This window comes from Streptomyces sp. NPDC050164, assembly GCF_044459945.1.
In the GTDB taxonomy this organism is placed as follows: Bacteria; Actinomycetota; Actinomycetes; order Streptomycetales; family Streptomycetaceae; genus Streptomyces; species Streptomyces coeruleorubidus_A.
Genome location: NZ_JBITJK010000001.1, coordinates 506595 through 562892, shown reverse-complemented (window position 1 = coordinate 562892; position 56298 = coordinate 506595). Strand labels below are relative to the sequence as shown.

The following is a 56298-nucleotide window of genomic DNA, read 5'->3' as shown; positions in this document are numbered from 1 at the left end:
CGGCCGCTTCCGCGAGGCGGCGCAGGGCGCCGTCGGTGACGCGCTGTTCGCAGGAGGAGACGCCGTGGGAGGAGCCGCCGTTGTCGACGGCGGTGACCTTCCCGAAGCGGGGGCCGGTGTGGGCGTGCAGGGTGGCCAGCAGTTCGGCCATCCGGTCCATGAGCCGAGGTGCCTCGCGCGGGTCCCGGGCGAGGGCGTCGTCCAGGCTGCCCCGGTCACGTCCTCCACGACGGCCGCGTCGGCCGGGAGGTGCGTGCGCGTGGCGTCGGTGTGAGACGCCGTGAACAGGCCGAGGCCGGTGCCGTGGGAGAAGACGTCCCGGGGGTCCGGGTCGGGCTGGTGGCCGACCAGACGTAGGCGACGGCCGTGGAGTCGTCTTCGAGGGGCAGGCGGTAGGCGCCCTTCTTGCTGCCGCCGTGCAGGCGTTCCACGGTGCTGAGGGACCGGGCCGGGCCGAGGACGGCGCGGGTGAGGGGGCGTCGGGTCTTGGTCACCGCACCCAGTCTTCCTTGTACGCCCGCCAGTCCGCCTCGGTCGCGGCGAAGTCGATGTACAGCGCGACGCCGAAGCGGGCCCGGTCGGCGTCCGTGCGGGACAGGCCCAGGCGGACGCCTCGGACGGCGGCGGGGACGGTCTCGGCGTGGCCCCAGTGGTCGAAGTTGCTCTCCCAGTAGAAGGGCAGGCCCATCAGCAGGTCGGTGGAGGGCGGGGTGACCTCCAGGGCGAGGGACGTCTGCTGGGCGACGTAGCCGCCGTAGGTGCTCTCCAGTGGCTGCGCGGTGTCGTACGACATCACGGCGATCTGGTCGACGCGGCGGGCGACCTGGCCGAAGAACTCCTGGGACCACCACTTGGGGTGGGCGGTGAAGAGACCGAACACGGTGTGAAGGGCCGGGAGCGGGTCGATCTGGTGGGCGGCGACGGAGAGTTGCGCGTCCCGGGAACGGGTCTCGCGGCGCAGGGCGTCGAGGAGGGTGAGGTAGTCGCGGTCGCCGGACGGCATGGGCTCCAGGTCGAGGTGGATGCCCTCGTAGCCGGTGTCCAGGATCTGGCGGGCGGAGCGGACGACGGCGGCTCGGGTGTCCGGGTTCTCCAGGACCATGCCGTCGGCGCCCTCGGTGGCCAGGACGTCGCCGAGGAAGGCCTGGACGCGGATGCCGGGGAGTTTCTCGTGTACGGCGGCTATGAACCAGCGCGCTCTCGGATAGACGGACTTGGGGAGCGTGCCGTCGTGTTCCAGCGGGCCCGAGTGGACGTACAGGTCGCGGATGCCGGTGCCTTGCAGGCGGCGGGCCAGGGCGGTGACGTCGGCGTCCTTCTTGCGGCCGTCGACCCAGGCGTGGCCCAGCCAGAGCGCGTCGCGGTTCCGGGTGTGCGTGCCGTCCGCCGGGTCGCCCATGTAGTTGATGCGGAGGGCCGTCAGAGCGGACAGGAGAGGAACCAGGAGTAACAGGACCACGGCGAGCGCCGTGCGTCTGATCCAGCGCCGACGCCCTCTGCCCTTTCCACTGTCGGGTGCGGGAGCGTCCTGCGCGGCGCCTTCGGCGGCTGCTGCCTCTGTCGGGGTGGTGCCTTCCGTGCGGTCCATGCCGTCTCCCCCCGGTGATGCAGATGATGTTGCCGGGGAGGACGATCCGTACCGGTGTTCGGTTCCGATCAGAACAGGCTCAGCAGCGCCTCCGCCGGGTCGGTCAGGCCCGTCTCGCCGCCGGGGAGGGGCAGTTCGAACCAGACCGTCTTGCCGCGGGGCGTGCGTCGGGAGCCCCACGCCGCGCTGAGGAGGCCGACCAGCTGCAGGCCGCGGCCGCCCTCGTCGGTGTCGCGGGCGCGGCGGCGGCGGGGCTGGACCAGGCCGGAGTCCCAGACCTCGCAGACCAGCGTGCGGTCCAGCAGCAGACGGAGCCGGATCTCGCCCTCGCCGTAGCGCAGGGCGTTGGTGACGAGTTCGCTGACCAGGAGCTCCGTGGTGTCGACCAGGGCTTCCATGTCCCAGCTGAGCAGCTGGGCACGCGCGTACTCGCGGGCCCGGCCCACGCTGCGCGGCTCGCGCGGCAGGGTCCAGTCACCGACGGACTCGGTGGGCAGGCCCTGTACACGTGCCATCAGCAGCGCGATGTCGTCCTCGCCGTGATGGGAGTCGAGGGTGTTGAGGACGTGGTCGCAGACGTCCTCCAGCGGCTGGGCGGGGTCGGACAGGGCGCTGACGAAGGCCTGGAGCCCCTCGTCCAGGGGGTGGTCGCGGCTTTCGACCAGTCCATCCGTGTAGAGCGCGAGCAGGGCGCCTTCGGGCAGTTCGACCTCGACCTCCTCGAAGGGCTCGCCGCCGACGCCGAGCGGCATGCCCGGCGGCACGTCGAGCATCAGGGCAGGCTCGCCCGGTTCGACCAGGACGGGCGGCAGATGGCCCGCGTTGGCGAAGGTGCAGCGCCGGGTGACGGAGTCGTAGACGGCGTAGACGCAGGTGGCGAGGTACACCTCGGAGAGGTCGGCCTCGCGGGGGCGGCGGGCCGCCCTGGTCGCCTGCTGGACGCCGCCGGGGGCGCCGAGACCGCGGGCGATCTCGTCCAACTGGGAGAGCACCTCGGCCGGTTCGATGTCGAGCTGCGCCAGGGTCCGGACGGCCGTGCGGAGTTCGCCCATGGCGACGGCGGCGCGCAGGCCGCGGCCCATGACGTCGCCGACGACCAGCGCGGTGCGGTGCCCGGGGAGTTCTATGACGTCGAACCAGTCGCCGCCGACCTCGCTGGGCCGCCCGGTGTTGGCGTTGCCGGGCAGGTAGCGGCAGGCGATGTCGAGGCCGGAAGCCTCCGGGTCACCGGGCGGGAGCAGGGACCGTTGCAGTATCAACGCGCGTTCGTGCTCGCGGCGGTAGAGCCGGGCGTTGTCGATGCAGACGGCGGCGCGCGCGGCGAGTTCGACGGCCAGGTCCCGGTCGCGGTCGCCGAACGGCTCGCTGCCCTTCGTCCGGGCGAACTGCACGAGCCCGACGACGGTGTCGTGGGCGACCATCGGCACGGCGAGCGTGGACTGCACGAGTCCGCCGTCCTCGCCGGGGACGGTCTGCGGGCGGGCCGTGCGCAGAGCGTCCGCGCAGGGCGAGTTGAACGGGTAGTGGTGGACCGCGCCGACCGCGACGGGCACGCCGGTGCCGGTGAAGGGCGCGTCGGAGACGGCGCTGGCGAAGGCCACCCGGCGCAGCTCGGCGCTGCCGTCGGCGAGCCCGGGCGGGGTCTCGTCGCCGACCAGCAGGCCTTGGTAGAGGTCGACGGTGGCCAGGTCGCAGAAACCGGGCACGACGACGTCGAGGAGCTGCCGGGCCGTGGTCTCCAGGTCGAGGGAGTTGCCGATGCGCGCGCCGGCCTCGTTCAGCAGGGCGAGGTTGCGCCGGGCGGCGGCGGCCTCGCGGGCGGCGGCGCGGCGCGAGGTGATGTCCGTGCCGAGCCAGGCGATGCCGATGGGCCGGCCCGAACCGCTGTGCACGCGATAGAGGTTGACGGACCAGTGGCGGCGCTCGTCGGAGCCCGGCACGAAGCCCGTGACATGCATGTCCGTGATGGAGTTGCCGGTCTCCAGGACGCGGCGCAGCGTGGCTGCGACCCGCTCGGCCTCGCCGCGCTGGAGGTAGTCGTGGACGCCCTTGCCACGGTGGTCGTCGGGCGTACCGCCGAAGACGGACGCGAACCGCTGGTTGGCGCGGCGGACCCGCAGGTCGGAGTCGATCAGCAGGAAACCGAAAGGGGATTGACTGAAAATCGCCTGCGAGGCGGCGAGGTCGGTCTCGATGCTGCGCAGCGTGCGCACGTCGACGACGATGCAGACGGCGGCCTTCTCGCCCTCCTCGGTGTGCGTCGGCATGACGTACACCTCGGCGAGCCCCTCGCGCCCGCACTCCCCCTCGGCGTCCTTCGGCATCCGGAACGGCACCACGCCGGTCCACTCGCGGCCGTCGAGGATCTCGGCCATCTTGCGCATGCCCCGCTCGCGCAGGCGCGGGTCGATGAACGTCTCGATGGGGTCCATGCCGACGGCGCGTTCGGCCGGGATGCCGAAGAGGTGCTCGGCGCGCAGGCTCCACTGGTCGACGAGCCCGTCGGGGCCGATGGAGAAGGAGGCGACCTTGATGTAGTCGTAGATGGATCCCGGGGGACTGCTCTGCCACATGGCGCCCCCGGGCTGCACCCCGTCGGCCGCGAGCGCACCTCCCACCGCGGAAGCCAGGCCGTCCGCGGCCATCGCCCTCGCGCCCTCCGACGGGTCCTCGGACTCCGTGGCCTTCGCTGGTATCTCGCTCACGCGAACCGTCCCCTCCAGCTCACCGCGTCCGGCACCGGTCACCGGGGGCGGCTGCCCGCAGTATCCAGCACTACGGTGCCGCACAACACGGTGTTCACGATCACAGCACGGTCCCGATGGTTTTTGGACCGTACCGTGAGAACACTCCCAGTCTTCTAACCAGGGGACACGTCGTCGAATCCCGTCCGTCGACAACTGCCACTGGCCTGAACCATTCGCTCGACGGCGGCAGGGCGGACGTACACCGATTTTTCACTCCGGAACCGCGAGTTCGAACCACACGGTCTTGCCCACGCCGCCGGGCCGGGTGCCCCAGCGGCGGCAGGAGGAGGCGACCAGTTGGAGCCCGCGGCCGCTCTCGTCCTCGGGTCTGGCGGCGCGCTCGCGGGGCGGGTCCGGGAGCGAGTCGGAGACCTCCACCAGGAGGACGCCGTTCAGTTCGGAGGGGCGGACCAGGCGGACGCCGATGGGGCCCGTGGCGTGCCGCAGGGCGTTGGTGACCAACTCGCTGACCAACAACGCCGTGAGGTCGGCGAGGCTGTCGAGGCTCCAGCCGCGGAGTTGGCCGCGGACGGCCTGGCGGGCGGTGCGCACGGCACCCGGCTCGGCGGGAAAGGTCCACTCGGCGCGGTCACCTTCGGTGTCGATCACGCCGATCACTTCCCCGACAGCGGGCTCACCCATGTCCCGTTTCATAGGGTTAATGGGCACATACCCGATATCTGCGGCGGAGTATCGCGCGGGGCAGCGCACTGTGGCACGAAAGGCGTACGGGACGCCCGTACGACCGCCTTCGGGCCTCACACGCCCCCGGTTGGCCTCAGGCGCCGGGCACTTCTCCCGTACCGGGGCCACCGAGAAGTCCCGGGTGCCCGAGAGTCCGCTGCACTGCAGGCACGTCCTGGTCGAGCCAGTCCACGTCCCAGATCTCGCCGGGGCCGAGCCAGCGCAGTTCGTCGTGGTCCTGAAGGGGCTTGGGGGCGGCGGAGCCGGGCCGCAGGCGCGCGGTCCACACATGCAGCACGTACGGCGACTTCAGCGGCCACTCCCCCGGGACGCGCCCGCCGGCCTCGGCGTCGACGCCGAGTTCCTCGCGCAGCTCCCGCACGAGCGCCGCGTCGGCCGTCTCCCCCGGCTCGACCTTGCCGCCGGGCAGCTCCCAGCGCCCGGCCAACTCGGGGGGCGCGCTGCGCCGGGCGGCCAGCAGCCGCCCGGCGTCGACCAGCGCGGCACCCACGACGACGATCCGCTCACTCATGCGGGGAGCCTACGGGAGCGCGGCCGGACACCGGCTCGGAGCGCGGGCACGCCCGAGGTCAGTCGTGCGCCCCGCCCTGCCCGTTCTGACCGAGCCGCTCGACCCAGTACAGCTGCTTGTGGCCGCGGCCGTCGAGGCTGTCCGCGATCTTCTGGGCCTCGGCCCGGGTCGCGTACCGGCCCACCCGGTAGCGGTTGCCGTTGTCGTCCTCTCGTATCACGAGCCAGGGAAGAGTGATCGTGCTGTCGTTCATGGCGCCCCTCCACTTCCCACCCGCGACCTGTGCCGTGCCCCACCCGATAAGGAAACCGCAATGCGCATATGCCCGAGCCTACGCCTAACCTTCACGCAGCGAATACGGCTTTTCACAAAGAGGTACGCAACCAGCCAGAACACAGGGGGCGCACGACAACGAACGCGCCGTCCGGTCGCCTCGACGCACCCAGTCGGATGCATAGCGCAGACGCCGTCGCCGACCTGCGACAACGACGGCCGGGTACGGGACACGAACCACCTCGGCCGGGGACGGCTCCCGCGGTGATCGGGTGAGCGGGGCGCGCGGGGAGCGCGTCTCGGGACGGAAGTGAGCGTTCGCTACTTGACCGGAAGGTGGTAGGCGACCCGGTACCGATCGGCCGGGATGACCACGTCGGCCGTCTCGACCGGGCGGCCGGAGGCGTAGAACGTGCGCTGGATGACCAGGACCACATGCCCGGGGACGCCCCCGAGGACGAGCAGTTCCTCCGCGAGTCCGGGGCGGGCGCCCACCTCCTCGGTGACGTTGTCCACGATCACGTCGATCGCGCGCATGCGCTCGACGACGCCCATGCCGCCGAGCGGACCCTCCTCCGGCAGCATCACCGGCGTACGGCCCGTGACGGCGAGCGGCTCCCAGGAGGTGGAGAGCATCATCGCCTCGCCACTCTCGCGGAAGAGGTACCTCGTGCACATCACGCGCTCGCCCGGCTCGATGGCCAGCCGCTCGGCGACCGCGACACTGGCCTCGGTCTGCTCGCTGCTGGACTCCCAGGTGCCGCACCCCTCGCCGTCGGCCTGCTCCTGGCGGAACGGCGTGGCCCCGCCGGTCGGGCGGTATCCGGAGCGGGCGACGCGCCGGGGCACGGGCCGCTCGCGCACATACGTCCCCGAGCCGGATCGGCCCTCGACCAGGCCCTCCGCCATGAGCACCTTGCGGGCCTCCAGTGCGACGGTGTCCGAGACGCCGTACTCCTGGCGGATTCTGGCCTGGGAGGGGAGGCGGGTGTGCGGAGGGAGCTGACCGTCGACGATCTTCTTGCGGAGATCACCCGCGACGCGCAGGTACGCCGGTTGCTCACCGAATGTCACTGGCCGCTCCCATCAGGTTGTACAGACAGCAACAGCGTGGCAACCGTAGGTTGTGCCATGCAAGCAAAGGCCAGAGAATCACTCGATGTGATGACATGGTGACCCCAAGGGCTTTACGCAGGCACTTTCTCCCCGCTATGGCCGCCGTCACACCTCGGCTTCGGAGTCCCCGCCCTCGGTCTCGCCCGGGGTGGGCTGTGTCGTCGCGAGCCCGAGGGCCTTGCGCGCGGTGACGGTCGCCGGGCCGTCGACGTACCCGTACGCCTTGTCGTAGTGCGTGTAGTACGTGTCCGGGTCGCCGGCCGCGCTCGCCTTCGACCACTGCTCGCGGGCGTCCTCCATGTCCTTCACCAGGTCGGCGACGGGCTGCCGGGCGGCGGACGGCCAGGAGCGCCCGCGCAGTGCCTCGATCTGCTCGCCGAGCACGTCGTGCACCTGCGTGGCCCAGGCCCGGTGGCCGGCGAGGTCGTCCTCGGGGGTGTCCTCGGGCTCCTCGTACAGCGCCGCGTCGACGGCGTTGGCCGCGGACAGGAAGACGACCTGGTCGGTGTCGAGCGTGGTGGGGTCGCCGCGCAGGGAGCCGGTCAGCTTGGCCTTCGCTTCGGTGTTGCCGAAGACGCAGGTGATCGTGCGGTCGCCGTATCGCCAGCTGTCCCGCGACGGCATGAGGTAGTACACGTCGACGTCGGCCGGCATCGCCCAGGAGTCCATGGCGTACTGGTCCTGGAGCTCGTAGCACCGCTCGTCGGCGATGTCGGTGATCTCGGCATCGCCCGGGAAGGCGCCGCCCGGCAGTGTCACGATCGCGAACACCTCGCCGTCGTGCCGGCCTTCACAGGAGACCGGGTCGACGTCGTAGGTGTCACCCTCCAGACCGCCGGGCGCGTCGAAGCAGTCGCCTTTGCGCAGTGACAGGCTCTCGTTGCCCTGCACGCCGTCCTTGAACCCCTCCCAGGCGTCGGACAGGACACCCGTGGACAGCGTCACCGCCCACAGCACGATCCCGACGGACGACAGCACGGCACCGGCGATCGCCAGCCCCCGGCCGCTCTGGCCGTTGCGCCTGATCTGCCGCAACGCGATCAGCCCCAGCACGAGCCCCGCGGCGGGCAGGAAGCAGAGCACGCCGAGCGCGAGCGCGGCGACGGCGAGCGCGTTGACGGAGACCGGCGCGCCGTACGGGCGGCCGGCGGGGCCGTGGTGGCCCCAGGGGCCGTAACCCTGGGCTCCCTGGGGCCAGTTCGCAGGCGGCGGGCCGTACGGGTCCTGGGGCTGCTGGTTCCCGGGGGGCGGGGGTATCGACACGGGTACGGTGCTCCTGGCTGAGGCGGTGGGAGAGCGGCCGTGCGAAACCGACGACGTACGGCTGGGCGCATCTTGACGTGCTCCCCGGCCTGGAGTCCAGGGATTCCGGCCTGGGTCGGCTGACCCTTTCGGGGGCTTCCTGCTTCAACGCGCTGTGCGGGCACGTGTGCCCGTCTTACCGGGGCTCCACAGGCGTTCAGCGTCTCCCCCGTCCGGCGACGACACGACGTCCTTCGAAGAGGACGTTGCGGGCTGCGTTGTGGTCGCGGTCGTGCACGGTGCCGCATCCGCCGCACGTCGCCTTGCGGGACAGCTCCCGCCCAAGGCGCTTGAGTTCCGTCTCCGCACGGCGCAGGAAACGCGGGCTGTCGATCTTCCGCCCGTCGGACAGAACGGCGAAGGCGGACAGGCCGAGGTCGATCCCGGACTCTGCCTCCACCTCGAGGAGGGTGTCCGGCTCGGTGTCCACGACGAAGCCGAGGAAGTACCAGGCAGTCGTTCCACACCACCCGGGCACACCCGAACGCCCTGGCCAGCGCGCGGCACTGGGTGGCATCCAGGTAGGCCAGGTAGGCGAGTCAGCCCTCGCGCCGGCGCGGAGCCCCCAAGAAGTCGGACCGGATCGGGAGCGTTGCCCTCGGCTGTCAGTTGCGGGGGGCGGTGCGCTGAGACCTGAGGGCGGAGGCCAGTGCGCGCAGCGCCGGGACGGCGGCGTTCAGCGCGGTGCGTTGGTCCTGGGAGAGTGTCGCCAGCGAGTCCGCGAAGATCTCGGCCCACGCCTGCTCGATCATGGCCATGCCTTGCATGGCCCCCATGGTCGGGAAGAGCTGAACGGCACGGCGGTCGTGCGGGTCCGGCTCCCGCCGGACCAGCCCCTGTGCCACCAGACCGCGCACGGTGGCGCTCACGTTACTCGCATGCAGCCCCAACTCCTGGGCCAGCGCGCCCACGCCGATGCCCGGTGAATCCAGCACCTGCCGGAGCACTTCGAGGTCGGACGGGGGCAGCGGGGGCAATCCGGCCTCGTTGACGCCGCCCAGCCGGAGCACGCGCCCGAGCGCGTAGAGAGCCGGAGTCAGATTCCTCGCCTCACGCAAGAGTGCTGCATCGCCTGCCGCGTCGGTTGCGTCCATGCACCGATGGTAGCGATGTATATAGTTATATAGCTATAGTTAAAGCGGGAGTCCGTCGGCACTTCAGGAGTAGAGATGTCCATACCGTCCACCGGCGCGGCACAGAAGCCGGCCGCGCTGCTCACGGCGACGCTGGCGCTGCTGTCGTTCGTGTTGCCGCTCGCCACGGACATGTACCTCCCGGCCTTCCCGGCCATGGCCGACGACCTGGGCACCGACGCCTCCGGCGTCCAGCTCACCCTGACCGCCTTCCTGTTCGGCACCGCACTGGGCCAGCTGGTGCTCGGCCCCCTCTCCGACCGCTACGGGCGCCGCCTACCGATCCTGACCGGCGCCGCGGTATGCACCCTTTCGACGGCGCTGTGCGCAGTGGCTCCCGACCTCGGCGTGCTGATCCTCCTGCGCTTCGTGACGGGCTTCAGCGGTGCGGCCGGCCTCGTGGTGGGCCGCGCCGTCATCTCCGACGTCGCGACCGGTGCCATCGCGGCCAGGCTCTTCGGCGTGCTGATGGCACTCGGCGGCATCGCCCCGATCGTGGCCCCCCTCGCCGGCGGCGCCGTCGTGAGCAACGCAGGCGGCTGGCGGGGCGTTTTCTGGGTCCTGTCGGGGGCCTCGCTGCTGATGTTCCTGGCCGCGCTGTTCTTCATCCCCGAGAGCCTCCCCAAGGAGCGGCGCCGGCCTGGCGGTGCCGGATCCACCCTGCGGGCCGCCCGGTCCGTGCTCACCGACCGTGCCTACGCGGGCTACACCCTTGCCTTCTCCTTCGCCTGCGGCGCGCTGTTCTGCTACATCGCCGGATCGGCGTTCCTGCTCCAGAACGTCCTCGGCTTCACCGTGGGCCAGGCGTCCGTCGCCTTCTCGCTCGGCGCGCTGACCGCGACCCTCTCCAGCGTCGCCAACACCAAGCTGGTCGGCCGCTACCACCCGCGCCTGCTGCTGCGCATCGGGCTTGCCACCATGCTGGTCGCCACCACGGCGGCGCTGCTGGTCACCCTCGCCGGCCAGCTCAACCGTGTCCTTGCCCTCGGACTCATCGGGATCGCCTTCCTCGGCATCGGCCAGGTCTTCGGCACCGCCACGGCGCTCGCCATCGAGCGGGTCCCGCACGCGGCCGGAACCGGCTCGGCCGTACTCGGGACCCTGCAGAGCATCCTGGGCGGCGCTGCCGCACCGCTCGTCGGCCTGGGCGGCGAGGACACCGCCGTGCCCCTCTTCGCCGGCATGGCCGGCTGCTCCCTGATCGCCGTGCTCGCACTGGTGCTCACCCGGGGTGGCGCGCACCCGCCGCAGTTGCCCGGCAGCCCCTGTGACGACAGGGACACACCGGCGAGTGCCGCGATCTGACCGTCCACGCACGCCGTCCCCGATGAGGGGCGCCAGTACTGCACACGGTGGCGCGGCCACCACGACAATCACCAGGACGACCGGACGCTGCACCAGTGGCAGGACGCCGGCCCGGGTCTAACCCAGAGGGCAGGCCGTCGCTGGCATCACTGCGCCCAGCGACCCCACGGCGGGGTCAGGCAGCCACCCGTGGAAGGCGCGCCCGGGACCTGAGCCACACGTCGAGGCAGCGTCGGGGTGACCTCTGTGACGCGTCGAGTAGCAGGTCCCGCGCATCTCGTGGTTGCCGGTGGGCTTCCTGTTCCGACCCAGCCGAGTCCGGCCCGACCGCCGAACGGGCGACGGCCGTCCTTTCAGCCCGCACCGGTCGCTGTCCGCCGACGTACCGCGCAGAGTGGGAAAGGGTGCGGCCCGACCGAAGGAGTACGGGCTGCCGAGAGCGAGGAGTCAGCAGCGCATGACCACCCAGGATGTAATGGCGGATCACTTCCCCACCACCGAAGAGGCCCAGATCGCCGCCTCGAGCTGGGCGCCTGCCCAGATCATCGACAGCGAGGAGGTCGGTCTGCGCCTGAGCCGGATGATGGCGGCGGAACTGCCCGCTGTACCGGCCGGGGTCTTCTCCACGCCCGCCCCGCCCGGCTCGGTCGTGCCTTCCGGGCCGGCGGGTGTCGGAGAAGCCGCGCCGGCCATGGCCGCAGGCACGCCGTCCATGCCGGCGACGATGCCGGTGGAGCAGGTCCGCTCCCTGGTCACCCGGCTCGTGCGGGCATCGCAGCGGGTCCGCAAGGACCACCGGCAGTTGACCAACGCCGAGCGGGACCTGTTCAACGACGCCCTGCGACAGGCCCATGGCACTCGGGAGTACAAGGAACTCGTGGACGCCCACAAGGACATGAGCCATCGCCACCACGGAACGATGCCCGGGATGCCGCCGGAGTCCACACAGCGCTTCCTGCCCTGGCACCGCGCCTACGGCCTCAAGTTCGAGGATCTGCTGCGCACCGTCCACCCCGCCGTCACGGTTCCCTACTGGGACTACGCCAATGACCACGACCGTCCCGACTGGGTGTGGCAACCCTCCGGTGTGACCCGTCCGACGCCTGGTATCAGGCCGAACGGAAATCCGACGGCGGCCCTTCCGACCCAGGCGACCATCGACGGTCTCCTGCAGCGCCCCACCTTCACGGCTTTCACGTACGGACGGGTGACGGGCGGCAGCATCAGGGTCGATGGCCTGGAAATGACCGCCCACAACAACGTGCACGACTGGTGCCAGGGGACCCTCAGCAATCCGATGATGTCGCCGGAGGACCCGATCTTCTTCATGCTGCACACCAACGTGGACCGAATCTGGGACCAGTGGCAGCTGACACACACCGGCGGCCCCAACATCACCGGCGCCGACGCCGGACTGGACCCCTGGTGGACGCAGGCAGCCGGCGGGCTGACGGCCGACGGCGTCAAGGACATCACGGTCCTGGGCTACTCCTACCAGTAGCTGCGGACGGGGGCATAAGTTCGCGCTCAGCGCCCCGCCGGTCCGAGCAGGCCGGCCGCTGCACCAGGCCCCGCCGGATCAGCCACCCGTACGGGCCGGATACCAGGGCCTCGCCGCCGGTCTCCTCCAGCCGGTCGGTGAACCGGTCGGCCGGCGACCGCGGCGCGGCCTCCGGCTGCGTCAGCAGGCCCGCCAGGCAGGTCATTTCCGTCTTCGCCGCCGCCGCGATCCGGTCCTGCTGCCAGCCGCTCAGCAGCTCCCACAGCCAGGCGACCGGCCCCCAGAGCCACCCGCAGACGAAGACCAGCCGGAGGGCCCACACCCTCAACCACCGGTGGCGCCGACCCGGCAACGGCGCGGTCTGCCGTTTCGGGCTTGTGCGGCCGCGGGGACCACGATGAGCGTGATCCACAAGCGCCTCGTCCTCACGGCGGGCCGGGTCACCGACCCGGAGTCCTTTCCGGAGGACGAGGACGCCTACGTACCGGACACGTCAGGAGACTGACGGCCGGTCATGGACGGGTCAGAACTGGAGCGCCCAGGCGTCGATCCGACCGGTGTCGAGGCGGGCGTTGTCGCTCACGCGCAGCTTCCACGTGCCGCCCGCGGCCTCGGCGGAGGCGTTCACGGAGTACGTGGTGTCGATGTTGTCCGCACTGCCGCCGGTGCCGTACGACTTCAGCGTGTACGCCGTGCCGTCGGGGGCGATCAGCTGGACCTGGAGGTCGCCGATGTAGGTGTGGACGATGTGGACCTCGACGGCGAGGGCCGAGGGCGCGTTGCCGGGGACGCCGGAGACGGTCACCGGGGACTCGACGGTGGCGTTGTCGGCGATGGGGTGGTCGGCGGTGTTCTCGAAGCGCGGGCCGGGCGGGGTGGTCGTACCGCCGCCGACGTTCAGGAGCCGGTTGGGTGAGCCGCTGCCGGGGCTGGTGACGACGCCGGTGGTGGCGGCGGCCGTCAGCGCGGCGGAGACCTGCGCGGGAGTGGCCGTGGGGTTGTCGGCCAGGTGGAGGGCGGCGGCGCCGGCGACGTGCGGACTCGCCATCGACGTACCGGAGATGGTGTTGGTCGCCGAGTCGCTCGTGCTCCACGCCGAGGTGATGGACGAGCCGGGCGCGAACAGGTCCAGGACCGAACCGTAGTTGGAGTAGCTCGCCTTCGCGTCGCTCGACGTCGTCGCGCCGACCGTGACGGCCTCGGTGACGCGGGCCGGGGACCGGGTGGAGGCGTTGGTGGACTCGTTGCCGGCCGCGACCACGAAGGTGACGCCGGAGGTGATGGCGCCCCGTACGGCCGTGTCGATGGCCGTGTCGGCGGGACCGCCGAGGGACATGTTGGCGACGGCCGGCTTGACCGCGTTCCGCGCGACCCAGTCGATGCCCGCGACGACCTGGGCGGTGGTGCCCTGGCCGGAGTTGTTCAGCACGCGGACACCGACGACCTTGGCCTTCTTGGCGACGCCGTAGGCGCCGCCGGCGACCGTGCCGGCGACGTGTGTGCCGTGGCCGTGGCCGTCCTGGGCGGTGTTGTCGTTGTCGACGGCGTCGTAGCCGTAGGAGGCGCGGCCGCCGAAGTCGCTGTGCGTGATGCGGACGCCGGTGTCGATGACGTACGCGGTGACGCCCTCACCGGCCTTGTCCGGGTAGGTGTACGAGCTGTTCAGCGGCAGGTTCTTCTGGTCGATGCGGTCCAGGCCCCAGGAGGGCGGGCTGGGCTGTGTCCCGGTGATGCGGAACGTCCTGTTCTGCACGACGGCGGCGACGGCCGGGTCGGCGGCGAGACGTTTCGCCTCGGACTCGGAGGCCTCGACCTCGTAGCCGTTCAGGGCCTTGGTGTACGTCCGCTCGATGTCGGCGCCGTACTTGTGCGCCAGGGCCCGGCCCTCGGCGGAACCGGCCTTCTGCGTCTTCAGCGTCACGATGTAGCTGTCGGCGACGGCGTTCGCCGCGCCTTCGTACTGGATGCCTCCCTCGGACGCGGCCGGGGCCGCGCCGGCGGGGAGGGCGGAGACGAGGCTCGCGACGAGCGCCGCGGTGGCCGTCGCGCCGAGCGCGGCCAGTCTTCGCCGGGTGGGTCTGTGGGGAGTACGCATCACTGCCATCTGAGGGGTCCTCCTCAATCGGTGGTGCGCTGTGGGGTGTGGTGCACGCCCGTCGGACACCCGGGAGGTCATGGTCATGTCAACCACGTCAACCACCGGGCGGCATCTGCGCGTGAGCGAAAGATTGAGGCCTCCACAGGAATTGCACAAGGGCCCTGCAGGGCGGAGTCCTACCGCTGCCACCACCACAACAGAGCGCTGACGGCGCCGGAGCCCAGTGCGGCCGCCGCACCGCGCACCGCGCTGAACATGACGGCACGGCCGAGGCGACGCCAGTCACGGGTGCGTGCGCGGGTGTGGTCGGGCTCCATCTGCTGCTCCTGCCGTCGTGCTTCGGGGGCGTACGCGCACCAGTTGACCCACGGCGGGGTGACAACTCCCAGCCAACTCGGAACAGTTCGGAATCCGACTGCGTAATCTGAAGGTCGACGCGGCCTTTCGGATTTCCGAACCGGAAATCCGACGCGTGCCGAGGAGGTGGAGTGGCGTCGCTGGTGCTCGAGGAGCTCGACCGGTTACGCAGGCGAGCCGAGGCACGTCTCGCCGACCGTGAACTGCGCCTCGTACGGAGCAGGCTGGCCGAGGAGTCCGGCGTCTCGGTCAAGACGATCAGCGACTGGTTCAACCACAAGCACGCGCCACGGAACCTCGACCACCTGCTGGCGGTGGCGCGGATCCTGGCCCGCTGGGCCGAGCTGCCTCCCCCGGTGCCACGGCAGTGGTCCGCACTGATGGCGGCCGACCGCGCGCCCGAGGCGCCATCGCAGGACAGGACGTCGTCGTCGCCGCCGCCGGTTCCCGGCTTCGGCGACCCGGGCCCCGATCCGCTGCCGGGCCCCGAGGGCCGGGTCGCTCCCGGGCGGCCCGTCGGCGAACTCGCCGACCCGTTCTCCCTGGAGGTCCACCGGGCGATCGAAGTCCCCCCGGTCGTCGGGCCGTGGGAGAAGGGCAGGAGCGAGACGCTGCCCCTCCTCCCGGCCTACGTCGAGCGCGGACACGACGCCCGGCTGCGCGAGGTGGTCCAGCAGGCCGCCTACGGCGTCAGCGGCATGGTCGTGCTGGTCGGCGGCTCCTCCTGCGGCAAGACGCGGGCCTGCTGGGAGGCCGTGCAGGAACTCCCGGCCGGCTGGCGGCTGTGGCATCCGATCGCCCCCGACCGCCCGCAGGCACTGCTGGCGAACCTGGACGCGGTGACTCCGCGGACGGTGGTGTGGCTCAACGAGATGCAGCACTACCTGCTGACGCCCACCGACTCCGTGGGCGAGCGCGCCGCTGCCGGACTGCGTGACCTGCTCGCCGAGCCGGACCGGGCCCCGGTGCTCGTCCTCGGCACGATGTGGCCCGAGTACTGGGCCACCCTCACCGGCACGCCCCAGCCCGGGGTCGCCGATGCCCACCCGCAGGCGCGGGTGCTGCTGAGCGGCACCGTCGTACCCGTGCCGGACACCTTCAACGGCCCGGCCCTCAACGCGCTCAGGGTCGCCGCCGGCGGCGACCCGAGGCTGGCCCGGGCCGTCGCCGAGGCCGAGCAGGGGCAGATCACCCAGTACCTGGCGGGCGCGCCCTCCCTGCTCGACCGATACCGGGCGGCCCCCACCGCGGCGCGGGCGCTGATCGAAACGGCGATGGACGCACGGCGCCTCGGTCACGCCCGGGCGATCCCGCACGCGCTGCTGGAGGCCGCCGCCCCGGGATACCTCACCGACGGCCAGTGGGACACGCTCGGCGAGGACTGGCTGGAGCAGTCCCTGGCCTACACGGCCGCTCCCTGCCACGGCGCCCGCGGTCCCCTCACCCGGATGCGGCCCCGGCCCGGCGACGCGTATCCGGCCCAGCCGCACTACGTCCTCGCCGACTACCTGGAACAGGAGGGCCGCACCAACCGCCGAACCGCCGGCGTGCCCCCGCAACTGTGGAACGCGCTGGTCGACCATGCCGCCGTCGGCAGCCATGTCGACATCGCGCGCTCGGCGGGGCTGCGCGGTCTCAAACGGCTCGCGGTCCGCGCCTACTCGGTGGCGGCCGCGCACGGCGACACGTTCGCGCTGCTCCAGGCCGCGAAGGTGCTGCGCGAGGCGGACCGCACCGACGAGGCGATCGACTGGTACCAGCGGGCCGCCGAGGCCGGCGACTCGTTCGCGCTGCGGCAGACGACCGCCCTGCTGCGCGAGGCGGGCCGTACCGACGAGGCGATCGGCTGGTACCGGCGGGCCGCCGAGACCGGCGACAGCGAAGCCCTCCAGCAGACACTCGCCCTGCTGCGCGAGGCGGGCCGCACCGAGGACGCGATCGGCTGGCTGCGCCGCCGCGCCGAGGCCGGTGACGTCAACGCCATGCGCAGGCTCGCCTTCGAGCTGCAGACCGAGGGGCACGCCCAGGACGCGCTGCCGTGGTACCGGCGGGCCGCCGAGGCCGGTGACATCGACGCCATGCGCCGCGCGGCCGGTCTCCTGCGGGACACGGGAGCCCCGGACGAGGCGCTGACCTGGTACCGGCGGGCCGCCGAGACGGGCGACACCTACGCGTTGCAGCAAACGGTCGGCCTGCTGCGGGAGGCGGGGCGCACCGAGGAGGCCGTCCGCTGGCTGAGCGCCCGTGCCAAGACCGACGACGCCTTCGCCTTCCAGCAGATGGTCGATCTGCTGTGGACGGCGGGCCGCAGGGACGACGCTCTCGACGCCCTGCGCGCCCGGGCCCGGGCCGGGCACATCTCCGCACTGCTGCGGGCCGTGTCGCTGCTGCGGGAAGCCGGACGTGCCGACGAGGCGGTGGAGTGGCTGACGGCACAGGTCGAGACGGGGGACGCCGGCCTGCGCCGTCCCTTGGTGGACCTGTTGCTTGAGTCGGGGCGCGGCGAGGAGGCCATAACGTGGCTGCGCGGCTGGGCCGGGACCGGTGACACCAGTGCGCGGCGACGGGCCGTGGACCTGCTGCTGGAGGCGGACCGCACGGAGGAGGCCGTCGCATGGCTGCGCGAACGGGCCGAGGCCGGCGACGTGGACGCCCTGTGGCAGGCCGCCTCCCTGCTCCAGCAGGAAGGCCGCACCGACGAGGCGCTGGAGTGGTACGCCCGTGCCGCCGACGCCGGGCACACGTCCGCGCTGCTCCAGGCCGGTGACGTCCTGCGGCGAACGGGCCGTGTCGCTCAGGCACTCGAGTGGTACCAGCGGGCGGTCGACGCCGGTGAGACCGACGGCGCCCAGCAGATCGTCGACCTGCTGCTGGGGGCGGACCGCACCGAGGAGGCCGTCGCATGGCTGCGGGAGCGCGCCGAGGCCGGGGACGCGGACGCCCTGGGACAGGCGGCTTCCCTGCTCCAGCAGGAAGGCCGCACCGACGAGGCGCTGGAGTGGTACGAACGCGCCGCCGCAGCGGGTGACGTGGACGCGCTCTGGCAGGGTGCCTTCCTCTCCCAGGAGGAGGGCCGCACCGACGAGGCGCTGGCTTGGTACGGCCGCGCCGCCGAGGCGGGCGAGAGCAGTGCGCTCGGCCAGGCGGCGAGCCTGCTGCAGGGCGCGGGCCGGATCGACGACGCGCTGGAGTGGTACGAGCGCGCGGCCGAGGCCGGGGACTTTGAGGCACTGTGGCAGGCGGCCTGTCTGCTCCAGGAGGCGGGCAGGCAGGACCAGGCCGTCGCCTGGTACCGGCGCGCGGCGGAGGCGGGTGACGTGGACGCGCTGTGGCAGACGGCGTTCCTGCTGCGGGAGGCCGGCCGCACGGACGAGGCGATCGACTGGCTTGAGGCCCGGGCCGAGGCCGGTTGCGAGTTCGTCCTGTGGCTGGCCGGCGACCTGCTGAGGGAGACCGGCCGCCCCGCCGAGGCCCTGGCCCGCTACCGGCAGGCGGCGCAGACGGGCGACACCTTCGCGCTGCGCTGGGCCGCGGAACTCTCCCAGGAGGCGGGCCGGACCGACGAGGCGCTGGAGTGGTACGAGCGCGCGGCCGAGGCCGGGGACATCAACGCCCTGCGCCAGGGCGCCGAACTGCTCCAGCGGACCGGGCAGGTCGACGAGGCGCTGGCGTGGTGCCGGCGGGCCGGCGAGTCGGGGACCGTTTTCGCCCTCCACAGCGCTGTGGACCTGCTGCGGAGGGCGGGGCGGGAAGCGGCCGCGGCCCAGCTCGCGCGGTACGGGTGGGAGCCGGGCGGGGACATCGCCGAACCATGGGAGGCGCGGCCGCCGGGGTAGGTCAGCCGGGGCCGGCAGGCGGCTCGGCCCCGGCGGGACCGCGCCGTCGCGGCGTGCACGGAGTGGCTGTTGCGGCGCGACCGGCACGGCGTGGCCCTCACCGACGCCGGTACGGCACTGCTGCCGTACGCCCGGCGGGTGCTGGCGGACTGGGCGGAGGGGGCGACCGCGGTGGAGGCGGCTCGGGCGGTGCAGCGCAGCACGCTGGTCGTGGGCATGAGCACGAGCCCGGTCCGCGGCGGCCTGCTGCCCCCGATCCGCTCCCGCTTCACGGCCGCGCACCCCAAGGCCGTCATCCGGCTGCGGCAGGTCACCTGGGAGGACCCGACCGCCGGCCTCGCCGACGGCGCAGCGGACGTGGCCTTCGTCTGGCCGCCGCTGCCCGGCCAGGAGCGCTACGACTGGACGGTCATCGCCGAGGAACCGCTCCTGGTCGCCCTCCCGGACACGCACCCCCTGGCCGACCGGACCGAGGTCGACCTGGCGGACCTGCTCGACGAGCCGTTCCTCGCGCTGCCCGAGAGCACGGGCCCGCTGCGTGACTACTGGCTCGCACTGGACGCCCGCGACGGCCGCCCTCCCCGGATCGGCGCCGAGATCGCGAGCACGGAGGAGACGTACGAGGCCCTGACCGCCGGCCTCGGCGTGTGCCTCGTGGCCGCGGGCAACGTCCCCCTGCTCACCCTGGGCGGCGTGACCGCCCGCCCGGTACGCGGCCTCACGCCCAGCCGCTACGTCCTGGCCTGGCGCCGGGAGGACGCACGACGTCCGCTGGTACGGGCGTACGCGCAGGCGTGCCGGCGGGTCACGGGGCGCGAGTAGCCGACCACGTGGCCGGATCCGGTCACCGGCCGGGTAGTGCGCCGCCGCTCTCGTTCGGCGTAGCTCCTGGCGGCCGCCCTGCTGCTGCCGCTCGGCCTGTGGCTGTGCCTGCGCGACTCCCCCCGGCACACCACCGCCCCTCGCCCGCGGGCGAGTTGGCCCCGTACACGCTGACCGGTCTCGCGCCGGCGGTCGGAGTGGTCGGCGGCATCCACGGCATGGCGGCGGCTCCCTGCTCGGTCCGATCCTCGTCGGACGCGGTGCCCGTCGCCCGCGTCGCCCGGCCGCGCTCGCCGCCGCGCTCGCCACGTCGCCCCCTGTGCCCCGCCGCCGGCCGCAGTCACCGGGCCCGCTACTGCCGAAGGTGCTGGTCCCCCGTCCGCGCGTCGGCCATTCCCGCGGCGAGTGTCGCCCCGTCCTGCGGGTCGATGAGCAGGAAGGAGCCGGTTCGTCTGTTCTCCAGGTAGTCGTCGACGGCGAGCGGTTCGGCGGTGCGGATCTGTACACCGCCGATGTCGTTGGCGCCGAGACCGTCCTGGCAGGGCAGCCGGCGGGCGTCGGTGACGTCCATGCGGTAGTCGATCCGGTCCACCATCGCCGGGACCGTCCTGGTGGTGTGTTTGAGCAGCACGCGCTGTCGCGCGCGCAGCGGACGGTCGTGCAGATGGCACACCGTGGCGGTGATGTGCCGCAGCATCCGTGGAGCGGGGCCCGCGGTCAGCATGTCGCCTCGGGAGATGTCGATCTCGTCGGCGAGTCGGACGGCCACCGACTGGGGCGCCCACACGCTGTCGGTCTCCTTGCCGAGCACGCTGAGGCCGGCGACCGTACTGGTCGCCCCGGACGGTTGCACGACGACGGGGTCGCCGACCCTGAGCATGCCGGAGGCGAGTTGTCCGGCCGGCCAGCGCTCCACCACCTGCCGCTGCTGCGAGGGGTGCCGGATCACGTACTGCACCGGCAGCCGTAGCGGCTTGCCGACCGGATCCCCTCCGACCGGCACGTTCTCCAGGTGGGACAGCAGCGTGTCACCGTCGTACCAGTCCATCCTGGCCGACGGCTCGACCACGTTGTCGCCGGTCAGCGCCGACATCGGGATGGCGGTGACGTCCGTGATGCCCAACTCGCGCGCCCGCCCGGCGAACTCGTCCACGATCGCGGTGAAGGTGGACTCCTGGTAGCCGACGGTGTCCATCTTGTTGACCGCCAGCACCACGTGCGGCACCCGCAGCAGCGCCGCGATCGCGCCGTGTCTCATCGTCTGCGCGACCACGCCGTTGCGCGCGTCGACCAGGATCACCGCCAGGTCCGCGGTGGAAGCTCCGGTGACCATGTTGCGCGTGTACTGCACGTGACCAGGGGTGTCCGCGAGGATGAACCGCCGCGCGGGCGTCGCGAAGTAGCGGTAGGCCACGTCGATGGTGATGCCCTGTTCCCGTTCCGCCCGCAGGCCGTCGGTCAGCAGAGCCAGGTCGGGGCCTTCCTGCCCGCGCCTGCGGGACACCTCCTCGATGGCCGCCGCCTGGTCGGCGAGGACGGACTTGGTGTCGTACAGCAGCCGTCCGACCAAGGTGGACTTGCCGTCGTCGACCGACCCGCAGGTGGCCAGCCGCAGCAGGCCGCCCGAGAGCCGGCCGGCGGAGCCGGTCTGATCTGCCGCTTGCGCGACGCCCGTTGACATGTCTAGAAGTACCCTTCTCGCTTGCGGTCCTCCATGGCGGCCTCGGACAGCCGGTCGTCGGCCCTGCTCGCGCCGCGCTCGGTCACGCGGCTCGCTGCGATCTCCGCGATCACCTCTCCCACCGTCGAGGCGGACGAGTCGACCGCGCCGGTGCAGGACATGTCACCGACCGTGCGGTACCGGACCCGGCGCTCGCACACGGACTCGTCGTCCCGGGGCCCGCCCCAGTCGCCGGGCGCCAGCCACATGCCGTCGCGCCGGAACACCTTCCGCCAGTGCGCGAAGTAGATCTCCGGCAGTTCGATGCCTTCGTGCTCGATGTACTGCCAGACGTCCAGTTCGGTCCAGTTGGACAGGGGGAAGACGCGGAAGTGCTCACCGGGCTGGTGGTGGCCGTTGTAGAGCTGCCACAGCTCGGGCCGCTGTCTGCGCGGCTCCCAGGCACCGAACTCGTCCCGCAGGCTGAACACCCGCTCCTTGGCGCGCGCTTTTTCCTCGTCGCGCCGGCCGCCGCCGAACACCGCGCCGAAGCGGCCGTCGCGGACAGCGTCCAGCAGCGGAATGGTCTGGAGCGGATTGCGGGTGCCGTCCGGCCGCTCGCGGAGCGTTCCGTCGTCGATGTACGACTGCACGGATGCCACGTCGAGCCGGAGACCGTGCTTCTCGACGATCCGGTCGCGGTAGGCGATCACCTCGGGGAAGTTGTGACCGGTGTCCACGTGCAGCAGGGAGAACGGCAGGGGCGCCGGGGCGAACGCCTTGAGCGCCACGTGCAGCATGACGATCGAGTCCTTGCCGCCGGAGAACAGCAGCGTCGACCGGTCGAACTCCCCCGCCACCTCACGGAAGATGTGTGCCGCCTCGGCCTCCAGCATGTCGAGGTGCGTCAGCCGGGGCACCGGATCCACCCGTGGGCCGAGGGGGCCGGGGCGGCCGGTGGGCACGGCCGGCGCGGGGGCGGTCACGACAGACCCCGTGCCGTGAGCAGCACACGCACCTGCCGGACCGACTCGTCGACCGTCTGGTGCTGCGTGTGGACACGCAGATCGGGGTCGATCGGCGCCTCGTAGGGGTCGTCCGCGCCGGTGAGACCGCTGAGCTCGCCTGCCGCCTGCCTGGCGTAGAGGCTCTTGACGTCCCGGTCGGCGCAGATCTCCACCGGGGTCGCCACGTGCACCTCGAGGTAGGGGACGCCGCGCGCCGCGTGCAGGTCCCGGACCGCCGCGCGGGACAGCGCGTAGGGGGCGATGACCGGCACCAGCACCGTGACGCCGTGCTCGGCTAGCAGCCCGGCCACGTAACCGATCCGCCGCACGTTGGTGTCCCTGTCCTCCTTGGAGAATCCCAGTTCCGCGGAGAGGGCGGCACGGACCTCGTCACCGTCGAGCACCTGGACTCGGTGTCCGCCGGAGCGCAGTCGCTCGGCGAGAGCGACCGCGATGGTGGTCTTGCCGGCGCTCGGCAGCCCGGTCAGCCAGACCGTGCCGCCCTGCCACTCGGATGGCGTGCCATTGGGTTCGCTCATGTGCGGATCTCCCTTTCGCGTGAGCTGTGGGCCGGCGCCCCCGCGCATGAGATGTGCACCGCGGTGCCGGCCCCCGCGAGTGCTCGGCTGACCGGTTCTGGGGTGCGTCCGTCCGCGATGCGTACGGTGGCGACTCCGCCAGTGAGCGCTTCGCGTGCGGCGATGAGTTTGAGCGCCATGCCGCCGGTGGCGGAACGATCGGGTGGGCCGGTGGGGGATATCTGGTGGGTGCTCTGCACGCTGGTGGGGTCGTCGGGGTCGGCGAGTACACCGGGTGCGCCGGTGAGCAGGAGGAGCTGGTCGGCGCCGAGGGCGGCGGCCAGTGCTGCCGCGGCCCGGTCGGCATCGACGTTGACGGGCTGGTCGTGTTCGTCGATGGCGGGCGGTGAGACCACCGGTACGTAGCCGGCGCGCAGGAGGGTCTCGGGGAGTTCGGTGTGGACCGTGGTGATCCGGCCGCTGTGGTTGTCGCGGATCAGGACGGTGCGGCCGTCGACGACGGCGCGGACGGCGGATTTGCGGCGGGCGCGGAGCATGTGGCCGTCCATGCCGGTGAGGCCGACCGCGGGCACCTTGTGGCGGGAGAGTTCCGCCACGAGTGCGGGCTTGACCGCGCCGGCCAGGGCGAGGACGACCACTTCGAGGGTGTCCGGGTCGGTGTAGCGCGTGGACACGCTGTCCGGGGCGACGAGGGTGCGTTGGGCGACGCCGAGTCTGCCGGCGAGGCGTCCGATCTCGCCGGAGCCGCCATGGACGAGGAGGATCGAGTGTCCTTCGTGGACGAGACGGGCGACGTCGGCGCAGATGCCCGCGGCGTCCACGGCCGGATTGCCGCCGCATTTGACGACGGTCAGCGGTTTGGTGGTCACGGTCTCTCCGGTTGGCCGGGGTTCACAGGGGGTGGAGGCCGGGGAAGGTCAGGCCGAGGGTCTCGGGCCGGCCCATGCGGATGTTGAGGCACTGCACGGCGTTGCCCGCGCCGCCTTTGACGAGGTTGTCCAGGGCGGCGATGGTGGTCAGGCGTCCGGTGTCCTCGTCGAGGGCGTAGCCGACGTCGCAGTAGTTGGATCCGAGCAGGATCTTCGGGTCGGGGTAGCGGAAGATGCCGCGCTGATGGGCGACGACGCGGACGAAGGGTTCGTCGGCGTACTGCTCGCGAAAGGCCCGGCGCACGGCCTGTTTGTCGACGCCGGGGCGCAGGGTGGCGTGGCAGATGGTCTGCACCCCGCGGACCGCTTCGACGCCGGTGGCGGTCATCGCGGCCGACAGGCCCAGGTGCCGGGAGATCTCGGCCTCGTGCCGGTGACCGGTGGGCGCGAACACCCGCATGGCACCGCTGCGTTCGGCGTGCAGGTTGGCCGGGCCGGCGGTGGAGCCCGAGCCGCTGGAACCGGTCCGGGCGTCGAACTGCGCCCCCGCTTCGACGTCGATCAGGTCACGGGCCACCAGCGGGTAGAGCGCGAGTACGCCCGCCGCGGCCATGCAGCCGGGCACGCTGACCCGGTCCGCGCCGCGCAGGCTGTCGCGGTGCAGTTCGGGAAGTCCGGGCACGAAATCGTCCAGCAGGTGCGGGGCCTGGTGCTTCTCGCCGTAGTAACGCTCGAAGACCTCTGTGTCGTCGAGCCGGAAGTCCCCGGTCAGATCGATGACGAGTTTCGACCGCTGGATCCACTGGTCGATCTGTGTCATCGCGGCCCGGTGCGGCAGCGCCAGGAACACCGCGTCGCACTCCGGGACCTCCTCGGCCGTACAGAACGACAGATCGGTGGCGGACCGCAGATTCGGATGCACCCCGTCGACCCGCTTGCCCGGGAAACGGGACGAGACCGCGCCCACCACCTCGACCTCGGGATGTCCCAGCAACAGCCGCAACAACTCCCCGCCGATATAACCGGCCGCACCGACCACCGCCACCCGGATCACGACCCCGCCCCCCTCACCGAAACGCTCCGACCCACCACGACAACTCCCTCCAGTCCGAATCAACCACCCATACGAAGGGAAACTACGAGCCCACCCTCATCACCCACATCCGCGACAAACGCATTCCGAAGGACGCACCGGACTGACTTTCCCGCCCCGCGACTACGCACTCCGATTACCGATGCGAACCGGATGCCGACCATTGCTGCAAAGAGTGAACTTGCTCCTCGGCAGTGGACGGATCACCCGGCCAAAGCCGAATCTCACCCAGATCCGGGCGGAGTATCACTGCCGCGACGGTCCGCTCGCGTCGGATGTCGCCGTTGTCCGGCACGAGGATCGGTGGCGTCGACAGGAGCCGGTGATGGCTCGCGGTGTCGCCGGCATCCGGGATGCCGGCCTCTCGAACTGCCTCCAGACGTCGCCTTGATGAGTTCTTGGCGAAGATGTTGATCTCGTCTCTTTCGGCGAAATCCGGGTCCAGGAAGTGGTTGGTGTGCGCCAGGTCGGCACCTTCGAGAATGCTTCGCTGCGAACCCAGAGATTCGACGCACACGGCCCGTTCCTCGCCGCAGATCATGAATGATCGCGAGCTGGCCAACGGGAGTTCGCACAGTATCTCGACGGCCTGGTCGACACTGTCGGCACTGTCCAGAACGTGCCGGATCGCCAGGTACGGCGGCACTCCCGGCTCCCATTCACCGCCGAGAACGAGATTGAGGCCGATGGCGATTCCGGCGTCGTTGACCCCGAGGTAGCCCAGGAGTCCGGCGAAGCTGAGCACCAGGGAGCGGTGGCGCGGTCCGGAGACCGCGAGGACGGCGACCTGGTCGTCGAGGTTCCCGTTCAGGTCGACTGTCTGTGCCAGCACCGGCCGGCCCCGGACCGAGGCATAGGTGGTGCAGTCCCCGGCGGTGACACGGCTGTACCCCATAAGCTCGCGCCGCAGTTGCAGCAGCCAGGCCGCGTCGCGGTCGACTCCGACGCCGGCGGCGAGGCCGTCGACCTCCTCGGCGAGGTCCGGCAAGGCCGCGGCGACGACATCACGGTGGGCGGCGATGCCCGGTCGCAGCGCGTCGAGGTCCACCGGCCGGTCGGCGAGGTGACCGAGGCGGGCGAGCGAGTCGTCGAGAAAGCCGCGGAGCCGTCCGGCCAGCGCGCGTCCGTGTGTGATCCCGCGGTCGCGCGGCGGGCCGGACAACTCAAGGAGCGGCACGCTGTTCATGCGCACGGGTTGACGGCCTTGCCGAGCCGGCCGAGCTGGTCCCGGACCGAGGGCCATTCGGCACGGAGCACCGAATAGTAGATCGCGTCGCGCCTCCTGCCCTCGGGCATGGGGTTGAAACTGCGCATGACGCCTTCTTCGTACGCACCGATGTTGCGCAGGCCGGCCCGGGCCTGAGCGTTGAGGACGTCGGTCTTGAACTCGACACGTTCAGCGCCCATGACTTCGAACGCATGCTTGAGAAGCAGGTATTTGGCCCACCGGTTGACGCCCTTTCCCTGGAAGTCGACACCGAGCCATGACCATCCGATCTCAAGGCGCCGGTCCGCTTCGGCGAGGTTGCCGTAGCTGCTGCTTCCAGCGGTCTGACCGGTGCTCTTGTCGACGATGATGTAGACCGCGCGCTTGCCGCTGCTCTGGTCGGCGAGCATGGCGTCGAAGAACGTGTCGAAGTCGGTGTCGCTCTCGACCCGGGAGACGAAGTACGTCCAGATGCGCTGATCGAATGCGATTTTGCGCAGCGGTTCGCGGTCGCTCTCCGAGATGGGATGGAGTTCGACGTGCTCGTTCTCAAGGAGCGTGGAAGCGCTCTGGCTCCAGGCGGTGTGGCTCAAGAAACTCATCCCTTCAGGGGGGCGTGGGGCCGCAGGGCGTCAACGACGTCACCGAGGGTGCGCATGCGAGCGAGGTCGTCCTCGGTGAACTTGTCGAGACCGACTTCGGCCGCCTTGCACAGGGAGGTCAGGAACAGGACCTTGTTGAGGGAGGTGATCCCATAGGTCTGGACGAGGTCCTCGTCGGGGTCGAGGGCCACGGGGTCGGGGTGGTCGCGCAGCACCTGGGAGAGCTGTTCGCGGGCCAGGGTGTCGAGGTCAGTGGGCATGGATACCTGCCTTCGGGTCGTCGATGCGGTCGCGGTAACGGTCGGCGATGCGCTTGCGGATCGGTTTGAACTGAGAGGTGAGGAGCCCGTTGTCGACGGTGAACGGTTCGTCGGCGACGACGACGCGGCAGATGCGTTCATCCGGTTCGGACGCGGCGTTGACCGAGGCGAGTGCCTGGGCGATCGCGGTGGTGTCGACCGGGCCGGGGTGGGGAGAGACGACGGCGACCAGTCCGGCTGGGCTGGGGCAGTAGAGGACGCATTCGGCCACCGCACCGGTGTCACGGAAACGAGTCTCGACGGGCCTGACGATGATCTTCTTGGCGTTGTCGAGGACGATGACGTCGTCGGCGCGTCCGAGGATGTACAGGAATCCGTCTTCGTCAACGCGGCCGAGGTCCCCGGTACGGACGATGCCGCCCGGTCGGAACATTCGTTCGCTGTCCCCCGGAGCAGCGTATGTGTAGGCGGTGTTGACCGGGTGGTCGCTGCGGACGCAGACCACGCCTTCGTCGTCGATGACGATCTCCTTGCCGGGGAGAGGCCGGCCCACGCTGCCTTCACGATGAGCGCCGGGGTGGTTCTTGGTGGTGATACAGGTTTCGTTGAGGCCATAGCCCTCGTAGAGGGGAAGCCCGGCTTCGTCGTAGAACCTGAGCGTTGTCGGGTCGGCGGGAGCCGAGCCCGTCCACAGGTAGCGAATGCGGTCACCGAAGAGTTCGGCGGCAGTCTTGGCGGGTTCGACGCCGTCGGCGAGACTGCTTTCGAGGTGCCGCTTGGCGGTGTCGAAGAAGGCGGGGACACCCATGACGACGGTGGGGCGGACGGCCGGCATCACGGCGAAGACGGACTGGTAGGTCGTGATGGTGATGTCGTGCCCCCAATACAGCGCCGAATAGAGCCAGTAGCGCTGTTGGAGAAGCGAGAGGGGCAGAAAGGTAAGAATGTCGTCGCCCGGACGATGGTCGAACAGGCTTTGAACAGCGTGCAGCGAGGAGTCGATACTGCCGACGGTGGCTTCAAGTCCCTTGGGGGCTCCGGTGGAGCCGGAGGTGAACTTGACGGTGGTGCATTCCGTGGCGCCCCATTCGACGGGGTCGAGAGCCGCGGTGGCTTCCTCCGCATCGCCGGCGATGGTCGAGATCGGCATCGCTCGGGACGGGGCATCGTCGGACAGCGGAGCGTCGGTGTAGAGAACGTCGAGTTCGTAGCGCTCGATCAGTTCTGCGCCGACCCTGAACTTGCCGGGTTCAAAACCGGCGGTCTGTGCCTTGATCATGAGGGCGGCGAGGTCGAGCAGCACCCATTCGAGACGGTTGGCCGAGAGGATGCCGATGCGGTCTCCCGCGCCGATGCCCCGGCGGCGCAGGGCACAGGCGACGGCCTTGGCCCGGTCGTGGAACTCGGCCAGCGGCATGGTGGTGCGGTGGCCGAGGCCGGTGACGGTGATGGCACCGTCGTGGTCGGGCCTGGCGGCGATGATGCGGTTGATGATCGATTCGGTCATCGCTGCTCGCCGGTGCTGAAGAAGCGGGTGCCCGAGAGGGCGCAGCGGCTGCCGGCCTCGACCAGGTCGGCCGTGTCGGGCCAGGTCTCGATCGCCGGGATGCCGAGGGCGGCGGCCAGTTTCGCCGAGAAGCGCGGCATCAAGGGAGCCGAGGCGGTGGCGAGGAGGCGGGCCGCGGCCAGTTCGAGGGCGATGGCGGTGCGGGCCTCGGAGCTCCATCGGTCGTCCTGGGCCAAGGCGGACTGCTGACGGGAGAAGGCACGCACATCGGTGACGATGCCGTCGAGTACGGTCGCGGCGGACCGCAGCGAGAACCCTTCGGGATTGAGGGCGGCGGTGATCTCGTCGAGCCGTAGCGACAGGCGGGCCAGGAAGGCGGTGTGCTCGCTGGTCCAGGTGCCTGCGTCAGGGACGACGCCGCCGAAGTGACGGTCGATACGGTCGCCCAGGTCGCCGAGCCACTCCTCCCACTGGCCGACGAGCGTGCCGGCACGGGCGCGGTCGAACTCGGCGCGGCGGAAATCGGTGCGCTCGCCCTCGGGGCGGGTGCGGGAGAGGTAGTAGCGGACGGCGTCGACGGTGTCGGGAGTCAGAATCTCCTTGCCCCAGATCGCGTGCCGCCTGCTGGTGGAGAACTTCTGGCCTTCGAGCAGATAGAACTCGTTGACGTGGTAGTCGATGTCGGGGTTCCACTCGGGGAAGGCCAGCCGGTACAGGACCGGGTAGAGAATCGAGTGGTAGAAGCTGTTGTCGTAGCCGAAGAAGTGCACGATCTTCCAGTCGGGGGAAGGCACTTCCTTCGACCAGCGCTCCCCCAGCTCGGCGCCGAGCCGTTCGATGCCGTGGAGGAAGCCGTGGCTCATCTCCGGCCAGACCCAGATGACCTGGCCGTCCAGGTCGTCCTCGGCGGGCCGCACTCCCCAGTCGGAAGGATGGGAGACCGGCAGGTCGAGCGTGTCACGGGCAAAGACTCGCCGGGCCAGTTCGCGCAGGCGGGCCGGGACCCGGCCGAGCCGGTGGTGGTCGGCGACGGCGTCGGCGAACTCGTGCAGCGGCAGCGTGTAGCGCTCGACTTCGGCGTGCTTCGGTGCGGTGCTGCTGATGCGAGAGGCCGGATCGACAAGGTCGGCGACGCGGTTGGGCTCGCCGCATTCTTCGCAGATGTTGCCACCGGTGCCGTGGGAACAGCTGGGGCAGGTGCCGCCGACGTTGACCTCGTAGAGGTACTCGCCTGTCTCGGCGTCGGACAGGGCAGGCGTCGCCTTGGGGCTGACGCGTCCGGAATCGACCAGGCGCGTGAAGTAGCGCTGGAGGCCTTCGGGGTAGCCCTCGTCCACGCTGGTGACGTAGTACTGGTCGACCTCGATGTCCATCGCCTTGAGAGTCGCGGCGATCTCTGCCGAGTAGTGGGCGGCGACCTCGGCGGGAGTGGAGTTCTCGCGAGCGGCAACGGCCTCGACGTAGCTCTGGAAGTCGTCACTGCCGGTCAGGTGCCAGGCCCGGTTGCCGTTGAGGCGCTGGTAGCGGACGTAGACGTCGGCACCGAGGTAGGGGCCGGAGAGGTGACCGAGATGAAGGTCACCGTTGGGGGTCGGAGGCGTGGAGAAGACGAACTGGGGCCGGTCGGTGTGGTTCGGACGGGTACGCGACAGCGCCGAGGCGCGAGCGCGGGCCGAGTCGCGCCAGTACTGGGTGAAGAAGACCAGGTCCGTCTCGTCGGTGTTGGTGATGGTGTGCGACTCGAACGGCTCGAACAGGACCACGGTGCCGGGCCGGGCCGGATGGGTGCGACCGTCGATGCTCAGCTCGCCCGTACCGGCGACGATGACGAAGAACTCGGTCTCGTCGTGCTGGTGGCCGGCAGAGGTGACGCCGGGGGCGACACGGCCCCAGCCGGCACCCACACCCAGGCCCTCGACCGAGGACATGTCGATGCCGAAGGCTTCGGACAGTTCGGATTCGCTGTAATAGTTGAGGATCATGACTGCCTCTGTCGTGGCTGGGAGAGGGTTCGGGTCGGGGTGAGCTCCAGGGCGGCGACGGTCTCGGCGGCGATGGCGGGTGCCAGGCGGTAGCCCGAGCCGTTCGCGGCTCCGGCGAAGACCAGGCCGGGCCTCAGTTCGGTGACGACGGGTTCGCGGCTCGGGCTGTAGGCGTCGCAGAAGACCCGGCCCGAGTCGCACCGGGCCACCAGGCCGGGCGCGAAGCGGCCCAGGACGGCTCGGGCATCGTCGAGGTCGGAGGGCTCCAGGACGAGTCCGGTGTCGTCGGGGGCGACGTCCCAGCGATCGCTCGTGTAGCTGAACAGGAAGTGGCCGCGCCCGTGGAGCGGCAGGAGGAAGGCGTCCTCGTCGTCGAAGATCGTGAGCGGATCGTCGGGTGCGGGAGACGATTCGACATGGGTGGCGACGACCTTCTTGACGCGCAGGCCGAGCGGGGCGACCAGGTCGGCCCAAGCGGGGTGCGCGAGCCACGGACCGGGTGCCAGGACAACCCGCCGGGCGAGCAGTTCGCGGCCCTGGCCGAGGGTGAGGCGGTGGTAGGCGCCGTCGGAGGAGAGTTCCGTGACCTCGGTTCCCTCCAGCACCGTCACGCGGTCGCGGACGCCGGCCAGCACGCGGCCGGCGACTCCTTGGACGTCGGCGTAGTGGCACCCGGGCAGGGTCCACGCACGGGCGCCCGGCGGAGCCGCCCAGCCGCGGGCCGGGTCGGCCGGGGCGGTCTCGTCACCGAGTCGTGGGTAGGTGGTGGAGAGCGCGTCGGCGTCACCGGACGTGACGACCGTCGCGTCCACTTCACGGATCGGCAGGTCGAGTTCGGCGGCCAGGCCTTCCCAGACGCGCTGGGAGTGCTCGCTCATGGACCTGACCCGTGCGGTCGCGCCGCGCGGGAAATGGACGCCGGCCGAGCGGCTGGAGGCGCCCTGGCCGATCAGGCCGCGCTCCAGGACGGCGATGGTCACGTCGGGGAAAGCCGCGACCGCTTCGCGGGCGACGAGCGCGCCGATGACCCCACCGCCGACGATGGCGAGGTCTACCGTGTCCACTGAGTGCCCCGTCCGTTCTTGGCCGACCAGTCGATGAAGGACATCGCCGGTTCGGGAGCGCTGCAGCCCCGCAGGCGGTTGGCGATGCGCTGGGCCCGCCACGCGTTCAGACTCAGGTTCACGTCGGGCAGTCCTCGCTGGCCGCGCACCGCGTTCTGCACGAAGATCTTCCGGTCCGGCGGGCCGTCCCAGGTGATCGCGAAGTCCTCGTCGACACGGACCTCACCGTTCTCGGTCTCGATGCGGTCCATCAGGGGCTCCAGGAAGGACTTGGGAGCGGCGCGGAAGCCGGTCGCCCACACCACCGCGTCGACCGGGAGACACTCGCTCTGGCCGGACTCGTCGTTGTGACGCAGCGTCACCTCGAAGTCCCCGCTGCCCGTGCGGTCGGCGGACACGACGGTCCGGTTGGGCAGGAGCCCGAATCGGTGCTCGTCGCGCTCGATGAACTGGAGCCGGTACAGCTGCTGGTAGATCGCCCGGAGGGTCGACTCGGAGATCCCGTCCGAACTCAGCAGGTGGGCCGAGTTGAGTTCGGCACGCTTGGACTCGGACAGCCGGTAGAAGTAGTCGGAGTACCCCGGCATGTAGAAGTCGTTGGTGAAGGTCGAGTCGTCGATCGGGAAGTAGTTGCGGCGCCTGGAGACCCACGAGACCCAGGCCGGCCGCTCGGATTCGGGCCGCGAGATCAGGTCCAGGAACGCCTCGGCCCCGGACTGGCCACCGCCGACCACGGCGACCCGCTTGCCCGCCAGTTCCTTCGCCTGGCTCAGATACTGGCTGACGTGGAAGTGGCCCGCGCCCAGGTGCGGGACAGCGAACTCGGGCACCCACGGAACGGTGCCGACGCCCACGGCGATGTTGTCGGCGGTGACCTGGCGACGATCGGTGGTGACGCGGAAGACTCCGTCGAAGTCGACCCGTTCGACGGTCTCGGAGAAGACCACGTTCTCGTTGGTCTCGGCCGCCCAGCCCAGGTAGTTGCGGAACTCGGTGCGCGGCACCTCGGAGAACTGGGCGTTGAGGAAGTGGTACATCCGGCCGTGCTCGTGCAGATAGGACAGGAACGAGAACCGGTTGGTCGGGTCGGACAGGCTCACCAGGTCCTTGAAGATCGACACCTGGAGGGTCGCGCCGGTGATGAGCTGGTCGTCGTGCCAGGTGAAGTGGGGCTTCCGGTCGAGGAAAAGGTTCGGCTGCTCCGGATCGCCGTGCAGCAGTGCGGCCAGACTCAGGTTGGCCGGGCCCGCGCCGATGCCGACGAGCCGGAGGTGACTGGGCTGCTCGGAAGTGGACGTCCTCATTGGCTTCGGTACAGGTCCCACATCAAGTCCTTCCTGTGGAGGTGCAGGCTGTTGAGCCCGGTTCACGACGCTTGCTGCATGTGGCGTTGGCGGGCCATCGGTGTCTGGTCGCAGGCCGGGATCAGTGCTGTCGTTCCTGGTCGGTTGACTGGAGAGTGCAGGGCAGGCCGGCTCGGGCGAGCCGGTCGAGCCAGTGGCTCGCCTCCTCGGTGTCGGCGGTGGCCCGATGCAGGCCGGGCGGCAAGGCCGCGGCAAGGACGCGTTCGACGCCGGAGGCGGCGGTGGTCGAGACGCAGCGGGCCATCGCGGTGTCGGTGTCGTCGCCGGTCACATCGAGCCGGTAGCGGCCGGACCAGTGCCGGCCGTCGCGTTCGACCTCCAGGCCGACGGTGAGGACGACACGGTCGCGGTCGGTGTCGGTGGTCGGATACCGCTCGGCCAGTTCGTCGGCGAGGGCGGCGAGGCGGACGCGATCGCCGGCGGCGACGGTGTCGAACACGCTCTTCCACGCCGCCCTCCACCCCTGTGGACGCAGAGTGCCGCGGACGAAGGCGTCGGTGCACCAGCCTTCGGGGAAGCCGTACTGGTCGATGAAGCCGACGCTGTCGCGGTTGGGATAGACCTCGAAGACCTCACTGTCGAGCACGAGCTCCTCGGTGTCCTCCCAGGGCCGCTCGACTTCGCGCACCCGGCCGTCACGCACGTACCGGGCAGGGGCGGTGAGGGCGGTCAGCACTCCCAGCGGGGCCCAGCTGAACTGGTAGCGGAACTCGTTCGGTTCGGCGGGGATACCCCCGCAGTAGGAGGTCAGCGAGACGCGATCGGCGCGGTCACCGACCGCATCGCGCGCCCGGGCGATGAGCAGATGAGTCATGAGGTGGTCGATGCCGGGGTCGAGTCCGGCTTCGGTGAGGACCACCAGGCGCTGCGCCGTCGCCTGTTTCGACAGTTCCTCGATCTCGGGTGAGGTGTAGCTGGTGCAGGCGAAGTGGGCGCCGGCGTCGATGGCGATGCGCAGCAGGTCGGGGTGGTGGCCGGCCGGGAGCATGGAGACGAGAACGTCCCCGGGCCGCAGCGCGGTGGCGAGGTCGTCGCGGTCAAGACCGCGTGCCTGCACGGGGGCTTGTGGGGCGAGCGTCTCAAGGCGGGCGTGGGCTCGTTCACGCGTGCGGCCCCACAGGACGACGTCGGCTTCTTCGCCGAGAAGGTCGAGTCCGGTGCGGCCGGTCGACAGACCGGTGCCGACCCAGTGGACGGTCCCGGTGGGTCGGACGGGAAGGTCAGACATCATGGAGATCCGTCTCACTCAGGGCCGTGTGAAAGGCTCGGCGGCTGCGTTCCCAGCAGTCGCCGTCGGGCAACTGCGGCAGATGCGGGGCCAGTTGTGCGGAGAAGTCGTCGCTGGCTTCGCGCGGCAGCAGGGAGGGAAGGTTGTCGATGGCGATGACCGCGAGCCCGTCGGCGACGGCACGGACCGGCTCGTCCCAGCTGGTGAGGCGGTCGTAGACCGGCAGCAGATGAGTGGGGCCGCCGACGTCGCAGGTGACGTCGACGATGAGCGAGAGGCGGCTGTCGGCTCGCAGGTGCTCGGGGGCGAGGAAGGGCTCGCCGGGTTCGGTGAGCTGGACGGCGTTGACGAGGATGTCGTGGTCGGCAATCGCCTCACGGTCGAGGTCGGCGGTCTCGGCCAGGTCCCACAGGGTCGCCTCGATGCCGGCGCGTTCGAGAGCGGCGCGGGCGCCGCGGCCACAGCGTCCACGGGCACCGATGACGAGCACGCGCGGCAGCCGCGTCAGCGGGCCGAGGAAGGTGTCGAGCACGTCCTTGGTGGTCGGTCGCAGTGGGCGGTCGAGGTCGCCGGTCCAGTGCCGGACCGCCAGCGCGGCGCCGACGTAGCCGGCCCAGTGGCCGAAGGCGGCGAGGCGTCGTTCGCGGGCGTCGGTGAGGTATTCCAGGTCGAGGATCTCGCCGCCCCCGGTCGCGAAGCGGGCCAGGAGTTCCCGAGCACCTTGCTGCCCTTTGTAGGCGTGCGCGAAGTACAGGTGGCGGCCGCCGACAGGGGTGGTGTCCTCGGGGAGGGCCTTGAGTCCGAGGACGTGGGCGTCGGCGGGCGCGTCGGTCCAGGAGTGGGCGGGGACGGGCCGGGCGCCGGCGTCGAGGTAGTCGGCGATCGGGTAGCAGCGAGCAAAGGAGTGCTCGACGGTCACCTGCGCGCCCTGCTTGACGAGCGTGGCGGTATCGGCAGGGGTCAGTGGGGTGCGTTGCTCACCGGGGTGGGTCTCGGCGCGCAGCCACAGGTGAGGGGGCGTCATGGGTGTCTTCCCTTGTCGAGCATGGAGGGAGGGGCGTGGTCTCTCACAGGGCGTCAGCGATCGTCATCTCGATCACTTCGGACGATCCCTCATAGATGCGCAGGGAACGGATCTGGCGGTAGAGCCGCTCCATCGCGCTGCCGGAGACGAGCCCGGCGGCGCCGAAGATCTGGACGGCGCTGTCGACGATCTCGCCGGCGGCCTCGGTGGCGTAGAGCTTGGCGGTCGAGGAGTGCTTGGCGTGGTCGAGGCCGGCGTCCATCGCCCAGGCGGCGCGGGCGGTCAGCAGTGAGGCGGCCGAGAGTTTGACGTCCATGCCCGCGAGCGAGGACCTGACGAGTTGGAGGTCTGCGAGCCGGCCTCCGTAGGCCTTGCGGGTACGGGCGTGATCGAGTGCGAGCCGGAAGCCGCGCCTGGCGAAGCCGATCGCGGCGGCGGCCACGGTCGCACGAGCGCGTTCGAGTACGTCGAGAGCGACCACGAGGCCCTGGCCGCGTTCGCCGAGCACGGCATCGGAACCCACGCGAACGTCCGTGAACGTCAGTTCGGCCCACGAGCGGGGCGCGATCGCACCGATGGGCTCGGCTTTGAAGCCGGGGGCGCCGCAATCGACGAGGAAGGCGGTCAGGCCCAGCGGGCCAGGTCCGTCTCCGGTGCGGGCCAGGACGACACACACGTCGGCGATGTCGCCCTGCGCGATCCAGGTCTTGGTTCCGTTGAGGACGAATCCGTCCCCGTCGGGGGTCGCTTCGAGCACCACGGCGGCCAGGTCGGAGCCCGCGCCGGGCTCGGAGAGGGCCAGCGCCCCCGCGCTGGTCCCGGCGGCCAGGCCGGGCAGGTGGCGGCGGCGCTGCCGGTCGGTGCCGTGGCGGGTGATCGCGGCGGCGGTGAGCTCCTGGATCGAGTAGCTGAAGTCGGCCAGGTCCTCGTGGTACGCCAGGGCCTGGCGCCTGAGGCACAGGGACCGGACGTCGGAGTCGGGCTGTTCGGGGTCGAGGTGGCGCAGCCAGCCCGACCGCCCCAGTTCGGCGAGCAGGGCCCGGCCGGTGGCGGCCGGATCGGAGGTGTCCAGGTTCGCCCATGCCTCGGCCCGGTCTGCGCACCACTGCCCGATCTCGTCGGCGAGGGTGCGGTGTGCGTCGTCGAACAGCGGCAGGGCCAGGACGCCGGGATCGAACACTTGGGAGAAACTCATCGTGATCCTCACTCAGATGGCCGGCTCGGCGACCGGCTCGCACTGTTCTTCGCCTCGGGCGTGAGGGCGAGCGCCGCCGGCCTGGGCGCCGTGACCTCCGGTTCGTCCTCACGCTCCGGACGGGTCTGGATCTGCGGTGTGGCCATGTGGCGGCCTCCTTTCGGAGGTCGGTCTGCCGCGCTGAAAGGACGCTACGGGCGCCCCGATGTGATGAGCGTCCGCGACAAGTTCATCCGCCGGGACGCATGGCGGTTACCGCGATCGCCCGCGACTGCGCGTGTCGCTTACCGGGCCGGGCGCACCGCCTATGCCGGGCATCCATCGGGGAATTCCGGGAAAACCGTCGGAGAGTCAGGTACGCGGACTCGGGCCGACATGGAATCCAGACCCGATGAGCGCGCCGAGGAAGAGGTTGAGCACCTCGATGTCCCCGTCGGCAGGGGCACAACGGTTCATCAGTCCCCCGTATCCGGAGGCCATCATGATCACTCCCCAGGTGACGATCCAGGGCCGGACACCCCCGTCCGGATCCGGAAAGAGCTCGGGAATGGCGTGGATTCTCTTCTGCAGCACGTAAGGGCCGTCCATGGCTTCGAGCAGCAGCCGGCGCCATTCCTCCGGGGTGACTTTCGACGACCAGCCTGGAACCACACCCTGCCCGCCGTGCAGCAGAGCGGGCTTGAGGATGAGTTCCTGCTGATGGGCCACTGCATGGTCCATCAGCGAACCTTCGGTACCGTCCTCCAGAATCACACGTCCGGATGTCACCGAGGAAGTCCAGGGAAGCAGGCGGTCGATGACATCCAGCTCCTCGTCCGAGAACAGGTGCCGGTGCGTGCGGTCGGAGAGCATCGCCAAGGACGCCTTGCTGCCGTACAGTTCCGACTCCAGTGAGGTGAACATGTGTACCTCACCGTCCTCGAGCGCTCCGAGCAAGGGCTCCAGCAATGCGTCGGCATTGTCGTCGAGCAGGTCCTCGATCATGAATTGACGGTAGACGATGTCGATCGGGCGGTCCTCCAGCCACAGCCTGCCGTCCCGCCTCTCGAGCTGCCCGATGTGGCACTGATACGCCTCCAGGCCGTGCTCTCTCCACAGGTTCACGAGAGCGCTCAGGTACGCCCCCATCTCCGGGAAGTTCGAGGGCCATTCGGCGAGCGCGATGACCGGGCGGGCGTCGGGTGCCAGTCCCGTCTCGTGCCGGATCGTGCGGACCTGCTCCGTCGCGGTGTCGACGTACTGGAGTCCTTCCTCCGCGGCGAATCGGCTGAACTCGGGGTCCGCCAGGATTCCGCGGCAGATGTCTCCGCTGTCCCATCCGATCGTGCTGCCCATGTTGAATTCCATGAGGCGGAAGCCCGATTCGTCGGTGTAGAGATCCGCTCGTCCCATGCCGGTCAGAGTGCTGGGTACGGCGGCGGAGGAGCGCTCGATGGCGCGAATCTGCGCCTTTTCCATGCCGTTCGCCCTGGCGAACGCGGCGATATCGCCGTCGAACAGAAGATGCGGGAGGCGATAGAGCGCACCACGCAGCACGTCCAGGTCCCGGGTCAGTTGCTGGACCTCTTCCGCGGAGAGGAACATCGGCCGGGGTGCGTACGACCCTGTGGTGAAAATGCGAGTGAACTCGCTGTCGTACACCGGACCCAGGACGCGTCCTATCTTCTCCAGATACCTCTCGGTCAGTGCGTGGTCGCGTGGCATATTCCGTGGCTCCCCTCTTTCCCTTTCCGAAATCCTGAAGTCAAGAGTGGCACGGGCAGGACTCGGTTCGGCTAAGCGAGATGCGCAGTCGCAGCGGGGAAAGTCAACGCGGTGCGTCCTTGCCGGCGGGAACAGCATCGAGGCCGAGCAGGTGGTCGATCACCTGCTCGGCCTCGATGGGGACAGTCGGTCTCCTCAGCGGAACGCGGTCAGCGGCCGATGAGGTGCTGCTGGTCCTGCGGCCGCAGCCGCAGGCTGTGCTGGCCCCCGTCCACGGCGAGCATCATGCCCACGGAAGCGCTCGACAACGGGCTCGCCAGGTAGGCGATCGCGCCGGCCACCTCGTCGGCGGTCACCAGACGACCCGGCGTCAGGAACGCGTTCATCGCTTCCCGCGCGGCCGCCGGATCGGCCGTTCCCTGGAGCTGCTTCTCGACCCACGGGGTGTCCGTCGTGCCGGGGGCGACGCAGTTGACCCGGATGCCCTCGCGGGCGTGGTCCGCCGCCATGGCCAGCGTCAGTGAGTACACCGCGCCCTTGCTGGTCGAATACAGCGCCCGCATCTGGTGGCCGGCCCACGCCACGATCGAGCACGTGTTGACGATGGCCGCGGCGGGCGAGCGCCGCAGATGAGGCAACGCGTGCCGGGCGACCCTGACCATCCCGACCACGTTGACGTTCAGTACGTTCAGCCACTCGTCGTCGCTGTTCGCGGCGACGTCCCCGACCGCGGGGATACCGGCGTTGTTCACCACCACGTCCAGCCGGCCGAACCGCTCGACCACGGCGTCCACGGCGGACCTGACCTGGGCGTCGTCGCCGACGTCGGCCTGGATGCCCATGATGTCGTCCGGGAGCCCGTCCGGCTTGAGGTCGAGTACGGCAACCTCGGCGCCCCTGCTGCGCAGCAGTTTCGCCGTGGCCAGACCGATTCCCTGCGCACCGCCGGTGACGATCGCAACGAGTCCTTCGAAGTCACTCACTAGCTCTCTCCTTGTTCATTTCGGACCATGGGGGAGACGGAAACGACGCAACGTGACGTCGTGGATTCGCGCGGATGTGCCGGCTTCATGCGGCCGGAAGCGGGTCAGGAAGTCGCTTCCTCGGCCGAGGAACTCGCTTCCTTCGCCGAGGGACTCGCTTCTTCAGCCGAGGGACTCGCTTCCTTAGCCGCGAGGGCCGAGGGGCGCAGCCGCAGACTGAGCTGGACGCTCAGCAGCCCCAGCACGCCGGTCATGGTCCACAGCACCCAAGGGGCGTACGCGTACACGGCACCGCCGATGACCGGTCCGGCGCCCGTGCCGGCCGTGTATGCGGCGCCGTACAGCCCCTGATAACGCCCGACCATCCCCGGCGGAGTCAGATTCACCAGGTGGGCCTGGACGATGGAGGAGTACACCATCTCGCCGAACGTCCAGATCATCACCGTCACCGCCAGCATGCCCATGCTGGTCGCGAACCCCGTCAGCGTGAGACCGACACAGGTGAACAGGTTGCCGGCGGCCAGTACGTACTCCGGCCGGAACCGGGAGACCACGCTGATGAGGGGCAGCTCCAGCAGCACCACCAGCAGACCGTTGAGCCCCATGAGGAGACCGAAGTCCCGCTCGTCCAGACCCGTGTCGTTGACGTGCAGGGGCAGGCCGACGGTGGTCTGGATGTAGACGAACATCCCGAACACGGTCATCAGCAGGAACCGCACCAGGGTGCGGTCGGTGAGGGCCTGGCGGTACCCCACCGTCCGGTCCTCCTGCGGGTCGGCCTCGTCCTCGTCGGACCGCGGCCGGGTCCCGTCCCGCAGCAGCACCGCCACGATCACGCCGAACAGCAGGAGCGCCGCGGCCTCCAGGAGGAACAGCTCCACATAGGAGTGGCTGGCCAGGACGCCGCCGAGGACACCGCCCAGGGCGGCGCCGATGTTCTGCGCGAACCGGAGCACCCCGAAGGCGGCGAGCCGTTGCTCGGGCGCCACGGAGTCGACCAGAACCGCGGCCATGGCCGGCCGGTGGATCTGCGACATCACGCCGATGAGACCGACCACGATGATGATGACCGGCAGCGGTTCGACGAACGGCACGAGCGCTGTCAGGCCGGAAGTGGTCACGACGGACAGCAGGATGGCCGATCGCCGGCCGATGGTGTCGGTGAGGTAGCCACCGATGACGTGGCCGAGCACACTGCCCAGACCGGACGCGCCCAGCACCAGCCCCGCGGCCCCGGCGGAATGGCCGCGCTGGGTCAGGTAGAGCACGATGAACACGGGCAGGAAGTTGCCGACCTGGAGGATCAGGCTTCCCAGACTGATGACCCAGACCCGGCGGGGCAGGCCGCGCAGGGTTTCACGGAATCGCGGCTTGTCGACGCTCGACCGGTCCGACGCCGCGGTGTTCACGCGACTGACTCGGTGCGCAGGTGGAGCGCCGCGGCCGGCTGTCCACCGGGGGCGATCGCTGCGGCCTCGGCGCTCCACGCGACCGCCGAGGACCGTTGACTGGTGGGTACGACATTGTTGGACAACGTGGCTCCTTATCTTGCGTTTCCACCCGACGAACTCGCCGAGAGCGGGGATTCCCCCTCCACGTCAGCACGAAGCTCTGTCGGCTCATCGGAGATGAGAATTACGCACCCCGTCTGCCGCGTCAAAAAGGACGCTACGACCGCGCCGACGTCAGGTGCGTCCGCGACAAGTTCATTCACGGGGACACATCGCGTTGACTTCCCTCTCCTGTGACTAAGCATCTCGCTTACCCCGGCGCCGCCCCCGGCCATGCCACTCTGGATGCTGGTCCGGAGGTTTCTCCAAATGGAATGCCGTGCAGCGTTGGTACCGAAGAACTGGGAGAGTTTGAATGCCGCTTCATCCAACCGTTGCGGGAGTCAGGGACTATCGTGTCGCAACCGGTTTCACTCCGCTTTACACGATGTCGGTGGACCAGGCCCGGAAAGCGGACGCGGAAACCGAAGCCACGAACTGGGACTGGATCAAACAACCTGAAGAGGTTTTCGATCTGGACATCCCTGGTCCGGCCGGCCAACTGACGCTCAGGGTGTACCGCCCGCAGAGCGACGGCCCGCTTCCCGTGCTGGTGTATTTCTTCGGCGGTGGTTGGGTCGTCGGCTCCCTGGACACATCGGACGCGATCTGCCGCACGCTGTCCGCCAAGGTTCCCTGCGTGATCGTCTCCGTGGGCTACCGGCTGGCACCCGAGCACCCGTTCCCGGCAGCCATCGACGACTGCTACGCCGCCGTGAAATGGGTGGCGGAGCATGCGGCCGAACTCGGCGCCGACGGCGGGCGCATCGGCCTCGCGGGCGACAGTTCCGGCGGCAACCTGGCTGCGGCACTCGCCCTGGTGGCCCGGGACGACGACGGACCGTCGATCTCCGCCCAGGTGCTTGTCTACCCGCCCACCCGCAGCAGCGGCGCGGACACGAAGTCCATGCGCGAGAACACCGATCCGATGTTCTTCAACGCTTATTCGTCCGCCTGGTTCTGGGACCGTTACCTCGCCGATCCCGCCGACGGGGAATCCCCTTACGCATCGCCGCTCAACGCGGCCGACCACAGTGGTCTTCCCGCGGCGCTGATGATGACGGCCGAGTACTGCCCGCTGTACGACGAGGGCGAAGCCTACGCGGACGCGCTCAAGCGCGCGGGTGTGCCGGTGGAGTACCACCCGTACACGAGCCTGCCGCACGGTTTTCTGGCCCTGGCGTCCGTGCTGGACACCGCCAGGGACGCGTTCGACGTGATCGCCGACTTCCTGCGCCGGCGACTGGGGTGACATGAAACCGGACGAAACCACCGGTGTGGTTCTGCGTGCGCCCAGCTACGTGCTCGGCGAGACCTCGAGCGACCACACCGAGATCGAGGGATTCGCCGATTTCGTCGACCAGCGGCAGATGATGCCCGACGCCCGGCTGTGGGGGTGGGGTGCGGTTCACCGTACGGCACTCGACACGGCCGCTCTCGCCGTACGAACCGGCCGCCGCACCTTGCGCGCGGCAGGCGTCGAACCGAGCGAAGTCGACGCGCTCGTGCTGTGCTCCACCGCGTTTCCCGCCGACATCGCGGCGCACGGTGAGCTGATCGGGTCGGTCCTTCGTGGGCTGGAGCTCGGGGCTGTTCCGGTTACCGGGATCACGCTGAACCGGTGCGCGACCATGCTCACCGGGCTGCAAACCGCCGCCACGATGGTTGCCGCGGGCCGCCATCGGACCGTGCTGGTGATCACAGCGGACCGGGTGGCCGCCGAATCCGAGCGGCTCTCCGACTTCGCACTGTTCAGCGACGGTGCGGCCAGTTGCCTGGTCACGCGACGGTCGGACGGCGCTCCGGAATCCTACGAATGGGTCGCCGACGCGTCCGCTCAGGATCCGGCCGCGCTCGGCCGAGGCAACGAGATCAGCGCCGATCTGACGAGAATCGCCAACCAGCGACTCTTCGCCGAGGCCGGTATCGGCATCAAGGCGATCGACGGCCTGCTGCACAACAACATCTTTCTCCCCATCGTGACGATGAAGGAAGTGCAGGCCGGTTTTGTTCCATCCCAGTTGGACACGTCGAACATCGCCAGGGTCGGACACTGCTTTGCCGCGGACCCGCTGATCAACCTCGTCGACCGGTCCTCTGCCGGCACCATCCGGGCGGGCGGGCTCTATCTGCTGGCATCCAGTGTCTCGGGGCTGCGGGTGTGCATCCTGCTGCGCGCCGACTCTGCGTGACTGAACAGCTTTACCGACAGATCAGGTCGTTGCGAATCCATGAAGGAGTTGCCGAAGTGCAGAAAATGAGCACGCTGCCGGGGCTGCGGACCATGGTCCGGGAGGTCCTGCAGCTGCCCGAGTCCGAAGATGTCGACATGCGGACGCTGCGCGAGCTCGGCGCCGGCTCGCTGCAGGCAGTCGCCCTGCAGTTCCGCATCCTCGAAGAGACCTCGGTCAACGTGGAGATGGCCGACCTGGTCGGCGGTTCACGCGTTGCGGACATCGCCACGCTGATCGACGAGCGCAGGCCGACCGTGGGATGAGGCCCGAGCACAGTTCCGGGAGAGCCGGGGGCGGCAATGCCCCCGGCTCTCTCGCGTCTCCACGTACACGCGACCCGAGACGGTCCTGACCGCTGACCGACGAAGGCGGCCCCCTCTCACCGGGGACCGCCTGTCGGGTTCGGAGCCGTGAATCAGCCGCACGACCTCGTCGGGGAAGCACCGGGCCTCGGCCCGGTCACACATGCTCCAGCTGGGTCAGTGAGTCCTTGAGGTTCGCCAGCTCCGCGGCGGTGGGTGCCGTCACGCGCAGGCCGGAGACCCGCCCCGGCTGCCTCCCGTCGAGGGCCCGCACGGCCACACCGTGGTCGAGGAAGAAACGGTGACCTTCGACGGGGTCGTCGGTGGCGATGAAGCGGTAGTGGACGGGGACACCGCGCACCAGGCCGGGGAACCGGTCGCCGATGATCTCCTCCAGGCCGACGGCGTTCCTCAGCAGAGCGGACCGGGTGCGCTCGGCCCACTGGGTTTCGGCCAGAGCGGCCGTCGCCAGCACGGTGTCGACGTGGGAGAGCGTCCAGTTGAGCTTGCGCTCGGCCACCCTTCGGAAGATGTCGGAGTTCAACGTCCACAGCGCCCCGGTACGCGTGCCGGCGATGCCGAAGAACTTGTTCGGAGAGCGCAGCACCACCACGTTCGACAGGCCGCTCTGCGTCATCGAGAGTTCGGCGTGCTCGGGCAGGAACTCGATGTACGCCTCGTCGACGATGAGAACCGAGTCCGGGTTGGCGCGGCAGATGTCCACCAGGTCGTCTCGGTGCAGGTAAAAACCCAGTGGATTGTTCGGGTTGGACAGCATGACGTACGGGTGGGTGCGCATCGCCGAGTCGACGCGGTCCAGGCGTGACTGGGGCGTTTCCACGGTTCCCGACGGGGGGTCGAGATGCGTGGGGAACCAACGAATGGTGTCGGTGTAGTCAGGCGTGATGACGGCGACCTGCTCCGTCGGAAGGAGCTGTGCGAGGACGCGGATGAACTCGGTGATCCCACGTCCGGGTATCAACCGGTCCGGCGACGCTCCCATGAAATCCGCATAGGCTTCGGTGAAGCTCTCCTCACAGCCGTAGGGGTGCGCGAGGAGATGTTCCGGCTTGATGGAACGCAAGGCGGCTTCCACGGCAGGAGGAGGGCCGTAGCGGTTCACGCAGGTTCCCAGGTCCAGATACTCCCGGTCAGGGAGACTCCTCAAGTCCCCGCCCTGTGCGTCCACTACTGTCGGCGCGTTGTCAATCAAGGCATGTCCCTACAGACGTTGCGGATGATGGATCGAATTGCTTTGGGCGACGGCGTCACACGACCGACGGCGCGAAAAGGGTGCTCATCTCGCGCAGGTATCCGGGGACGTTGAGCAGAAATGCGTCGTGGCCGGCGGGCGAGGTGCCGTCCCGGTGGTGGGTGACCGTCGTCAGTCCGGTGGCTGTCAACTGCGCCAGGAGCTCACTGGTGACTCCGTGCCCGAAGAGCCGGTCCGAAGCAAAGCTGAACACGTGGACTGCCGGGTCGTCGTCCGGTGTGAGGGCGTGCGGCCGGTCGAAGGCGTTGAACCGGTCCATCGCGGTCGTCAGATGGAGATAGCTGTTGGCATCGAAGCGGTTCACGAACTTGCGAGCCTGGTGTTCGAGATAGCGCTCGATGGCATAGCGGCCGTGGGCCGGACCGGTGGGTTCGCGGCCGGGCTGGACGGCTCGCCCGAACTTGGTCTCCAGCGATTCGGGAGACATGTAGGTGAGATGGGCGACCATCCGCGCGACACCCAGGCCGTCCCGTGGCCCCGCCTCGATGAGGTCGTCCACGTAACGACCGCCGTCGAAACGCGGGTCGGAGCGGATCGCCGCTCTGCCGACCGCGTGGGCCGCCAGGCCGTCGGTGGTGAGACAGGCCGCCGTGCCGATGAGAACAAATCGCCCCGCGTCACCGGGGTGGCGCAGGAGCCACTCCAACGCCTGCATGCCGCCCATCGAGCCGCCGACCACCGAGTGCAGGCGATCGATGCCGAGATGAGCGAGGAGCGCCCGGTGCACGGTGACCATGTCCGAGACCGTGACCTCGGGAAAGTCGGGGCCCAGCGGGCGGCCGGTCTCCCCCGGAGACAGCGGGCCCGTCGTTCCCGCGCAGCCGCCCAGGACGTTGGCGCTCACGACGTGGAAGGTGTCGGTGTCGATCGGACGGCCCGGACCGACCATCACGTCCCACCACCCGGGCAGGTCGTCCGGGTCATGCCGGGCCGGGTGCGAGTCCCCGGTGAGGGCATGGCAGACGAACACCGTGTTGTCGTGGTGGCGTGCAGGGGTCCCGTACTCCTCGTAGGCGACCTGCACATGGGAGAGCGAACGGCCCGACTCCAGAACGAGCGGATGTTCCGGAGTAAAGAGAGTGGCGATCTTCAGGTGACGGCTGAGAGACGCGGGAAGGCCGGAGGTGGCAGCCCTGTGGTCTTCAATGACGGGAAACGCGTTCAAGTTCTTGTCCTCCAGAAGTCAGCGGCCCGCCGCGTGTTTCCGGGCAGCGTCACCGAAAGCGCGGAAGATCTTCCTGGACAACCAGTCCGTGGTGGCGTACCACTCGGGATGCCACTGCACCGCGAGCCCGAAGGCCTGGCCATCGGCGACGGACACCGCTTCGACTACGCCGTCGGGGGCTTCGGCCTCGAGCCGAAGCCCCCGCCCCAGACGGTCGACGGCCTGGCCGTGGAGGGAGTTCACCCGTGCCGAACCGATGCGGCCGGTCAGCTCGTACAGCGTTCCGCCCGGGCTGATCCGTATCTCGTGTGCGGGCAGGTACTGCTGGTCCCGCGGGAGTGAAAGGTCTTCGCGATGAGCCGGTGGGTCCAGGACGCGGAGGGTGCCGCCGTAGGCGACGTTCAGCTCCTGCAGCCCTCGGCAGATGCCGAGGAGAGGGAGACCTGCCTCGATGGCCGCCGGGATCACCGCGAGCGCGAGCGCGTCGCGATCGGGATCGAACGGACCGGGCCCGTCCGGCGCCGCGTAGCGTTCCGGGGCGACGTTCGTCTCATGGCCGCCGAACACCAGGCCGTCGAAGCGGTCCAGCTGGGCGGCGAAGGTGTGGCCGGCCCCCGGGATGAGGGAGACGGTGCACTCGGCCACCTCCTCCAGCGCGGCGACGTATGCGTGACGTACCGCGTCATGACGCACCTCGTCCCATGTTTCGGTCGAGCATGCGAGAGCGACGAGCGGACGGGTCATGAGCCGTCCAACGCCTGGCTGAGGTCGGCCAGCAGATCGTCGATGTGCTCGATGCCGACGGCCAGCCGTATGGACCCCTGGGTGACCCCGGCAGCCAGCTGCTCCTGCTCGGGAAGCTGGGCGTGCGTGGTGGAGGCCGGGTGGGTGGCCAGTGAGCGCACGTCACCGACGTTGGTCACGTGCGAGATCAGCTGGAGTGACTCGATGAACCTGCAGCCGGCTTCGCGTCCGCCGGTCACCTCGAACTGCACGAGGGGCCCGCCGTTCTCCCCGAAGTAGCGTGCGGCGAGCTCGGCTTCCTCGCCGGTGGCGAGGCTGGGATGGCGCACCGCCCCGACCTTGGGGTGGGTCTTGAGGAAGTCGGCCACCGCGGTCGCGTTCTCGCCGTGGGCGCGCATACGCAGGTGGAGGGTCTCCAGGCCCTGGAGCAACAGCCAGGCGTTGAAGGGGCTGAGACAGGGACCCAGGTCACGCAGGAGGGTCTCGCGGGCCTTGAGCAGATAGCTGCTCCGGCCGAGCGGACTGTCCAGCTCCTTTCCGGTACGCGTCCACACCACCCCGCCATGTGCCGCGTCCGGCTCCGTGAGCAGCGGGTGACGGCCCGCGTGCGCCTCCCAGTCGAAGCGGCCGGAATCGAGGACGAGCCCGCCGAGGGTCGATCCGTGGCCCCCGATGTACTTGGTGGCGGAGTAGACCAGGATGTGGGCGCCGTGTCGTATGGGCCGGCACACGTACGGGACCATCGTGTTGTCGAGGACCAGCGGCACGCCCGCCTGCTCGCCCAGTTCGGCGACGGCCTCGATGGGGAAGACGCTCAGCCGCGGGTTGGGCAGGGTCTCGCCGAAGTAGCAGCGGGTGCGTTCGTCCGTGGCGGCGGCGAAGTTCTTCGGATCGGAGGGACTGACGAACCGGGCCTCGATCCCGAACCGCTTGAAGGTGTTGGCGAGCAGGTTCCACGTACCGCCGTACAGCTCGTTGGAGCTGACGATGTTGTCGCCGGCCTGACACAGATTGAGCAGCGCGATGGAGATCGCCGCCTGCCCGGAGGCGACGGCGAGCCCGGCCGCGGCCCCGTCCACCGCGGCCATGCGCTCTTCGAGCACATCGCACGTGGGGTTGTTCAGCCGTGTGTAGGCATGTCCGTCCTGTTGCAGGTCGAATATCCCGGCCGCGTCGGCCGTGCTGGGCAGTTCGTACGCGGAGGTCTGGTAGATCGGCGTGACGACCGGCGGTGTGATGCCGAGCCGCCATTCGTATCCGCCGTGGATGGCCGCCGTCTCCGGGGCACGGAATGCTTTGGGCTGTGCTACCTCATGCCGGGACACCGTTGTCCTCCTCGTCTCGGACCATGGAGCGGACTATCGCGGTGATCGCGCTGGGCTGCCCCTGCGGACCGCGGTGCCACAATCCGCCGAACTGGGCGTCCACCTCTGCGTACTTCGGGTCGCGCATCCGTATCTCGCGTGCCTGGGGCAGCTTGTAGAAGGGCGTGCGCGGGTCGAGGTGGTGTTCCAGGTGGTAGTGGTCGTTGTGGATCCCGGTGAGCAGTCGCTCCCAGAGGCGGCTCTTGCGATTGCGTGTCATGTAGAGGTCCATCGAGGAGTCCCGCACCAAAGGGGTGTGCTCCGACAACTCGATGTACCAACCCAGGATCTGAAAGCTGGTCAGGTACGGGATGATCCAGAACAGCAGCAGTTCGATGGACCAGTCTCCGTACCAGGACATTCCCGCGACTGTCGCCCAGAATGCCCAGAAGCCGAGCCCGTCGAGTATCCGCTTTTGCCGTTGCACAGGATTCGCGGGGGCCGACGACTTCTCCGCCGCCCCAGTGAGAACCCTGTAGCGATTGCGGATGAGGTAGCGGATATAGGCCCAGGTCTGCGAGCCGAGCAGCGGCATGAGCACCACCCGCCGTATGTACGTCGGCGCCGGGGCCTTCTCGTAGGCCCCCTGCTCGATGAAGAACCGGAGATCGGGATCGAGGTCAGGGCTGCCGAGGCGCGGGTGGTGCGTGTATACGTGCGACACCTTGTACGCGTAATGCTGCTGAAAGATCGGGTATGCGGTCAGCACGGTACCGACGGCCATCTGCAGCTTGCGGTTCGATATGCCCACCCCGTGCGCGCAGTCATGAAGAATCGTGGACAGACCGCGCTGCCTGGCACCGATGACGAGGACTGCCAAGGGATAGAACCAGTACGAGCCGTAGACGCACAGCAGCACACAGCCGGCCATCCACACCAGGTCCTCGAACCACGCCAGCAGTGCGTGCCAATTGTCAGGTGTGTTCAGCGCCTTCAGATCGCGCGCCACGTCCGCCGGGAAGCGATACATGGTGTATCGCCGACCGGTGTACGCCCAGTTCGTCGTGTCAGTGCTCACTCGCCCTCCTTTCCTCCACCTCGTTGGCGGTTTTTCCTGTTCGGAGTTCATAAGAGCGGCCACGCGTGCCGTGCGCACAATCCGTGTGCCGCGTCGGAGGGACACTACGGGCACGCCGGCATGGCGCACCTCCGCGACAAGCGCAGAGACGGGGACGCATCACGCTGACTCTTGCCGGCTGTCGCTGTGGATTTCGCTTACTCCCCGGTCCGGCTGCGCGAGCGGGGCATCCGGATCCGCTGTGATGCGGTAATCGACCTTGTTCCGGACGGTCTCCACGCGGTCCCGCAACTGACTCACGGAATCGGCGGTGACCGCGAAGCGGAGGAAGAAGTTCTCCCGCTCCAAGTCGGTGATCCGGTAGCCGTTGGTGATCTGCGCGCCGATTACGCCGGGCAGTGCGCGCAGGTCGTCCTCCGTGGTGCTGACCTCGACCGTGCCGAGCTCGTCGCCTTCCATGTCGATCCAGCCGACGATCGGCCGGTCGCGGAACGGAATCGGCTCATCCAGCGTGAATTCACCCAGTGCCATGGAGACATAGGCGCCGATCGGGTCGATCCCGCTGATCTCGCGGACCGCCGCGGGGATCATGCCGCCGCCGGGGCGCGTATTGATCTCGATGAGCTCCGTCCGGCCGTCCTCGGTGGACCGGCCCTCGAAGTGCAGCCAGAACTGGTCGAGGCGGAGCTCGGCGCAGAGCGTGTTGACCTGCTCGCACAGGACGCGCACACCCTCGCGCACGCAGTCCTGCTCGGGCGGATGGAACTCGAGTCCCGCATCGTGGTGCCTGACGTGGTCGTGCTCGGGCTTCTCGACCGCCAGGATCGGATGGAAACGGCCGTCGACGACGGGACCGTCCACGGAGAACTCGATACCGGGCAGATACTCCTCGACGATCAACTCGGTGTCGGCGAAGCCGGCTTCGGCCAGGCGGCGCCGGTAGGCGAGAAGCTCGTCCGGGCTGTCCACGCGGCTGACCAGATACGAGGCGCCGGAATCCGTTGAGGGTTTGACGATGGAGGGGAAGAAGTCCACCGTTGCCGGATCGCCGGAGAAGCGGATGCCGGACAGCCCCAGGGCCTGCATGCGCTCTCGGACCAGCACCTTGCTGAGCAGCACACGGCGACCCTCTTCGGCCCCCGGAATGTCGTAGTGCGTGGCCAGGGCTATCTGCCAGGGTGTCAACGATTCGAGCATGTTGACGACGGCGACGGGGGCGATGCCCCGCTGTTCGAGCCGGGCCGTGAGCGCGGGCAGGTCCTCGCTGTACCAGTCGAACACCACATGGTCGTCGCATGTGTCGCGGTGGCGATTGTCAGGAAGCTCGGAGACCAGCACCGAACGCAGGCCGTGGGCTCGCACGTGTTCGGCGGCAAGGGACACGTTGCCGAAGTGCTGTTTGGAGAAGATGAGTACGGATTTCAAGCCGCGGCCTCCCGGGGTGTGGTGTTCGGCAGTGGTGGTCGATTCATTGGCGAATTCGCGGTACGGGCACGCGAAAGCGGCCAGTGTCCGGCGGGGAGGGCGCAGCCGGAACCGGACGTCAGGTTTCGAGGGTGGCACGGATGAGGTTCGGCTTGAGTAATCGATGTGCGTAGTCGGGCGGGGGTGATGTCAGTCGGGTGCGTCGTGGTGGATGAACTTGTCGCGGACGCGCGGGGTGCGGGCTGCTTCGTAGGTTGCATTTTTACTGCGGAGGTTCGGTTATGTCCTTCTGCGCCGTCGGCTCCACCTCTTAGAGACCAGCCCAACTCAGAAGGGAAGTGACTGACGATGTCAACAGACCTGGTTACGCGAACGAAGCGAGTGGCGATTGTCGACGCCTACTCGACAGGGAGTCTCCTGCCGGCCGTACTGGACCGGTACGACATTGAGTGCGTGCATGTCCGGTCGCCCAACCCCGACGTCCTCCTGTCATCCGCCCCCGAGGGTTTCCTCGACGATTTCCGTCATTTCGGCGACGTGGCGGCCACGGCGTCCGTACTGCGCAAGCACGGGGTCACCCATGTGATCGCCGGCCAGGAGGCGGGTGTCGAACTGGCCGACCAGCTCTCCGCCGAGCTCGGCACCCCCGGCAACGGGATGAGCCGGCCGACTGCCCGCCGCAACAAGTACGAGATGGCCCTGGCCTTGCGCGACGCCGGCCTGGCACACGCGGCCGGCATGGTCTCGACCGACGCCGACGAGATCATCGCGTGGGCCGAGGAGACCGTGGGCTATCCGGTCATCCTGAAACCGGTCGCCAGCTCCAGCACGGACAACGTGGTGGCATGTTCGTCCCCGGAACAGGTTCGCGCTGTCCACCAGAGAATCATGGCCAGTACCGACCGTCATGGAATGCCGAACACGACGGTGCTCGCGCAGGAGTTCCTGGAAGGGGACGAGTACTTCGTCAATACCGTCAGCCGTGAGGGCAGACACCACACCGTCGAGGTCTGGCGGTACTTCAAGATCAGGCTCTCCGGCGGCAACATCATCTACGACTACAACGAGCCGCTGTCACCTGACGATCCGGTCGCCAAAGAGCTGGAGTCCTACACCCACCAGGTGCTCGACGCCCTGGAGGTGCACAACGCGGCCGCCCACACCGAGGTCATGCTGACCTCCAGGGGACCGGTGCTCGTCGAGAGTGCCGCACGCATGGGCGGTGGCCAGGTCCTGGAGATCAACAACCGCTGCTTCGGCACCAACCAGGTGGAGCTCCTCGCTCTGTCCGTGGCGCAGCCGGACGAGTTCGACCGGCTGCCCACCACCGCGTACCAGTTGCTGCAGCACCATCGTTTCGTGCATCTCATCAATCCGAGGGAGCACGGCGTCATCCCGTCCCACGAGGCGATGGCCGCCATCCGCGCATTGCCGTCGCACGTCTTCACCGTCATGCGGCATGCGGAAGGGCAGTCGCTTTCCCGGACGATCGATGTCGCCACTCAGCCGGGATACGTGTTCCTCATCTCCGAGGACCCGGCGCAGATTCGCGCCGACTATCAGAAGCTGCGGGAGATCGAACGGGACTATCTCTACGACGGCAGCTCCCGCTAAGGGGTGTCCCGTAAATGATTCCTGGCGGGCTGGATGACCTGCCAGCCCTTCATCCGGGCGAAGACGTGCTCGACGCGGGCGCGGACCTTGCGGTGGGAAACGTTGTGTTCCTCCTTCCAGGCCGCCCCGATAGCCGCCGTCCACGATGACCGTGGTCTTCCCCACGGCCTCTTTCGCGCCGGGCAGCTTCCACGCCTTGCAGTCGTTGCGGTTGCCGGGCAATGGCCGGCCGATGGCGACGACGAGCCGGGTGTCGGCGTCGATGACGACCTGGTGGTTGGTCGAGCACCGGTAGTTCTTCGACTGCTCGGCGATGGTGTGGTCGCGGGTGGGAACCAGGGGGCCGTCCACGATCAGCACGGTGTCCTTGCGGAACCGCCTGCGCTTCTGGAGCGCCAGCGAAGGGCCGAGGGGGTCGATGATGCGGTCAGCGGCCGACTTCGACACCCCGAACAGCGGTGCCAACTGCCGCAGGGTCAGGTTGGTCGGCCGGCCCTTGCGGACCGGGCCCGCACCCTCGCGTCGCAGAGCGGTGATCAGCTTGCCGAACTGTCGCGGGCTCAGCCCGGTGAACGGGACTGCCCAGGACGGCTCTGACGCCGTGATCACACCAGACACGGCAAGATCATCTCACCCGTGACCAGCAGTTACGGGACAGCCCTTGGGTAGGCCCTGTCGTCGAATTCCCGCCTGGCCGGCGGCGCCTGGCACGCACTCCCCCAAGTCCTCGGCTGCGCCCGAGCAGGGGGTACACCCATCGAGGGCGCTCCGGCGCCTTGCGATCGCACGCACCAGACACCGCCGGGCCCGCCCTTCGGGCGGACGACGGGAATTTGACGACAGGCCCTGGGAGTCTGCGGAGGAAACAGCTGCGACTGCGCGGCATCCACGGGATTCGTCATCCGTGTGATGGCCGCGCAGCGGTATGTGGGGGCTCTGGTGCCGTCAGCGCGGGAGCCGGCGGTGAGCTGGGCCGGGGGCGCGACGGATGATCGCCGCCACGAGGAAGCGGACCCGGTCCGCAGGGGCCGGCTCTGAGAGCCTGCCCGTGGAGGACCGGGTCCTGCTGGGTCGTCGCGAGTGGTTGTCACCGAGCAGAAGGTCAGTGACGACGGTGCCGCCGTCGGCCATGACGATGTCGAGTTCGAGTGGCGGCGAGCGCGACGTTGCGGGTCGCGCTCTTGCCGTGATCGTCCTGGTGCGACTACTCGCCCCAGTCCTCCTCGACCTCGGGCGCGAGGGCGAGCACCGTGGGGCTCAGCGCCATGATCTCCAGTTCGCTTCGGCAGCCCACGCACTCCAGAATCTCGTTGAGTCGCACCGAATCGCTGATCTGTACCTGCTCCTCGCACTCCGGGCAGGCCTGCATGGTGGTCATGTGACGGTTTCCTTTCAATCGGTTGTTCCGGAGCGGACCGCCATATCGAGGGCGCGTCGAATAGGAAGGTACGACCGCACCCACGTCATGCGGGTCCGCGACAAGTTCATTCACGGCGACACATTGTGCTGACCTTTCCCTCCTGCGGCTGATCATCTCGCTTACTCCCGCGCGCCCCTGGTCGGTGCCACCCTTGAAGCTGGTCCGGATTTTTCTTGGTGCAAGCCCTGAAATACGGTTCTGGAGGTCGCGGCTTGAAATCCGTACTTATTTTCTCCAAATGGAATGCCGGCGGCGTGGCCCCTGCTGTCGCACGGCTGCGAGCCCGCGGTTTGCGTCCGGTACTGATCTCCGATCTTCCTGACGACCGCAACCGCAACAAATGCGATGACCACGTCCTGATGGACTGGGACAGCGAGAACCTGCCCGCGCTGACCACCCGGCTCGACCGCCGTGGCATCGACCCCATCGCTGTCGTCAACATGCTCGAAGCGTTGATGCCGTGGCAGATCGCCATAGCCACGCACTACGGTCTTCCGGGTGCTGACGCCGGCCGCAATGTGCTGCTCAGCAAGACGCTGGTCCGAGAGCGCATGCGGGCCCTGGGGCTGTCCGGCATGCGCTTCTCCGGCGATCCCGCGGAGGTGGACTTCTTCCCCTCCATCGTCAAGCCCGCGGATCAGTCCGGGGCCTCGCGGCTGGTTCGCCGGGTGGACGAGCCTGCCGAGCTCCTCGCCTACCAGCGCTATCTGACCGAACTCGGCCTCGGCGACACCCGGTTGATTGTCGAGGAGTACCTGCCCGGCACCGAGTTCACCGTGGACGGCCCCGTCGTCGCTGGCCGCTTCCATCCGCTCCTGGCCGGCGAGAAGCCCGACCTCGACGAAACCAGGCACCACGACGCGGGGATCAATCTCCATCCGCCTCAGCAGGACCACGTGCGTGACGGTGTGCGTGCTCTGAGCGAGGCGATCAGCACGCTCTGCGCCGACCTCCGCCTCGACCAGCTCTGGCTGCACGTCGAGGGCCGGAGCACCGAGGACGGCCGGACGGAGCTCGTGGAGATCAATCCCCGACCTGGTCGCGGCATGCATTTCCCGGCGATCCACGAACCCAGCGGGATCGACCCGATCGAGGCGTTCATCTCGATGTCGCTGGGCGAATTCACCATGACACCGGACCAGGTGGACCCGGTCGGCGACCAGCCGATCACCGGCCTGGTCTATGTGGAGGCCGACGAGCTCGGCACCGTCGAGATCAGCACCAGCGAGGACGACTTGCGTGAACTACCCGGTGTGGTCAACGCGGACGTCATCAACGGCTACCAGGTCAGCAGCCTGGAGCAGGAGAACTTCTTCCTCGGTTTCACGGTCACCGCCGATTCCGTGAGCCAGCTGCGTGCCCGCGTGGCGACCGTCCTCGGCGCGCTCGATTACCGCATCACGACACAACCACAGACGTGACGCCGGCACCGCCCCCAGGTGATCCGGTCGACGGAGACGTGTGAGCCTCTTTCATCCCCGCGTGAACAACGACTCCTGCGGGGATGAAAGAGGCTCGATGTGGTTTCGGCATGCACGTACGGGTCGGGCAATCGCCCGACCCGTGACGTCAGCTATGTAGTGACGACTTCCCGATCGGGGCGCCCGGAACGGGCCGCCGTGTCGAGAGCGGTACGGACCGCCCTCACGACCCGCTCCGCGGTGAGGTCGTAATGCGCGACGAGATGTTCCTGGTTGCCCACCTCGTCGACGAACTGATCCGGCATGCCCAGCCGCAGCACCCGGGTGGGCGCCGCCTCCGCCAGGGTCTCGGTCACCGCGCCGCCGAGGCCGCCGCTGCGCCAGTGCTCCTCCAGCGTCACCACGAGCGAGGCCGGCCGGGCCGCGGCCACCAGCGTCTCTGCGTCGAACGGCCGCAGGGTGTGCATGTTCAGCACGGTGGCCTCGATGCCTTGTCCGGCGAGGACGTCCGCCGCGGCGAGGCAGGCGAGCACCGGGTACGGACCGCAGCTCGCGAGCACCACGTCGCCGCCCTGCCGCAGCGTCTGTGCCTGCCCGATGACCGGTGGCGGGGCTGCGGGAAGCGGCGGTGACGGCTTGCGGCCGAGCCGGACGTAGAGCGGTCCGGGCAGGTTCAGGCTCTGCTCGACGAACGCCTCCGTGGCGGCGGCGTCGGCAGGCACCACCACGGTCATGCCGGGCAGTACCCGCATCACGGCGAGGTCTTCCAGCGCCTGGTGCGTCGGACCGAGGTGGCCCGCGGCGAGACCGCCGTGGGTGGCCATGATGCGGACCGGCAACCGGTTGTACGCGATGTCGATCTTGATCGCTTCCAGTGCCCGGGAGGTGGCGAAGGCGGCCATCGTGTTGACGAACGGGACCCGTCCGCAGGCGGCCATCCCGGCGGCCATGCCCATCAAGTTGTGCTCGGCGATACCGAGGTTGAGGTACTGGTCGCCGGCCGCCGCGGCGTACTCGGCGTTGAACAGACCGGTGTCGGAGTCCAGGCACATCAGCTCGGGATGCTGCTTCAGCAGGGGAAGCAGGGTGTCCCGGTACGCCTCCCGGGTGGCGCGGCTCATCCGGTGGCCTCCGTGACTCGTAGGGCGCGAACCGCCCGTGCGTGGTTGCGCGGCGACAGCGTCACGTAGTGGCTGGCACTGCGGCCGGCGAGGAACGGGAGCCCCTGGCCCTTGACCGTGCGGGCGATCAGCACGCTCGGCTTGCCCGGTTCCCACGGCGTGGCGCCGAGATGGTCCGCCAGTTGGTTCGGGTCGTGCCCGTCCACGTCGCGGACCGCCCAGCCGAAGCTGCGCCAGCGGTCGGCCAGGGGCTCCATCGGCGCGATGCCCTCGGTGGAGCCGGTCAACTGCAGTCCGTTGCGGTCCACCACCGCCACCAGCCGGTCCAGGCGCAGCGACGCTGCCGCGATGGCCGCCTCCCACACCGAGCCCTCCTGGAGCTCGCCGTCGCCGAGCAGTACGAAGCTGCGCGCGTCACGGCCGGCGTACCGGGCGGCCAGCGCGAATCCGCAGCCCAGGGCGAGTCCGTGGCCGAGCGATCCGGTCGGCATCTCCACACCGGGCACCGCGCGCACCGGGTGGCCCATCAGCCTGCTGCCGGGGCGTCCGTATCCGGCGAGTTCCTCGACCGGGAAGAAGCCCCGTTCGGCCAGCGTCGCGTAGAGGCCGACGGCGGCGTGGCCCTTGCTGAGCAGGAAGCGGTCGCGATCCGGGTCGTCCGGCCGCTGCGGGTCCACGTTCAGTACCGAGAAGTACAGCGCGGCGAGCACGTCGGCACAGGAGAACGCGCCGCCGAGATGGCCGCCCTCGGGCCCCGCGCACATGTCGACGACGTGCGAGCGGATGCGTGCGGCGACCGAGTCCAGGGTGTCCCGCTCCAGGACCGGGGTGGCGGTCATGACGCCGCCTTCGCGAGCGTGGCCACCATGTCCCTGTTCGCCCACACCTTTTCGAAGGCGTCCGCGTACAGGCCGAGCAGTTCGCCCGCCCCCGGATGGAGGTGGCGCTTCTGGATGGTCAGGGAGTCGGCGATGACCGCGCGGGTCACCGGGTAGCCCTCACCCGCGACCGTTCCGGGCGCACCGGTCACGGACCACGGGTAGCCCGAGCCGAAGCCGACGCGGT

At 69.6% G+C, this 56298-nt stretch carries 50 protein-coding genes and 2 pseudogenes (2 of these 52 running past the window's edge); 10 read left to right on the top strand and 42 right to left on the bottom strand.

Going from position 1 to position 56298, the window contains the following annotated elements:
• Positions 1-274 carry the 3' portion of a hypothetical protein gene (locus ACIBNA_RS02655; RefSeq protein WP_399163449.1) on the top strand. The gene continues 125 nt to the left of window position 1, outside the view, so the window shows 274 of its 399 coding nt (coding positions 126-399); its start codon lies off the left edge, out of view; its stop codon occupies positions 272-274.
• Positions 275-490: 216 nt separating this feature from the next.
• On the opposite strand, the gene ACIBNA_RS02650 is transcribed toward ACIBNA_RS02655, so the two are convergent.
• The 9 genes from ACIBNA_RS02650 to ACIBNA_RS02610 all read right to left on the bottom strand — a co-directional run bounded on the left by ACIBNA_RS02650 (position 491) and on the right by ACIBNA_RS02610 (position 9336).
• Positions 491-1588, bottom strand: coding sequence for a hypothetical protein (locus ACIBNA_RS02650; RefSeq protein ID WP_399163448.1), 1098 nt, complete (start codon positions 1586-1588; stop codon positions 491-493).
• A 68-nt stretch (positions 1589-1656) separates the two neighbouring features.
• Complete coding sequence (locus tag ACIBNA_RS02645) at positions 1657-4293, bottom strand: SpoIIE family protein phosphatase (protein ID WP_399163447.1); 2637 nt, start codon at positions 4291-4293, stop codon at positions 1657-1659.
• Positions 4294-4545: 252 nt separating this feature from the next.
• Complete coding sequence (locus ACIBNA_RS02640) at positions 4546-4977, bottom strand: ATP-binding protein (RefSeq protein WP_399163446.1); 432 nt, start codon at positions 4975-4977, stop codon at positions 4546-4548.
• 136 nt (positions 4978-5113) lie between these two features.
• Complete coding sequence (locus ACIBNA_RS02635) at positions 5114-5551, bottom strand: (deoxy)nucleoside triphosphate pyrophosphohydrolase (RefSeq protein WP_399163445.1); 438 nt, start codon at positions 5549-5551, stop codon at positions 5114-5116.
• A gap of 58 nt (positions 5552-5609) precedes the next feature.
• Complete coding sequence (locus ACIBNA_RS02630) at positions 5610-5804, bottom strand: SPOR domain-containing protein (protein WP_059417982.1); 195 nt, start codon at positions 5802-5804, stop codon at positions 5610-5612.
• A 341-nt stretch (positions 5805-6145) separates the two neighbouring features.
• Positions 6146-6898: a GntR family transcriptional regulator gene (locus ACIBNA_RS02625; RefSeq protein WP_399163444.1), complete on the bottom strand. Its 753-nt coding sequence runs from the start codon at positions 6896-6898 to the stop codon at positions 6146-6148.
• A gap of 147 nt (positions 6899-7045) precedes the next feature.
• The gene (locus tag ACIBNA_RS02620) at positions 7046-8203 is read right to left on the bottom strand and encodes a DUF4190 domain-containing protein (protein WP_399163443.1); all 1158 of its coding nucleotides are present in this window, start codon (positions 8201-8203) and stop codon (positions 7046-7048) included.
• A gap of 196 nt (positions 8204-8399) precedes the next feature.
• A complete protein-coding gene (locus tag ACIBNA_RS02615; protein ID WP_399163442.1) occupies positions 8400-8720 on the bottom strand; it encodes a transposase in 321 nt (106 codons plus the stop codon).
• Between the two features lie 127 nt (positions 8721-8847).
• Positions 8848-9336: a MarR family winged helix-turn-helix transcriptional regulator gene (locus tag ACIBNA_RS02610; protein WP_399163441.1), complete on the bottom strand. Its 489-nt coding sequence runs from the start codon at positions 9334-9336 to the stop codon at positions 8848-8850.
• Between the two features lie 75 nt (positions 9337-9411).
• Between ACIBNA_RS02610 and ACIBNA_RS02605 the strand changes: the two genes are divergently transcribed.
• Positions 9412-10680 carry a multidrug effflux MFS transporter gene (locus ACIBNA_RS02605; RefSeq protein ID WP_399163440.1) on the top strand — a complete coding sequence of 423 codons (1269 nt, stop codon included), beginning with the start codon at positions 9412-9414 and terminating at the stop codon, positions 10678-10680.
• A 457-nt stretch (positions 10681-11137) separates the two neighbouring features.
• A complete protein-coding gene (locus tag ACIBNA_RS02600) occupies positions 11138-12181 on the top strand; it encodes a tyrosinase family protein (protein ID WP_399163439.1) in 1044 nt (347 codons plus the stop codon).
• Here the strand turns inward: ACIBNA_RS02600 and ACIBNA_RS02595 are convergent.
• From ACIBNA_RS02595 to ACIBNA_RS02585, 3 genes are all read right to left on the bottom strand, one after another.
• Positions 12153-12503 carry a hypothetical protein gene (locus ACIBNA_RS02595; RefSeq protein WP_399163438.1) on the bottom strand — a complete coding sequence of 117 codons (351 nt, stop codon included), beginning with the start codon at positions 12501-12503 and terminating at the stop codon, positions 12153-12155. The two genes, ACIBNA_RS02600 and ACIBNA_RS02595, sit on opposite strands and share 29 nt — an antisense overlap.
• Before the next feature lie 201 nt (positions 12504-12704).
• Complete coding sequence (locus tag ACIBNA_RS02590; protein WP_399163437.1) at positions 12705-14285, bottom strand: S8 family serine peptidase; 1581 nt, start codon at positions 14283-14285, stop codon at positions 12705-12707.
• A gap of 170 nt (positions 14286-14455) precedes the next feature.
• A complete protein-coding gene (locus tag ACIBNA_RS02585) occupies positions 14456-14596 on the bottom strand; it encodes a hypothetical protein (RefSeq protein WP_399163436.1) in 141 nt (46 codons plus the stop codon).
• Between the two features lie 171 nt (positions 14597-14767).
• On the opposite strand from ACIBNA_RS02585, the gene ACIBNA_RS02580 reads away from it, so the two are divergent.
• On the top strand, positions 14768-18472 hold the full coding sequence (locus ACIBNA_RS02580; protein ID WP_399163435.1) for a tetratricopeptide repeat protein: 3705 nt from the start codon (positions 14768-14770) through the stop codon (positions 18470-18472).
• 66 nt (positions 18473-18538) lie between these two features.
• A pseudogene (locus ACIBNA_RS02575) lies at positions 18539-19294 on the top strand (LysR family substrate-binding domain-containing protein); the annotation flags it as partial.
• A 352-nt stretch (positions 19295-19646) separates the two neighbouring features.
• Here the strand turns inward: ACIBNA_RS02575 and ACIBNA_RS02570 are convergent.
• From ACIBNA_RS02570 to ACIBNA_RS02480, 19 genes are all read right to left on the bottom strand, one after another.
• The gene (locus ACIBNA_RS02570; protein WP_399163434.1) at positions 19647-20975 is read right to left on the bottom strand and encodes a sulfate adenylyltransferase subunit 1; all 1329 of its coding nucleotides are present in this window, start codon (positions 20973-20975) and stop codon (positions 19647-19649) included.
• A gap of 2 nt (positions 20976-20977) precedes the next feature.
• Positions 20978-21850, bottom strand: a complete 873-nt coding sequence (cysD, locus tag ACIBNA_RS02565) for a sulfate adenylyltransferase subunit CysD (protein WP_399163500.1) — start codon at positions 21848-21850, stop codon at positions 20978-20980.
• 86 nt (positions 21851-21936) lie between these two features.
• Positions 21937-22500, bottom strand: coding sequence for an adenylyl-sulfate kinase (gene cysC / locus ACIBNA_RS02560; RefSeq protein ID WP_399163433.1), 564 nt, complete (start codon positions 22498-22500; stop codon positions 21937-21939).
• Positions 22497-23369 (bottom strand): [LysW]-aminoadipate kinase, encoded by an 873-nt coding sequence (locus tag ACIBNA_RS02555; RefSeq protein WP_399163432.1) that lies wholly within the window; start codon positions 23367-23369, stop codon positions 22497-22499. The genes cysC and ACIBNA_RS02555 overlap by 4 nt, the downstream gene beginning before the upstream one ends.
• 22 nt (positions 23370-23391) lie before the next feature.
• Entirely contained in the window at positions 23392-24423 is a 1032-nt protein-coding gene (gene argC / locus ACIBNA_RS02550) for an N-acetyl-gamma-glutamyl-phosphate reductase (RefSeq protein ID WP_399163431.1), read from the bottom strand.
• Between the two features lie 175 nt (positions 24424-24598).
• A complete protein-coding gene (locus ACIBNA_RS02545) occupies positions 24599-25648 on the bottom strand; it encodes a C45 family autoproteolytic acyltransferase/hydolase (RefSeq protein ID WP_399163430.1) in 1050 nt (349 codons plus the stop codon).
• The gene (locus ACIBNA_RS02540) at positions 25645-26271 is read right to left on the bottom strand and encodes a GNAT family N-acetyltransferase (protein ID WP_399163429.1); all 627 of its coding nucleotides are present in this window, start codon (positions 26269-26271) and stop codon (positions 25645-25647) included. The genes ACIBNA_RS02545 and ACIBNA_RS02540 overlap by 4 nt, the downstream gene beginning before the upstream one ends.
• Entirely contained in the window at positions 26268-26531 is a 264-nt protein-coding gene (locus ACIBNA_RS02535) for a phosphopantetheine-binding protein (protein WP_274819131.1), read from the bottom strand. The genes ACIBNA_RS02540 and ACIBNA_RS02535 overlap by 4 nt, the downstream gene beginning before the upstream one ends.
• Entirely contained in the window at positions 26521-28038 is a 1518-nt protein-coding gene (locus ACIBNA_RS02530; RefSeq protein WP_399163428.1) for an AMP-binding protein, read from the bottom strand. Before ACIBNA_RS02530 ends, ACIBNA_RS02535 begins: the two co-directional genes overlap by 11 nt.
• Positions 28035-30020 carry a class I tRNA ligase family protein gene (locus tag ACIBNA_RS02525; RefSeq protein WP_399163427.1) on the bottom strand — a complete coding sequence of 662 codons (1986 nt, stop codon included), beginning with the start codon at positions 30018-30020 and terminating at the stop codon, positions 28035-28037. Before ACIBNA_RS02525 ends, ACIBNA_RS02530 begins: the two co-directional genes overlap by 4 nt.
• Positions 30017-31084: an NAD(P)/FAD-dependent oxidoreductase gene (locus ACIBNA_RS02520; RefSeq protein ID WP_399163426.1), complete on the bottom strand. Its 1068-nt coding sequence runs from the start codon at positions 31082-31084 to the stop codon at positions 30017-30019. Before ACIBNA_RS02520 ends, ACIBNA_RS02525 begins: the two co-directional genes overlap by 4 nt.
• Positions 31072-32388 (bottom strand): lysine N(6)-hydroxylase/L-ornithine N(5)-oxygenase family protein, encoded by a 1317-nt coding sequence (locus ACIBNA_RS02515; protein ID WP_399163425.1) that lies wholly within the window; start codon positions 32386-32388, stop codon positions 31072-31074. The genes ACIBNA_RS02520 and ACIBNA_RS02515 overlap by 13 nt, the downstream gene beginning before the upstream one ends.
• A gap of 121 nt (positions 32389-32509) precedes the next feature.
• Positions 32510-33676 carry a saccharopine dehydrogenase family protein gene (locus tag ACIBNA_RS02510; protein ID WP_399163424.1) on the bottom strand — a complete coding sequence of 389 codons (1167 nt, stop codon included), beginning with the start codon at positions 33674-33676 and terminating at the stop codon, positions 32510-32512.
• Positions 33669-34700: a saccharopine dehydrogenase gene (locus tag ACIBNA_RS02505; RefSeq protein ID WP_399163423.1), complete on the bottom strand. Its 1032-nt coding sequence runs from the start codon at positions 34698-34700 to the stop codon at positions 33669-33671. Before ACIBNA_RS02505 ends, ACIBNA_RS02510 begins: the two co-directional genes overlap by 8 nt.
• Positions 34701-34743: 43 nt before the next feature.
• A complete protein-coding gene (locus ACIBNA_RS02500) occupies positions 34744-35895 on the bottom strand; it encodes an acyl-CoA dehydrogenase family protein (RefSeq protein WP_399163422.1) in 1152 nt (383 codons plus the stop codon).
• An 8-nt stretch (positions 35896-35903) separates the two neighbouring features.
• The gene (locus ACIBNA_RS02495; protein ID WP_399163421.1) at positions 35904-36041 is read right to left on the bottom strand and encodes a hypothetical protein; all 138 of its coding nucleotides are present in this window, start codon (positions 36039-36041) and stop codon (positions 35904-35906) included.
• A gap of 205 nt (positions 36042-36246) precedes the next feature.
• Complete coding sequence (locus tag ACIBNA_RS02490) at positions 36247-37599, bottom strand: hypothetical protein (protein ID WP_399163420.1); 1353 nt, start codon at positions 37597-37599, stop codon at positions 36247-36249.
• A 209-nt stretch (positions 37600-37808) separates the two neighbouring features.
• On the bottom strand, positions 37809-38582 hold the full coding sequence (locus ACIBNA_RS02485) for an SDR family NAD(P)-dependent oxidoreductase (RefSeq protein ID WP_399163419.1): 774 nt from the start codon (positions 38580-38582) through the stop codon (positions 37809-37811).
• Positions 38583-38686: 104 nt separating this feature from the next.
• Positions 38687-39991, bottom strand: a complete 1305-nt coding sequence (locus ACIBNA_RS02480; RefSeq protein WP_399163418.1) for an MFS transporter — start codon at positions 39989-39991, stop codon at positions 38687-38689.
• A 457-nt stretch (positions 39992-40448) separates the two neighbouring features.
• Here ACIBNA_RS02480 and ACIBNA_RS02475 point away from each other — a divergent pair, with 457 nt between their 5' ends.
• From ACIBNA_RS02475 to ACIBNA_RS02465, 3 genes are all read left to right on the top strand, one after another.
• On the top strand, positions 40449-41384 hold the full coding sequence (locus ACIBNA_RS02475; RefSeq protein WP_399163417.1) for an alpha/beta hydrolase: 936 nt from the start codon (positions 40449-40451) through the stop codon (positions 41382-41384).
• Position 41385: 1 nt separating this feature from the next.
• Positions 41386-42324: a 3-oxoacyl-ACP synthase gene (locus ACIBNA_RS02470; RefSeq protein WP_399163416.1), complete on the top strand. Its 939-nt coding sequence runs from the start codon at positions 41386-41388 to the stop codon at positions 42322-42324.
• A gap of 65 nt (positions 42325-42389) precedes the next feature.
• A complete protein-coding gene (locus ACIBNA_RS02465; RefSeq protein ID WP_399163499.1) occupies positions 42390-42629 on the top strand; it encodes an acyl carrier protein in 240 nt (79 codons plus the stop codon).
• A gap of 196 nt (positions 42630-42825) precedes the next feature.
• On the opposite strand, the gene ACIBNA_RS02460 is transcribed toward ACIBNA_RS02465, so the two are convergent.
• The 6 genes from ACIBNA_RS02460 to ACIBNA_RS02435 all read right to left on the bottom strand — a co-directional run bounded on the left by ACIBNA_RS02460 (position 42826) and on the right by ACIBNA_RS02435 (position 49615).
• On the bottom strand, positions 42826-43857 hold the full coding sequence (locus ACIBNA_RS02460; protein ID WP_399163498.1) for an aminotransferase class I/II-fold pyridoxal phosphate-dependent enzyme: 1032 nt from the start codon (positions 43855-43857) through the stop codon (positions 42826-42828).
• 79 nt (positions 43858-43936) lie between these two features.
• A complete protein-coding gene (locus ACIBNA_RS02455) occupies positions 43937-45106 on the bottom strand; it encodes a homoserine O-acetyltransferase (RefSeq protein WP_399163415.1) in 1170 nt (389 codons plus the stop codon).
• A gap of 18 nt (positions 45107-45124) precedes the next feature.
• Positions 45125-45850 carry a gamma-glutamyl-gamma-aminobutyrate hydrolase family protein gene (locus ACIBNA_RS02450; RefSeq protein WP_399163414.1) on the bottom strand — a complete coding sequence of 242 codons (726 nt, stop codon included), beginning with the start codon at positions 45848-45850 and terminating at the stop codon, positions 45125-45127.
• Positions 45847-47175: an O-acetylhomoserine aminocarboxypropyltransferase/cysteine synthase family protein gene (locus ACIBNA_RS02445; RefSeq protein WP_399163413.1), complete on the bottom strand. Its 1329-nt coding sequence runs from the start codon at positions 47173-47175 to the stop codon at positions 45847-45849. The genes ACIBNA_RS02450 and ACIBNA_RS02445 overlap by 4 nt, the downstream gene beginning before the upstream one ends.
• Entirely contained in the window at positions 47162-48232 is a 1071-nt protein-coding gene (locus ACIBNA_RS02440) for a fatty acid desaturase family protein (protein ID WP_399163412.1), read from the bottom strand. The genes ACIBNA_RS02445 and ACIBNA_RS02440 overlap by 14 nt, the downstream gene beginning before the upstream one ends.
• Before the next feature lie 159 nt (positions 48233-48391).
• Positions 48392-49615 (bottom strand): acetyl-CoA carboxylase biotin carboxylase subunit family protein, encoded by a 1224-nt coding sequence (locus ACIBNA_RS02435; RefSeq protein ID WP_399163411.1) that lies wholly within the window; start codon positions 49613-49615, stop codon positions 48392-48394.
• A gap of 423 nt (positions 49616-50038) precedes the next feature.
• Between ACIBNA_RS02435 and ACIBNA_RS02430 the strand changes: the two genes are divergently transcribed.
• A complete protein-coding gene (locus ACIBNA_RS02430) occupies positions 50039-51271 on the top strand; it encodes an ATP-grasp domain-containing protein (protein ID WP_399163410.1) in 1233 nt (410 codons plus the stop codon).
• 20 nt (positions 51272-51291) lie between these two features.
• Here ACIBNA_RS02430 and ACIBNA_RS02425 read toward each other — a convergent pair.
• Both ACIBNA_RS02425 and ACIBNA_RS02420 read right to left on the bottom strand, forming a co-directional pair.
• Positions 51292-51889 (bottom strand): annotated as a pseudogene (locus ACIBNA_RS02425) (transposase); the annotation flags it as partial.
• A 586-nt stretch (positions 51890-52475) separates the two neighbouring features.
• Complete coding sequence (locus ACIBNA_RS02420; protein ID WP_399163497.1) at positions 52476-52640, bottom strand: lysine biosynthesis protein LysW; 165 nt, start codon at positions 52638-52640, stop codon at positions 52476-52478.
• 263 nt (positions 52641-52903) lie between these two features.
• Here ACIBNA_RS02420 and ACIBNA_RS02415 point away from each other — a divergent pair, with 263 nt between their 5' ends.
• Complete coding sequence (locus ACIBNA_RS02415) at positions 52904-54112, top strand: acetyl-CoA carboxylase biotin carboxylase subunit family protein (RefSeq protein WP_399163409.1); 1209 nt, start codon at positions 52904-52906, stop codon at positions 54110-54112.
• 152 nt (positions 54113-54264) lie between these two features.
• On the opposite strand, the gene ACIBNA_RS02410 is transcribed toward ACIBNA_RS02415, so the two are convergent.
• The 3 genes in view from ACIBNA_RS02410 to ACIBNA_RS02400 are tightly spaced (each overlapping or abutting the next) and all read right to left on the bottom strand, a layout consistent with a single transcriptional unit that may run on beyond the window.
• Positions 54265-55233 (bottom strand): transketolase family protein, encoded by a 969-nt coding sequence (locus ACIBNA_RS02410; RefSeq protein WP_399163408.1) that lies wholly within the window; start codon positions 55231-55233, stop codon positions 54265-54267.
• On the bottom strand, positions 55230-56072 hold the full coding sequence (locus ACIBNA_RS02405; protein ID WP_399163407.1) for a transketolase: 843 nt from the start codon (positions 56070-56072) through the stop codon (positions 55230-55232). The genes ACIBNA_RS02410 and ACIBNA_RS02405 overlap by 4 nt, the downstream gene beginning before the upstream one ends.
• Positions 56069-56298: the 3' portion of a DegT/DnrJ/EryC1/StrS family aminotransferase gene (locus ACIBNA_RS02400; protein ID WP_399163406.1), read on the bottom strand. The gene runs 1066 nt beyond the window's last position; 230 of the gene's 1296 nt are visible here — the last part of the coding sequence; its start codon lies beyond the right edge, outside the window — the gene reads right to left on this strand; the stop codon is at positions 56069-56071. The genes ACIBNA_RS02405 and ACIBNA_RS02400 overlap by 4 nt, the downstream gene beginning before the upstream one ends.

Coding starts and splice junctions, on each gene's coding strand:
- ACIBNA_RS02650 (WP_399163448.1), bottom strand. CDS start 1,588: ATGGACCGCACGGAAGGCACCACCCCGACAGAGGCAGCAGCCGCCGAA.
- ACIBNA_RS02640 (WP_399163446.1), bottom strand. CDS start 4,977: ATGGGTGAGCCCGCTGTCGGGGAAGTGATCGGCGTGATCGACACCGAA.
- ACIBNA_RS02635 (WP_399163445.1), bottom strand. CDS start 5,551: ATGAGTGAGCGGATCGTCGTCGTGGGTGCCGCGCTGGTCGACGCCGGG.
- ACIBNA_RS02630 (WP_059417982.1), bottom strand. CDS start 5,804: ATGAACGACAGCACGATCACTCTTCCCTGGCTCGTGATACGAGAGGAC.
- ACIBNA_RS02610 (WP_399163441.1), bottom strand. CDS start 9,336: ATGGACGCAACCGACGCGGCAGGCGATGCAGCACTCTTGCGTGAGGCG.
- ACIBNA_RS02605 (WP_399163440.1), top strand. CDS start 9,412: ATGTCCATACCGTCCACCGGCGCGGCACAGAAGCCGGCCGCGCTGCTC.
- ACIBNA_RS02600 (WP_399163439.1), top strand. CDS start 11,138: ATGACCACCCAGGATGTAATGGCGGATCACTTCCCCACCACCGAAGAG.
- ACIBNA_RS02590 (WP_399163437.1), bottom strand. CDS start 14,285: ATGGCAGTGATGCGTACTCCCCACAGACCCACCCGGCGAAGACTGGCC.
- ACIBNA_RS02585 (WP_399163436.1), bottom strand. CDS start 14,596: ATGGAGCCCGACCACACCCGCGCACGCACCCGTGACTGGCGTCGCCTC.
- ACIBNA_RS02570 (WP_399163434.1), bottom strand. CDS start 20,975: ATGTCAACGGGCGTCGCGCAAGCGGCAGATCAGACCGGCTCCGCCGGC.
- cysD (WP_399163500.1), bottom strand. CDS start 21,850: ATGCTGGAGGCCGAGGCGGCACACATCTTCCGTGAGGTGGCGGGGGAG.
- cysC (WP_399163433.1), bottom strand. CDS start 22,500: ATGAGCGAACCCAATGGCACGCCATCCGAGTGGCAGGGCGGCACGGTC.
- ACIBNA_RS02545 (WP_399163430.1), bottom strand. CDS start 25,648: ATGAACAGCGTGCCGCTCCTTGAGTTGTCCGGCCCGCCGCGCGACCGC.
- ACIBNA_RS02540 (WP_399163429.1), bottom strand. CDS start 26,271: ATGAGTTTCTTGAGCCACACCGCCTGGAGCCAGAGCGCTTCCACGCTC.
- ACIBNA_RS02535 (WP_274819131.1), bottom strand. CDS start 26,531: ATGCCCACTGACCTCGACACCCTGGCCCGCGAACAGCTCTCCCAGGTG.
- ACIBNA_RS02530 (WP_399163428.1), bottom strand. CDS start 28,038: ATGACCGAATCGATCATCAACCGCATCATCGCCGCCAGGCCCGACCAC.
- ACIBNA_RS02525 (WP_399163427.1), bottom strand. CDS start 30,020: ATGATCCTCAACTATTACAGCGAATCCGAACTGTCCGAAGCCTTCGGC.
- ACIBNA_RS02515 (WP_399163425.1), bottom strand. CDS start 32,388: ATGAGGACGTCCACTTCCGAGCAGCCCAGTCACCTCCGGCTCGTCGGC.
- ACIBNA_RS02510 (WP_399163424.1), bottom strand. CDS start 33,676: ATGTCTGACCTTCCCGTCCGACCCACCGGGACCGTCCACTGGGTCGGC.
- ACIBNA_RS02505 (WP_399163423.1), bottom strand. CDS start 34,700: ATGACGCCCCCTCACCTGTGGCTGCGCGCCGAGACCCACCCCGGTGAG.
- ACIBNA_RS02500 (WP_399163422.1), bottom strand. CDS start 35,895: ATGAGTTTCTCCCAAGTGTTCGATCCCGGCGTCCTGGCCCTGCCGCTG.
- ACIBNA_RS02495 (WP_399163421.1), bottom strand. CDS start 36,041: ATGGCCACACCGCAGATCCAGACCCGTCCGGAGCGTGAGGACGAACCG.
- ACIBNA_RS02490 (WP_399163420.1), bottom strand. CDS start 37,599: ATGCCACGCGACCACGCACTGACCGAGAGGTATCTGGAGAAGATAGGA.
- ACIBNA_RS02475 (WP_399163417.1), top strand. CDS start 40,449: ATGCCGCTTCATCCAACCGTTGCGGGAGTCAGGGACTATCGTGTCGCA.
- ACIBNA_RS02470 (WP_399163416.1), top strand. CDS start 41,386: ATGAAACCGGACGAAACCACCGGTGTGGTTCTGCGTGCGCCCAGCTAC.
- ACIBNA_RS02465 (WP_399163499.1), top strand. CDS start 42,390: ATGAGCACGCTGCCGGGGCTGCGGACCATGGTCCGGGAGGTCCTGCAG.
- ACIBNA_RS02450 (WP_399163414.1), bottom strand. CDS start 45,850: ATGACCCGTCCGCTCGTCGCTCTCGCATGCTCGACCGAAACATGGGAC.
- ACIBNA_RS02420 (WP_399163497.1), bottom strand. CDS start 52,640: ATGCAGGCCTGCCCGGAGTGCGAGGAGCAGGTACAGATCAGCGATTCG.
- ACIBNA_RS02410 (WP_399163408.1), bottom strand. CDS start 55,233: ATGAGCCGCGCCACCCGGGAGGCGTACCGGGACACCCTGCTTCCCCTG.
- ACIBNA_RS02405 (WP_399163407.1), bottom strand. CDS start 56,072: ATGACCGCCACCCCGGTCCTGGAGCGGGACACCCTGGACTCGGTCGCC.